The 46,291-nt window shown below is 67.3% G+C and carries 45 protein-coding genes and 1 pseudogene; 19 read left to right on the top strand and 27 right to left on the bottom strand.

What is annotated here, in order from left to right:
* Positions 1-157: 157 nt before the first annotated feature.
* Positions 158-1,390, bottom strand: coding sequence for a hypothetical protein (locus FB478_RS20785; protein WP_144601519.1), 1,233 nt, complete (start codon positions 1,388-1,390; stop codon positions 158-160).
* A 170-nt stretch (positions 1,391-1,560) separates the two neighbouring features.
* Here FB478_RS20785 and FB478_RS20780 point away from each other — a divergent pair, with 170 nt between their 5' ends.
* Positions 1,561-2,028 carry a hypothetical protein gene (locus FB478_RS20780; protein WP_018770521.1) on the top strand — a complete coding sequence of 156 codons (468 nt, stop codon included), beginning with the start codon at positions 1,561-1,563 and terminating at the stop codon, positions 2,026-2,028.
* Between the two features lie 88 nt (positions 2,029-2,116).
* On the opposite strand, the gene FB478_RS20775 is transcribed toward FB478_RS20780, so the two are convergent.
* Positions 2,117-2,437: a GYD domain-containing protein gene (locus FB478_RS20775; protein ID WP_018770522.1), complete on the bottom strand. Its 321-nt coding sequence runs from the start codon at positions 2,435-2,437 to the stop codon at positions 2,117-2,119.
* Positions 2,438-2,700: 263 nt separating this feature from the next.
* Here FB478_RS20775 and FB478_RS21455 point away from each other — a divergent pair, with 263 nt between their 5' ends.
* The 3 genes from FB478_RS21455 (at position 2,701) to FB478_RS20765 (ending at position 5,866) form a co-directional block, all read left to right on the top strand.
* Positions 2,701-4,185, top strand: a complete 1,485-nt coding sequence (locus FB478_RS21455; RefSeq protein WP_261377496.1) for a PEP/pyruvate-binding domain-containing protein — start codon at positions 2,701-2,703, stop codon at positions 4,183-4,185.
* Positions 4,155-5,390 (top strand): PEP-utilizing enzyme, encoded by a 1,236-nt coding sequence (locus FB478_RS21450; RefSeq protein WP_261377495.1) that lies wholly within the window; start codon positions 4,155-4,157, stop codon positions 5,388-5,390. The genes FB478_RS21455 and FB478_RS21450 overlap by 31 nt, the downstream gene beginning before the upstream one ends.
* A gap of 209 nt (positions 5,391-5,599) precedes the next feature.
* A complete protein-coding gene (locus tag FB478_RS20765) occupies positions 5,600-5,866 on the top strand; it encodes a hypothetical protein (RefSeq protein ID WP_144601518.1) in 267 nt (88 codons plus the stop codon).
* A gap of 44 nt (positions 5,867-5,910) precedes the next feature.
* Here the strand turns inward: FB478_RS20765 and FB478_RS20760 are convergent, their stop codons facing one another.
* Together FB478_RS20760 and FB478_RS20755 are read right to left on the bottom strand one after the other, a co-directional pair.
* The gene (locus tag FB478_RS20760) at positions 5,911-6,807 is read right to left on the bottom strand and encodes a diacylglycerol kinase family protein (RefSeq protein WP_144601517.1); all 897 of its coding nucleotides are present in this window, start codon (positions 6,805-6,807) and stop codon (positions 5,911-5,913) included.
* 9 nt (positions 6,808-6,816) lie between these two features.
* Positions 6,817-7,083 carry a hypothetical protein gene (locus tag FB478_RS20755; protein ID WP_142068312.1) on the bottom strand — a complete coding sequence of 89 codons (267 nt, stop codon included), beginning with the start codon at positions 7,081-7,083 and terminating at the stop codon, positions 6,817-6,819.
* Between the two features lie 98 nt (positions 7,084-7,181).
* Here FB478_RS20755 and FB478_RS20750 point away from each other — a divergent pair, with 98 nt between their 5' ends.
* Positions 7,182-7,652, top strand: a complete 471-nt coding sequence (locus FB478_RS20750) for a hypothetical protein (RefSeq protein WP_144601516.1) — start codon at positions 7,182-7,184, stop codon at positions 7,650-7,652.
* A 9-nt stretch (positions 7,653-7,661) separates the two neighbouring features.
* Here FB478_RS20750 and FB478_RS20745 read toward each other — a convergent pair whose 3' ends face one another.
* The gene (locus FB478_RS20745; RefSeq protein ID WP_144601515.1) at positions 7,662-8,531 is read right to left on the bottom strand and encodes a DUF1524 domain-containing protein; all 870 of its coding nucleotides are present in this window, start codon (positions 8,529-8,531) and stop codon (positions 7,662-7,664) included.
* 268 nt (positions 8,532-8,799) lie between these two features.
* Here FB478_RS20745 and FB478_RS20740 point away from each other — a divergent pair, with 268 nt between their 5' ends.
* Positions 8,800-9,555 (top strand): YoaK family protein, encoded by a 756-nt coding sequence (locus tag FB478_RS20740; RefSeq protein ID WP_144601514.1) that lies wholly within the window; start codon positions 8,800-8,802, stop codon positions 9,553-9,555.
* A gap of 29 nt (positions 9,556-9,584) precedes the next feature.
* Here the strand turns inward: FB478_RS20740 and FB478_RS21220 are convergent, their stop codons facing one another.
* From FB478_RS21220 to FB478_RS20720, 3 genes are all read right to left on the bottom strand, one after another.
* Positions 9,585-11,441 carry a metallophosphoesterase gene (locus tag FB478_RS21220; RefSeq protein WP_186447863.1) on the bottom strand — a complete coding sequence of 619 codons (1,857 nt, stop codon included), beginning with the start codon at positions 11,439-11,441 and terminating at the stop codon, positions 9,585-9,587.
* On the bottom strand, positions 11,438-12,520 hold the full coding sequence (locus FB478_RS20725) for a hypothetical protein (protein ID WP_144601511.1): 1,083 nt from the start codon (positions 12,518-12,520) through the stop codon (positions 11,438-11,440). The genes FB478_RS21220 and FB478_RS20725 overlap by 4 nt, the downstream gene beginning before the upstream one ends.
* A 307-nt stretch (positions 12,521-12,827) precedes the next feature.
* Positions 12,828-13,697, bottom strand: coding sequence for a DUF1295 domain-containing protein (locus tag FB478_RS20720; RefSeq protein ID WP_144601510.1), 870 nt, complete (start codon positions 13,695-13,697; stop codon positions 12,828-12,830).
* Positions 13,698-13,911: 214 nt separating this feature from the next.
* Between FB478_RS20720 and FB478_RS20715 the strand changes: the two genes are divergently transcribed.
* Positions 13,912-14,343, top strand: a complete 432-nt coding sequence (locus tag FB478_RS20715; protein ID WP_144601509.1) for a DUF2177 family protein — start codon at positions 13,912-13,914, stop codon at positions 14,341-14,343.
* A 135-nt stretch (positions 14,344-14,478) separates the two neighbouring features.
* Here the strand turns inward: FB478_RS20715 and FB478_RS21215 are convergent, their stop codons facing one another.
* On the bottom strand, positions 14,479-14,625 hold the full coding sequence (locus FB478_RS21215) for a hypothetical protein (protein WP_186447862.1): 147 nt from the start codon (positions 14,623-14,625) through the stop codon (positions 14,479-14,481).
* Between the two features lies 1 nt (position 14,626).
* Positions 14,627-16,012 carry an OFA family MFS transporter gene (locus tag FB478_RS20710; protein ID WP_018770536.1) on the bottom strand — a complete coding sequence of 462 codons (1,386 nt, stop codon included), beginning with the start codon at positions 16,010-16,012 and terminating at the stop codon, positions 14,627-14,629.
* 262 nt (positions 16,013-16,274) lie between these two features.
* Between FB478_RS20710 and FB478_RS20705 the strand changes: the two genes are divergently transcribed.
* Positions 16,275-16,763, top strand: coding sequence for an SRPBCC domain-containing protein (locus FB478_RS20705; RefSeq protein ID WP_144601508.1), 489 nt, complete (start codon positions 16,275-16,277; stop codon positions 16,761-16,763).
* 5 nt (positions 16,764-16,768) lie between these two features.
* Positions 16,769-18,445: an FAD-binding dehydrogenase gene (locus tag FB478_RS20700; RefSeq protein WP_144601523.1), complete on the top strand. Its 1,677-nt coding sequence runs from the start codon at positions 16,769-16,771 to the stop codon at positions 18,443-18,445.
* Between the two features lie 73 nt (positions 18,446-18,518).
* Here the strand turns inward: FB478_RS20700 and FB478_RS20695 are convergent, their stop codons facing one another.
* Entirely contained in the window at positions 18,519-19,019 is a 501-nt protein-coding gene (locus FB478_RS20695; protein WP_144601507.1) for a GNAT family N-acetyltransferase, read from the bottom strand.
* A gap of 107 nt (positions 19,020-19,126) precedes the next feature.
* Between FB478_RS20695 and FB478_RS20690 the strand changes: the two genes are divergently transcribed.
* A complete protein-coding gene (locus tag FB478_RS20690) occupies positions 19,127-20,017 on the top strand; it encodes a potassium channel family protein (protein WP_056393239.1) in 891 nt (296 codons plus the stop codon).
* Positions 20,018-20,048: 31 nt separating this feature from the next.
* On the opposite strand, the gene FB478_RS20685 is transcribed toward FB478_RS20690, so the two are convergent.
* On the bottom strand, positions 20,049-21,065 hold the full coding sequence (locus FB478_RS20685; RefSeq protein WP_026265967.1) for a LacI family DNA-binding transcriptional regulator: 1,017 nt from the start codon (positions 21,063-21,065) through the stop codon (positions 20,049-20,051).
* Positions 21,066-21,270: 205 nt separating this feature from the next.
* Here FB478_RS20685 and FB478_RS20680 point away from each other — a divergent pair, with 205 nt between their 5' ends.
* The 5 genes from FB478_RS20680 to FB478_RS20660 all read left to right on the top strand — a co-directional run bounded on the left by FB478_RS20680 (position 21,271) and on the right by FB478_RS20660 (position 27,015).
* Positions 21,271-23,238 (top strand): glycoside hydrolase family 127 protein, encoded by a 1,968-nt coding sequence (locus FB478_RS20680; protein WP_261377491.1) that lies wholly within the window; start codon positions 21,271-21,273, stop codon positions 23,236-23,238.
* Between the two features lie 39 nt (positions 23,239-23,277).
* Positions 23,278-24,564 carry a sugar ABC transporter substrate-binding protein gene (locus FB478_RS20675; RefSeq protein WP_056393237.1) on the top strand — a complete coding sequence of 429 codons (1,287 nt, stop codon included), beginning with the start codon at positions 23,278-23,280 and terminating at the stop codon, positions 24,562-24,564.
* Between the two features lie 61 nt (positions 24,565-24,625).
* Entirely contained in the window at positions 24,626-25,585 is a 960-nt protein-coding gene (locus FB478_RS20670) for a carbohydrate ABC transporter permease (RefSeq protein WP_223994064.1), read from the top strand.
* 27 nt (positions 25,586-25,612) lie between these two features.
* Entirely contained in the window at positions 25,613-26,473 is an 861-nt protein-coding gene (locus tag FB478_RS20665) for a carbohydrate ABC transporter permease (protein ID WP_056393234.1), read from the top strand.
* Between the two features lie 35 nt (positions 26,474-26,508).
* The gene (locus tag FB478_RS20660) at positions 26,509-27,015 is read left to right on the top strand and encodes a DinB family protein (protein ID WP_144601506.1); all 507 of its coding nucleotides are present in this window, start codon (positions 26,509-26,511) and stop codon (positions 27,013-27,015) included.
* A gap of 24 nt (positions 27,016-27,039) precedes the next feature.
* Here FB478_RS20660 and FB478_RS20655 read toward each other — a convergent pair whose 3' ends face one another.
* Both FB478_RS20655 and FB478_RS20650 read right to left on the bottom strand, forming a co-directional pair.
* Complete coding sequence (locus FB478_RS20655) at positions 27,040-27,918, bottom strand: CPBP family intramembrane glutamic endopeptidase (protein ID WP_144601505.1); 879 nt, start codon at positions 27,916-27,918, stop codon at positions 27,040-27,042.
* Between the two features lie 90 nt (positions 27,919-28,008).
* A complete protein-coding gene (locus FB478_RS20650; RefSeq protein ID WP_144601504.1) occupies positions 28,009-29,058 on the bottom strand; it encodes a LuxR family transcriptional regulator in 1,050 nt (349 codons plus the stop codon).
* Positions 29,059-29,241: 183 nt separating this feature from the next.
* Here FB478_RS20650 and FB478_RS20645 point away from each other — a divergent pair, with 183 nt between their 5' ends.
* Positions 29,242-29,676 carry a nuclear transport factor 2 family protein gene (locus FB478_RS20645; protein WP_144601503.1) on the top strand — a complete coding sequence of 145 codons (435 nt, stop codon included), beginning with the start codon at positions 29,242-29,244 and terminating at the stop codon, positions 29,674-29,676.
* Positions 29,677-29,758: 82 nt separating this feature from the next.
* Here FB478_RS20645 and ppsA read toward each other — a convergent pair whose 3' ends face one another.
* The 4 genes and pseudogenes from ppsA to FB478_RS20625 all read right to left on the bottom strand — a co-directional run bounded on the left by ppsA (position 29,759) and on the right by FB478_RS20625 (position 34,670).
* Positions 29,759-32,179 carry a phosphoenolpyruvate synthase gene (gene ppsA / locus FB478_RS20640; protein WP_144601502.1) on the bottom strand — a complete coding sequence of 807 codons (2,421 nt, stop codon included), beginning with the start codon at positions 32,177-32,179 and terminating at the stop codon, positions 29,759-29,761.
* Positions 32,180-32,324: 145 nt separating this feature from the next.
* Positions 32,325-33,143: a pyruvate, water dikinase regulatory protein gene (locus tag FB478_RS20635; RefSeq protein ID WP_018770551.1), complete on the bottom strand. Its 819-nt coding sequence runs from the start codon at positions 33,141-33,143 to the stop codon at positions 32,325-32,327.
* A 106-nt stretch (positions 33,144-33,249) separates the two neighbouring features.
* Positions 33,250-33,983: pseudogene (locus tag FB478_RS20630) on the bottom strand (SPFH domain-containing protein).
* A gap of 171 nt (positions 33,984-34,154) precedes the next feature.
* A complete protein-coding gene (locus tag FB478_RS20625; RefSeq protein ID WP_395858370.1) occupies positions 34,155-34,670 on the bottom strand; it encodes a DUF222 domain-containing protein in 516 nt (171 codons plus the stop codon).
* A 432-nt stretch (positions 34,671-35,102) separates the two neighbouring features.
* Between FB478_RS20625 and FB478_RS20620 the strand changes: the two genes are divergently transcribed.
* A complete protein-coding gene (locus FB478_RS20620) occupies positions 35,103-35,591 on the top strand; it encodes a hypothetical protein (protein ID WP_261377489.1) in 489 nt (162 codons plus the stop codon).
* Positions 35,584-35,724 carry a hypothetical protein gene (locus tag FB478_RS21210; RefSeq protein WP_186447861.1) on the top strand — a complete coding sequence of 47 codons (141 nt, stop codon included), beginning with the start codon at positions 35,584-35,586 and terminating at the stop codon, positions 35,722-35,724. Before FB478_RS20620 ends, FB478_RS21210 begins: the two co-directional genes overlap by 8 nt.
* Here the strand turns inward: FB478_RS21210 and FB478_RS20615 are convergent.
* The 5 genes from FB478_RS20615 to FB478_RS20595 all read right to left on the bottom strand — a co-directional run bounded on the left by FB478_RS20615 (position 35,721) and on the right by FB478_RS20595 (position 39,857).
* Complete coding sequence (locus FB478_RS20615) at positions 35,721-35,981, bottom strand: hypothetical protein (RefSeq protein ID WP_144601501.1); 261 nt, start codon at positions 35,979-35,981, stop codon at positions 35,721-35,723. The genes FB478_RS21210 and FB478_RS20615 overlap by 4 nt on opposite strands.
* 173 nt (positions 35,982-36,154) lie before the next feature.
* Entirely contained in the window at positions 36,155-37,255 is a 1,101-nt protein-coding gene (locus FB478_RS20610; RefSeq protein WP_144601500.1) for a DUF2891 family protein, read from the bottom strand.
* Between the two features lie 31 nt (positions 37,256-37,286).
* Complete coding sequence (locus FB478_RS20605; protein WP_144601499.1) at positions 37,287-38,258, bottom strand: DUF979 domain-containing protein; 972 nt, start codon at positions 38,256-38,258, stop codon at positions 37,287-37,289.
* On the bottom strand, positions 38,255-38,968 hold the full coding sequence (locus FB478_RS20600) for a DUF969 domain-containing protein (protein WP_018770559.1): 714 nt from the start codon (positions 38,966-38,968) through the stop codon (positions 38,255-38,257). The genes FB478_RS20605 and FB478_RS20600 overlap by 4 nt, the downstream gene beginning before the upstream one ends.
* A gap of 211 nt (positions 38,969-39,179) precedes the next feature.
* Entirely contained in the window at positions 39,180-39,857 is a 678-nt protein-coding gene (locus tag FB478_RS20595; RefSeq protein ID WP_056393210.1) for a GntR family transcriptional regulator, read from the bottom strand.
* A 69-nt stretch (positions 39,858-39,926) separates the two neighbouring features.
* On the opposite strand from FB478_RS20595, the gene FB478_RS20590 reads away from it, so the two are divergent.
* The gene (locus tag FB478_RS20590; RefSeq protein WP_235509864.1) at positions 39,927-40,904 is read left to right on the top strand and encodes a prenyltransferase/squalene oxidase repeat-containing protein; all 978 of its coding nucleotides are present in this window, start codon (positions 39,927-39,929) and stop codon (positions 40,902-40,904) included.
* A gap of 7 nt (positions 40,905-40,911) precedes the next feature.
* On the opposite strand, the gene FB478_RS20585 is transcribed toward FB478_RS20590, so the two are convergent.
* The 4 genes from FB478_RS20585 to FB478_RS20570 all read right to left on the bottom strand — a co-directional run bounded on the left by FB478_RS20585 (position 40,912) and on the right by FB478_RS20570 (position 46,114).
* A complete protein-coding gene (locus tag FB478_RS20585) occupies positions 40,912-42,660 on the bottom strand; it encodes a biotin carboxylase N-terminal domain-containing protein (protein ID WP_056393207.1) in 1,749 nt (582 codons plus the stop codon).
* Entirely contained in the window at positions 42,653-44,323 is a 1,671-nt protein-coding gene (locus FB478_RS20580; RefSeq protein WP_144601498.1) for a 5-oxoprolinase/urea amidolyase family protein, read from the bottom strand. Before FB478_RS20580 ends, FB478_RS20585 begins: the two co-directional genes overlap by 8 nt.
* Before the next feature lies 1 nt (position 44,324).
* Entirely contained in the window at positions 44,325-45,083 is a 759-nt protein-coding gene (locus FB478_RS20575) for a LamB/YcsF family protein (RefSeq protein WP_144601497.1), read from the bottom strand.
* Positions 45,084-45,262: 179 nt separating this feature from the next.
* Positions 45,263-46,114, bottom strand: a complete 852-nt coding sequence (locus FB478_RS20570) for a phosphotransferase (protein WP_186447860.1) — start codon at positions 46,112-46,114, stop codon at positions 45,263-45,265.
* Positions 46,115-46,291 lie beyond the last annotated feature (177 nt).

The raw sequence follows: 46,291 nt of genomic DNA, 5'->3' as shown, positions 1-46,291 counted from the left end.
CGGAGTCAAAGCGGCATTAGCGTGGGACATGAGGACCTCCTGGTCGCTGCAGCGGTTGTCTAAGCAACTCCACTGTGCAACCGGAGGTCCTCACCTTTGGCTCAACGACTCCAGCGAGTCATCACATTCACCGAACCAACGTCCCTGGGCAGTACAGCTAGTCCAGCGCCCACACCTCGGCGCCGTCAGCCCCGCTGACCTTCCGGCGGCGGCGCAGCACCACAACAAGCAAGACGGCGCCGCCCAGGAACAAAGCGCCCGCTCCGGCGGCGACGGCCGGAACTGCCACATCGAAGGATCCCTGGGCGATGACGGCACCATCTGACCCGGCACCATCGGATGCGCCGCCGTCGGCTGCTGCTGCCGGCTCTCCCCCACCCGTGGTGGGCGCCGCTCCGGTGGCCGGTCCGCCGTCGAGAACGGTCAGTGACCTGCCTTTCCTGTTGACCACCACCACGGACCCGTCGCTCCGCTGCACCATCCGGGCGGGATCGTCCCCGGTGGCGATGGTATGCGCGGCAGTCGCCGCCCCGGCGGGGATGACAGAGACGGTGTCGTCCAGGCTGTTGGTCACGTACACGGTCCCGTCGGCAGCGGCCAGCACCTCCTGCGGCGCTGTGCCCACGGGAATCCGCCGCTCCACCGTTGTGCGCCCGGGCTCGATCACCGCAACATCGTTGGTGAGGATGTTGGCCACATAGACGGTCCCGTCCGGCGCTGCGGCGATCCCGTGCGGCTCGGCCCTGGTACCCACATCAATCGTGTGCGACGGCCACGGCGCACCGGCCGGAACCACGGTGACGGTGCCGGCCAGCTGGTTGGTGGCATAGGCCGTCCCGTCCCTGGCCAGTGCGACCTTCACCGGATACGGCCCGGCCTGGATGATCCGCTGCACCCACGCATCGCCCGGCTTCACCACCGACACCGAGTTCTGGTCCGAATTGACCACGTAGAGCGATCCCTCCGGCCCCACGGCCAGCCACCGCGTGCCGGCAGGAACCTTCATCACCAGCGAGACTTCGTCCGTGCCCGGTGCCACCACGCCGATTTCTGACTGCGCACCATCGCTCTGCGCCACATACAGCGTCCCGTCCGGCGTTACGGCCAGCGAGGTGGGGAAGTGCCCGGTGGTGATGGTGCGGGACGGCACCGTCTCCCCCGGCCTGTAGGCGTTGACGCTGCCCGCCCAGTTGTAGTCGCTGACGTACAGCGTGCCGTCCGGGCCGGACGCAATACCCAGCGGCTGGCCGACGGCGCCAATCACCTTCGGATCGGCCGCGGACGCGGGAGCGGCTACGACGGCGGATCCCAGCATGAGCGAAGCGCTGGCCAGCAGTGCCGTCCCGGCAGAAAGGGCCGCGCCTGCGGCACGGCGGAGCGGCAGATGCATCACGGTGTTCCCCCAAACGTATTGCCGACCCCCGCGGCAATCCTCCGATCCTACCTGCGGTCCACACCGTGGGCGCTCCGCCGGTCGCAGAAGTCTTTGGCACCCCGGAATAGCCCCGCCCGCCGTGGTGCGCGTACGCGCACGCTGCCAAAAGGGCGCATAGTTAGAAGATGACAGGTCCTTACACCCGGGGTGACTCCTACAGCAGCGAGGTTTCCCGGAAACACATCAGGCAGGCGCTCGAGAACTACGGGGCAACGGACATCATCTTCAGCCAGCGGGGAAGCCTGGGCGCCGTCGCCTTCAAGGGCGACGGCAGGCAGTTCCGGATCGTCATGCAGTTGCTGCAGTCTGAAGGCGCCCTGGCCATCCGCGGGGACATCGCGGACAGCCGGCTCCACGAAGCGAACGCCAAGGTCCTGGAACGCGTCAACCGCAAATCCTGGCATGCCCTGGCACTGGCCATCGACGCCAAACTCGGGGCGGCGGCAGCCGGCATTGCCACGCTTGAATCGGAATTCCTGGCCCATGTGGTTCTCCCCGGAAACCACACCGTGCTCGACGAACTCGAGCCCATCATCGACTCCGCCTACCGCTCCGGCCAGCGTCCCTCCTTCGGCCATCCGGCCCTACCCTAGGCCCCACACTCCACGCTGGCACGCCCAAGCCGGCGGGCCGCCGTCGTAAATTCCCCGACGCCGGCCCACTGCCAAAGTGCAAACCCGCCTATTGTCCAGGGGCCCGGTACGACGGCGTCTTCTTGGCGGCCTCGTCCAGGTCTTCCACGGTGAGGAGCGGCTTCAGGCGGACGTTGACGTTCCCGGTCGAATTGATCAGCAGCGACAGTGCCGCGGCACTTGCATCGTCCGGCGCCTCGAACACGCCAAGGACGTCATAGTAGCCAAACGCGTAGTAGAAGCTCTCCAGCGAGCCGCCCACGGACTTCAAGGCCTCCGCCAGGGCATCACGCCGCTTGGTACCGCCTTCCTGCATCAGCCCCTTGATCCCCTGGCCCACGTACGTTGCTTCAAACAAATACTTCGGCATGGTCTTTCCTCCCTGGCATGTGCATGCGACGGCGCCACGTTCCGCGGATTACGGATGTCCGGCCCCGACAAGGCCGAAAGTATGCCTCCGGCTACAGGCAGTCAATACGCGGAGATACCTAATGGCGGGCGCCGTGGCAACACCGCGATTAGGGGTATGCGGACGCTTTCGGAAGGCCGTTAGGCCCTAGCTGGGTCCCGGCGCCGCGGCACAGGCTGGAACATGTCAATTGCAGGAGGACGGCTCCCGGGACGCAGGCGGGTGTGCCGTTCGAAGCGGCCGACGGCGATGCGCGGCATGGGGACACAGTCATGACCTATGTCAAGGACTTGGGCGACGTGGGCCGGGACGAGCTCGGCACAGCCGGCGGCAAGGCGGTGGGTCTCGGCGGCCTCATCCAGGCCGGCCTGCCAGTCCCGCCGGGGTTCGTCCTCACCACCGCCGCCTACTCGGAATTCGTCACCGGGAACCTCGATGCGGCCATCCGGGAACTGGCCTCCCTTCCACCCGACGCCTCGCCGGAGGACTACGAACACGCCTCCGGGCAGCTACGGGACCTGTTCGGCAAAGGCACCATGCCACCGGCCATCAGAACCGAACTCGCGGACGCCTACCAACGCCTGGGCAGCGGGACCTCCGTGTCGGTGCGTTCCTCCGCCACCGCCGAGGACCTCCCGTCGGCCAGTTTCGCCGGGCAGCAGGAAACCTACCTGAACGTCCGCGGCCAGGACGCCCTGGCCCAAGCCGTGACCGACTGCTGGGCCTCCCTCTGGACGGCCCGCGCCATGGCTTACCGGGCCCGCGAAGGTGTGCTGCCCGGGCAGGTGCGGCTCGCCGTGGTCGTCCAGCAGATGGTGGAAGCCGACGCCGCCGGCGTCATGTTCACCGCCAACCCCGCCAACGGCCGGCGCGACCAGACGGCGATCAGCGCCGCATGGGGCCTGGGCGAGGCCGTGGTCAGCGGAACGGTGACCACCGATGACCTGGTGGTTGAGTCCGCCACCGGCAGGATCATCTCGCGGCAGACAGCCGACAAGGAGGTCATGACGGTTCCCGTGGAGAACGGAACCCGGGAGCAGCCGGTGGCGGAAGCCCGCCGTCGTGCGCCTGTCCTGGATGACGCGGCAGCCGCGGAGCTGACCCGCTACGGCCAACTGATCACGGACCACTCCGGGGCACCGCAGGACGTCGAATGGGCGCGGGCCGGCGGCCGGTTCTTCCTGCTGCAGTCCCGGCCCATCACCGCACTGGCCGAACCCGCGGCCGACGTCCCCAAGACCTGGCCCGTGCCCTATCCCAACGGGCTCTACTTCCGGGCGAGCATCGTGGAGCAGATGCCGGACCCGCTCTCCCCGCTCTTCGCCGACCTCATTGACGGCTCGGTGTCCCGCTCGCTGTCCGCCCTGATGAACCAGGCGCTGGGCATCAACTCCCTGCGCGAGGGCGAGGTGCGGTTCCCCACCATCAACGGCTACGCCTATTACTACTACCGCAACCGGGCCCTGCTGCGGATGACGGGCCGGACGGTGCCGGCGATGGGGGCACTGTTCCGCGGCACGGCGCACATGGGCATCGCCGGGTGGCGCGACTATTCGCACCCGCGCTACCAGCAAGTGATCCGGGAGTGGTCGGTGAAACCGCCTTCGGAGCTCACCGGCGGGCAGTTGCTGGAGGGCGTTCAGGCCCTCCGGACGCCGGAACCGTGTACTACACGGCCGTGCAGTCCATCATTCCGCTCGCCGCCATGAGCGAGATTTCCTTCCGGACGTTCTATGGCAGGGCCGTCCGGCGCCACGGCGATCCCCCGGCCCAGGCGTTCCTGCTGGGCTTCGACAGCGAACCCATCCGGGCGGACAAGTCCCTCTACGATCTGGCGGGCTGGGCGCGCAGCGATCCGGCGCTGGCAGCGGCTTTGCTGGAGCGGCCGACGGCGGAGCTCGCCGGGTGCCAGCGCACCGGTGCCGCACCGGAAGGGGTGGACGACGTCCTGTGGCAGGAATGGCGGCTTGCCTTCAAGGAGCACCTGGACCTGTACGGGCATGCCGTCTACAACCTGGACTTCGCCACCCCGGTGCCGGCCGACGACCCGTCCGCCCAGCTGGAGACGGTGAAGTTCTACCTGCGTGGGCAGGGCACGGACCCGCACGAGCGGCAGCGGCAGCTCACCGAACGCCGGGAGGAACTGACCCGGGAGATGGCCGCCCGGCTGGGGCCGCGGCGCCGGGCCCTGTTCCACCGGCTGCTGAAGTGGGCCCAGGAAACGGCACCCGCACGCGAAGACGCGCTGGCCGACGTCGGGCTGGCTTGGCCGCTGATGCGGCGCATGCTGCTGGAACTCGGCCGGCGCCTGGTGGACTCCCACGTGGTCGCGGCGCCGGATGACGTGTTCTGGCTCCGGCACCAGGAGCTGCGGAGCGCCGTCGAATTCGGTCTCGCCGAGCCCGGGGCTCCGGCCGCCGTGGTGATTGCCGGAGCTGCCCGTCCCGTCCGGGCCGCCGCCGTCGAGGATCGCCGGATGCTGTGGCGGGGCCAGGCGAAGGCGAATGCACCGCAGATGCTTCCCGAGAGCAAGTGGATGGAACGGTCTTTCGGGTCGTGGATGCCGGCAGGCTCCCAGCACCAGGCCGGCGACGTAATCAAGGGCGCCGGCGCCAGTTCCGGCAAGGTCACCGCACCGGCGCGCGTCCTGCGCGGACCCGGGGATTTCGGCCAGATGCGGCCCGGCGAGGTGCTGGTGGCCCGCATTACTACTCCCGCGTGGACTCCGCTGTTCGCCATGGCGTCCGCCGTGGTGACCGACGTGGGCGGCCCGCTGAGCCACAGCTCCATCGTGGCCCGCGAGTATGGCATCCCTGCGGTCCTGGGAACCGGGGTGGCGACGCAGCGGCTCAGCAGCGGGCAGCGGATCGCCGTGGATGGCGACGCCGGTACGGGCACCATGGAACGCCCCTGAACGGACGCCGGATGGCAGCCCCGCTGGCAGCCAGAAAATGCCAGGGCTTCCGGCACGTTGGAGCCCGCTATTGGGCGTACACTCAACGTACCCGGGACACCCGTGACTGGACATCCTGTCTCGGCAGTACGTCCCTTTGGGTCCCTCCGCCGGGCAGCAGCCGACACTCTCTTCGACTCGCATCCGGCAACTGCCACGAAAGGCACACCATGACAGATCTGCGCATCCGCGACCAATGGAACCAGCTTCCCTCCGCTGTAACGCAGTGGCTGATGGAAAACCCGGGGTGCATGATCCTTCCGCGGACGCTCTCCGCGGAAATCAGTGCGGCCAATGGCGAAGCGGCCAACGACGACGTCCACGGCGAGACCACGCTGTCCCAGCAGGACATGGACTTCATCCGGATGAAATCACATGAGGCAGCGAACGGACAGCCGGACACCGGTTACACGTTCTTCGACTCCGTGCAGCCGTAACCACTTCCGGCCTGTACGCACGGGCGCAGTCCTGCGGCGAACGGTCACAGAGTGGCCAGGGCACCCTCGGCGCTTTCCACCAGGACATGCGTACCTGCCTGGATATGGACCACCTCGCCGTCGATCTGGCACGGCACAGCGTTCCGCGTGGAAAAGGCATAGCTGGTGACGCTGGGCTGCTCCCCCAGGCCCAGCGTCACGGCCCGGAGCGTCATCAGCGCCATCTTCATCAGCCCGGCGTGGGGCAGCGTCACTACCTCGAACCGGCCGTCGTCCGGATAGTGCGATTCGCTGACCGTTCCGTACTTCGCCATACGGGAGATGTTGGCCAGGATCAGGCTGTCGAACTTTGCCGTGGCCCCGTCGTCCCGCACCAGCTCGAACGGCCTTAGGTTCCGCAGTGTGCGGGCAACGGAAACCAGTTCCAGGACTTTTCCCTTGCCGCCCTTTTCGATGCCGATGGCCATCAAGGGCGTCAGCCCGAAACCCACGTAGGATTGCGCGTACAGGACCTCCTCCCGGCCGCCGCTGCGGAACGTGACGCGCAGCAGGTCGATGGGCCGGACCGCTTTCTCCCGGATTGCCTGGCTGAGGGTCCGGGCGGGCAGGCTCCGGTAGTGGTCGTTGGCGTTGCCTGCAGGAATCACGGTGCACACCGCTTTGCTGCCGGAAACGTCCATCACGCCGTTGACCACCTCGTTGTACCCGCCGTCGCCGCTGACGGACACGATGAGTGGTGCACCCCGCCCAGCCTCGGTCCGCGCAAGCACGCGGGCGTGCCCCGCATACTCCGTGGGCAGCAGCTCAACCGGCAGGCCCGGCAGGTCTGCGGCCAGGTCCTGATGCAACGCCTCGATCCGCGCGTGCATCCCGGCCCTGCCAGGATTGAAGATCACAACGGCGCGGTCAAAGAGGGCCGCGGGTGCTCCGTCATCGGCCATGGCGTCCCGCTACTCCCCCATCCCGGGGTGGACGGGAACGTAGTCGACGCTGTTGCCGGAGTTGGTCCGGCCCGCGGTGGTCCGGGAGTAGCCGCGCGCATCCAGCCCGTTTTTGGCGCGGAATTCCGCGAGCGCGGCGTCGTAGGCGTTGTTCAGGGTTCGGCCGGAGAACTCACCCGTACTGCCGTCGGTGAAAGCGATCCGGATCCGGACGCTGGCCGGGTAGTGCCGGTTCATCCGGATGAAGCCGTCGGGATCCTGCTGGAGGGTAATCAATGGGGCCTGCTTTCGTTCGTGGGCGCAGTCCCAAGTCTGCCGCAGATTCCTTGAAAATCCCTTTACGGCCGATGCCATACTGGTCCATGGCGATGGGAATGACCAGGCGCGGGGCGTGGCTGCGGTACGGACTGGTCTCGGTCCTGCTGATTTTGATCCACGTGGGCGCCCTGTGGTTCTTCTCCGACGGCGTCTACCACGGCAACGCAAACGTTCCTCTCTTCAAATTTCCGGAAGAAGTGGATGTCCTGTACATCCTGACGTTCACTCCCCTTTTCATCGGACTCAAGTACCGGGTCTACGACGCCGCGGTGCGGGCCGCCACCAGGAACTACAGGCCTCGCGCGGCGGTGGTCTGTTTCGTCGCCGGCTATGTGGTGGCCCTGGCGATGGACGTGGCATGCCTCGTCGCGGCGTCCAGGCCCATCGCGGATTCAGGGCTGTCCATCCTGGGCTCTGTCTTCCAGACGCCGCTGGCCCTCCTGGTTGCCGGCGCGCTCATTGCGGGGGCCGGTATGCAAAACGGCAGGCCACCGGAAACGGGGCCCGCTCCCTTCCCCGGGCGCTAAGTCCCGCGGCTACCCTTCGCAGGCCACCCCGTCGCCGTCGCCGTCCAGCCCGGCCCGATAGCCGGCAGTGCCCAAATACAGCGGCGCGGCTCCCGCAGCCACCGCCTCGGCGCAGTTCGCGTAGTACACAACAGCCGTAGCGGCGGCGGGCGCCACAGTCGCCGGTGCCGGCTGGCCGGGGCAGCTTGCCAGGATGCCGGCGATCGCGTCGTGCTCCGCCTGCGTCACCCACAGGCTGTACCGCGCCTTCACCGACACCTGCCGGGCCACATACTCACATCGGAAGGCCTTGGCCGGCGGCAACCAGGTGGCCGCGTCGCCGTCGCCCTTTTGCTGGTTGGTGGGTCCGTCCGTTGCCTGCAGGTTCAGCGGATCATTCGCGAACGCCGTCCGCTGCTCGGTGGTCAGCTGCTGCGCGCCCTTCTGCCAGGCGTCACTGAGCGCCACCACGTGGTCGATCTGCACGGCGCTGCTGGTGGTGGTGCCGCGGACGAAGTTGATGACCGTTCCGATGTACGGGTCCGCGAGCACGCCCGTCTTGACGGTGCAGGGGACGCTGCCGGTGTAGGTGACCTCGGCAAGGTCCCGCCGCAGGATGTCGTTGCGGGTGTCGCAGCCGTTCTGGTCCACGTCCGCCCACGTTGGCCCGAACAGCGACCGCTCGTACCCCGTCTTCGGCGCCCGGCCCTTGACCGGGAGGGTCTCCAGCACATCGACCGCTTGGACGGCACCGGACGGCTGGGCCGTGGTGCTGCCGTCGACCGCAACCGCCGCCACGTTTGGAGTGAAGAGCGCCAACAACGCGGAAAGGACGACGGCGGCCGCCCAGCGCGTGCCTGGCGCGGGCATTGTTTCGGGCAAGGACGTGAAGCTGGACATGCAGTTCCCCAGGTTGTGCGCAGCAAGAATTGACGGCGCCAGCTCCCCCAAGACCGCTGGCGCCACGGACGAGCCTAGCGGCCGGCACCTGCCAAAACGGCCGGTTGGGGACCAACTGGGCCAATCCTTCCCGACTCCTGCGCCAGCCCTGCGGCTGCTCCCTCTTCCCGCGTTTCCCCGGCCGGCAAGGCCCCGGCGCATACTGGAACAGTCGCCCCTGCTGGGCACAATCCGCGTCCCGCCACCAGGACTGCCGAAAGGTATGCGCATGCCCGCCCGCTTCCTCCCCGCCCATCCGGCCAGGCTGCACCTGGTGCTCATGCTGGTCCTCACGTTTTCCACCGGGGTGCTCGACGCCGTCGGTTATCTGGGCCTGGACCGGGTGTTCACGGCGAACATGACCGGCAACGTGGTGATCCTGGGCATGGCGCTGCTGGGCGGGGACAACCTCCCGATCCTTGGCCCCATCGTGGCGCTCACGGGATTCATGACCGGCGCCGTCATCTCCGGCCGGGCGCTGCGGCCCACCACGTCAGGGTGGAACCGCCGCACCACCGGGCTGCTGGTGGGCGTCAGCGCTGTGATGGCTGTTGTGGCCACCCTCCTCCTCAGCGGCGTGCACCCCAGGCACAATGAAGCCCTGACCGTTGCCATCACCGGCACCCTGGCGGTGACCATGGGTGTGCAGGCCGCCACCGCGCGGCACCTCAATGTCAAGGATGTCCCCACCGTGGTGGTCACTTCCACCATCACGGGACTGGCGGCCGACTCCCGCTTTGGCGCCGGCACCCACCCGTTCTGGGGACGGCGGCTCGCGGCGATCGGGCTCATCATGGCCGGCGCAGCGGTGGGCGCCGGGTTCGTGCAGCTCCACCTGGGGCTCGGGGTCCTGCTGACCGCACTCCTCACCCTCGGCGTCGCCCTGCTGGGCCGGACAGGCGTGCACAAGTACGGCGCAGACACGGCGACGGCGGCACCCGGGCCGGGTGCCGCCGTCGAAAGCCCTCCGGAGGCGGCTACGTAGGCTTCCGCTGCATCATCATTGGCTCCCGCTCACGGACCCGCCGGCCGCACCACGATGGCCGAGCCGCACTGGTTGATGAGCGTGCCCAGGCTTGAGGATGCCGTGGCGGCCTTCGTGCCGGTGGCGGACGTATCGGTCAGCGGAAGGGCGTTGACCTCAATGGCCGCGTTCGACTTGGCCGCGATATTGGAGGTGGCATCACCCAGCTCGGTGGTCCCTGCCGGTGGCGTGAAGGACGTGGTGGCCGAGTTGGTGCCGTTCCTGACGCCGTGGGCGGTCAACAACAGCGACCCCGGTGTTACCGGCGTGATGGACGGCGCCCGGACATCCGGGTAGGCCACCCCGCTGTTGGTGTCCGTGGTGGGCGTGACGTCCAGCGGCGTTGTGGTGTTTGCGCCCTGGACGGCAACAGTGGACCAGGCATACCGGGAGGCGGGCTCAGGCACGCTCGGCGCGGTATCACCGGCCTGCATCACCCGGTACCAGACTGCCTGGTGCGCCGAGGCGGAGCTGGCGCTGGTGAAATCGCCCACTGCCCGTGTCCACCCCGCCGGAGCGGTGGTGTTCGCGGACCCGGACACGGTTACCTGCGAGTACAGGAATACCGTGTCGCCAGGCTGCCAGCCTGCCGGCAGGGAGGGCGTATAGGACCCGGCCGCCGTCAGTTCACCCGATCCCGTGGCCGTCGACCGGACCGAGACGGCTGCCGCCGGGGGCGTCGTCGTCGTGGGCGTTGCCGTGTCAGTTGCGGTTGGTGTCGGGGTAGGCGTTGGCGTGGCCGTGGCAGTCGCTGTCGCAGTAGCTGTAGCTGTAGCTGTCGGCGTCGGGCTTGGTGAAGGGGCCGGCCGGGTGACCGAGAAATTGTCGGTGAACGTCCCGCCCGAGGCGCCGACGAATGACCCGCTCAGGGTGGTGCTGGTCACCGACACCTTCAGGAAGCCATACGTTGGATTGTTGTTGCTGCCCATGAACCGCTGGAAGTACGGAGCCGTCGTCGTGTTGCTCTCACTGTTGAGCGACCTGCCGCCCGAACCAACTGTGGCCAGGATGGTCCCGGTACCGGCGGCGAACTGCCCCGTCGGATCGGTGTCGGCCACACAGTCGGGATTGAAGCTGGTGACGGGGATGGACGTGCAGCTGCCCTTGAGCGCCAGCGGGTAGCTGCGAGCGTAGGCATGGTCGTGCGCCTGCAGGTACAGATCCACCTTCTTGGACACCAGCATGTTCATCAGGTCAGGACTGGCGGCACAGGGATAGTTCACCATCGACAGGCAGTACATGTGCATGCCAACGATGATGAAGGGGATCCCGTCAGCACGGGCCGAGTCGATGGCCGACGTCACGAATTTGTAGCCCTGCGTCCCGGACTTATAGGACCAGTCAAGGCCGCTTCCGCTGTACGTCAGCTTCGGGGACACCATGATCAGCCGGACCAGGGGGCTGGTTGCCGGATAGTCCGTGTAGAACTGCTGGGCGTAATTCCCCACCGCGCCGAGCTTGTCCGGCAGGCACGAGGCGAAGTTGGACCAGACGCCGTCGGGCCCGTCGTCCTCGTGGTTCCCGGTGATGAACTCATAGGGCATGGTCCCGGCGTGCTGCTTGACGAAAGAACACCAGGCAGACTCCGGAGTGATCTGGGAGTAGGACAGGTCGCCGAGGTTGAACATGGCGGAGGTCCCGGCGTTGCGTGCCGCATCGATCACCTTGCCGGTGTTCGTGTTGCCGCCGGTGTCACCGGCGAACCCCAGGCTCACGGTGGTGGCCGCGGTGGCCTGCGGGTTCCACGATGTGGCAAGGAAGGAGACATTCGCAAGGACGAGTGCAGTGCCGAGAAGGACTGCCAGCGCCAAGCGCAGTGGGTGGCGCATGCGCCTGCGGGCGTTCACTTACAGCTCCAAACAGTAGCGCGGCGCAGCCCGTTGGCTGCGGCGGAGTACCCGGTGATAACGGTGGGGCCGGCCTGCCGTGAGGCCGACGTGGCCGCCCCGGACACTCCGGTGAACTGGCCGTCAGAGCCCGGCGGCAGGATCCGTGCGCTCTTGCCGATCCACATCACCGCTTGGGGGCGGTCCCCGTGGAAGGACGACGAACTGCCGGTTCCCACCGCGATGCCCGGAACGCCCGATGCCGCACTCGAGGAGGGGCCGGCTGCCGCGCCTGCATCGCTGACGGAGCCGGACTTGTCCCAGGTGGCAGCGTGGGTTCCCTCATTGACGGCGCTCTGGCCGATCGCCTGCCCCGTCGAGTCGATGGCAAGGACCACACCGCCGCGCCCGCTAAGGGTCGGAAGGGACGTCGGGGTACCGGCCGGCGACCACAGGACCGGCGTGCCGCCGCTGTCGAGGGCCACCCCGCCGATCGTGCCGTCCGGACCGATCGCGAAAGCATGCCCACCTTGTGCACCGGCGGGCAGGGTGAGCGCCCGGGGTGCCGTGGTCAGCGTGGACCAGACAGCGGGACGCTCGTCGTCATCCGCGCCCGGGCCGTCCGAGTGCTCCTCGTCGTTAATCAGCGCGCCGACCACGACGCCGCTGTCCGAGACCATCGACGGGAGCGCGATGTCACCCGGGTTGACGGGAAGGGTGTGATAGACACCGTTCTGCCACCACCAGCCGACCAGGACCTCATTGGCCGTGTCATATCCCGTGCCGACGACTACTCCGTCCTTGTTTACGGAGGTGGGGACTGCGGCATCGAGTGGAATCGCCAACTGGGTGGGCTGGCCATCGCGCCAGAGCACCGGCGCGGATCCTCCGGAGGCAGTATCGGCGAGGCCTACCACCAGGCCGTTACTGCTCGACGCCACTGCGTTGCTGCCCTGGCCGCCGATGCCCGGGAGCAGGGTGGCCGAACAGTTTGTGGCAGCGGGCAATTGCGCGCCAGCGGCTGTCGCGGCAACCGGCACCATGACCATGCCGCCCTCGGCCGCAAGCAGGAGCGCCGTCAGCACCGCCCCGGGTTTCATGTCCTTCGGCCTGTTGAGCCAGGGAGGCCTGCCTCCGCTGCCCGGTAGACCCCTGTTGAAATTCCTATGCTTTGACAATGTCGCTCCCCGGAGTAGAACCCCACGTCCCCAGCAACGTGTGCAGCGCAAGAGGCCTCTGCATAACCGCACTGTCTTTCGAGACTACGTTGCCACCCGCCGCCGGGCACGGGTAAGGGGGTACTCGGATCGGAGGTTAGGGGCTACTTGCTTGGAGCGAACCGCCCTTCCAAGCCGCGACGGCGGCACCCAGCCCGGGTGCCGCCGTCGTACGTCCTGCCCAAAGCCCCTATTTGAGCTTGGGTACCAGCACGGGCGTGTTCTTCTTGTACTCCTCATAGTCCGCCTGGCCGCCCCACTTCTTGTCCGCCTTCTTCTCCAGGGGCGGCACGCCGCTGCCCTTGATCAGCAGCACGGCCACGAAAACCGGGGAGATTAGGGCCGCCCACTGCCAGCCCTGCAGGACGGGCAGGGCGATGATGGCCACGCCCACCCAGAGCGTGATCTCGCCGAAGTAGTTGGGGTGGCGGGACCTGGACCACAGTCCGGTGCTGATGAAGCGGCCCTTGTTAGCGGGGTCGTCCTTGAAGCGGGTCTTCTGGAGGTCAGCCACGGTCTCGGTGGCGATCCCTGCGGCCCATACCAGCAGGCCCACCCAGAAGAACCCGTCCAGGCCCACCTTCTGGTCGGACGTGATGGCCACCCAGGCCAGCGCCGTGGTGAGTACCACCCACAGGCCTTGGATGGTCCAGGTGTTCAGGAAACGGAAGAAGTCCGGCTTGAGCTCATCGAAGCGGTCGTCCTTGCCGTGCTTGCTGATCCGCATAAACAGGAAACTGCCCAGCCGCGCGGCCCACAGCACCACCATGGCTGCCAGCACCATGCCCCGCGCGTCCACGCCCGGGGAGGCCAGGACCAGGAACTCCGTGATGGAGATGTAGGTCAGGGCGCCGGTAAGGTCGTAGAACTTTTCCGTCTGCGCCCTGTAGGACGGGATGAACACCAGCCACTGGATCACGAACGCGATGGCAACCCCCAGCGCGAACACCGGGAACCCGCCAATCCGGGAGCCGCCCTGGCTGCCGGCCAAGGCAATGAGCACCGCCACCACCACGGCAATTATGATGCTGATGAGTGCCTTGCGGCTCTTTTCGTTCACGGACACGTTCCTTTCCCTGGCCCGCCGCGCTCTGCTGCACGGCCGGTCCCAACGATCATGCGGCCACCTTCATTCTCCACAACGCACGGCGCCTGCCACTTGGTCTTCGGAGCGGCGGGGGGCTTGTATGGGTGGCTCGCGCGTTTGACCAGTCCATCCCTTGCCACGGCGCCGAACAGCTTCTGCAACCGTCACCGACACAAGGAGTCAAAGCATGGGCCCCCGCACCAGAAACTGGCTGATCACGTACGTTGTCAGCGCACTGATATTCGCGGTGCTGGATGTGGTGTGGATCCTGCTGGTGGCCAACCCGCTGTACCAGAGCCAGATCGGCCACCTGCTGGCGCCCAGGGCCAATCTGCCCGGCGCTGTCCTCTTCTATGTCATCTACGTGGCGGGGATGGTGCACTACGGCGTCCGGCCCAACACCCCCGGCATCAGCCTGCGGCAGCGGGTGGGCGGCGCTGCCCTCTTTGGGTTCTTCACCTACGCCACATGGGCGCTGACCGGGTTCGCTGTGCTGAAGGAATTCACGGCCCTGGTGGCCGTGACGGACATCCCGTGGGGAGCCGCGGCCTGCAGCGTGGTCACGTGGCTGACCGCAACGGTGCTGCGCAGCCGGCTCACCAACCCTGCCACGGCCTGACGCCTGGCGTGATGCGCGCCCAGAGTGGCCCAGTTTTCATGATGAAACCCTGAGTATCGCGGGCGGCTGCCGTCGCTTGCCGACCAAAACTGGGCCACTGTGACGCACGGTCCAACGCTGGCCCAGCCCAGGCGGCTACCCGAACAGCGCCGCCACCTGGGTGAGCGTCTGGAAGACCCCAAAGGCCAGCGGTATTCCCACCAAAACCCAAGCCAGTACCAGCCTGCCGGTGGACCGGCGGACCGGCTGGTGCGCGCCGTGGTTGTCTGCTGTGCTGCTCATTTCATGCCTCCAGGGAAGATTCGTGCCGCTCGGGGCGGCGTTCGTGGAACCGTGCATCGACGGGCTTGACCAGCAGGTTGGCCACGAACCCGATGACCAGCAGGGCCACCATGGTCAGCAGCGCGGGCTGGTAGGACGCGGCATTCAGCTGCCCGGGCTTGCCCTGCGCGTCCAGGATGCTGTTGACGATCAGCGGCCCGGCCACCCCGGCCGCGGACCAGGCGGTGAGCAGCCGGCCGTGGATGGCGCCTACCTGGTACGTCCCGAAGAGGTCCCGCAGGTACGCCGGGACGGTAGCAAACCCGCCGCCGTAGAAGGAGATGATGACGAAGGCAAGCACCACGTAAAGGGCGGTGGCGGTGGATCCGGCCAACGCCAGCACCGTATACAGCACGGCGCCTACGCCCAGGTACACCATGTAGATGCGCTTGCGCCCCGTGACGTCGGAGGTGGCGGACCAGGCGAAGCGGCCCGACATGTTGCCGATGGACAGCAGCCCCACAAAGCCCGCAGCAACGCTCGCACTGACCAGGGACTTTCCGTCGGACTGCCGGAAGAAGTCCTGGATCATGGGCGCCGCCTGCTCCAGGATGCCGATGCCGGCCGTGACGTTGCAGAACAGCGCCACCCATACCAGCCAGAACTGCCGGGTCTTGATGGCGTTTTTCGCCGACACGTTCTCCGTGGTGACGAGCTTGGCCGCCTTGACCTTGGCGGGGTCGAACCCTGCGGGCCGCCACCCGTCGGCGGGCACCCGGACGGTGAAGGCGCCGAACAGCATGTAGGCGAGATAGACGACGGCGAGCGTCAGGAAGAGCTTGCCCACGGCATCGCCGCTGGCCACCCAGCCCTGGGCGCCGGAGTTCGGATCGTACGCCTTCAGCAGGGCCTGGGACACGGGGCTGGCGATCAGCGCGCCGCCGCCGAAGCCCATGATCGCCATGCCGGTGGCCAGGCCGGGGCGGTCCGGGAACCACTTGATCAGCGTGGACACCGGCGAGATGTAGCCGATGCCCAGGCCGATGCCGCCCACGAAGCCGTACCCGAGGTAGACGAGCCACAGCTGGTGGGTGAAGATACCCACCGAGCCGATCAGGAAGCCGCCCGCCCAGAACATCGCGGAGGTGAACATCGCCTTGCGCGGGCCGTTGGTGTCCACCCAGGTGCCCATGACAGCGGCGGAAAGGCCCAGCATCACGATGGCGATGGAGAAGATGACGCCGATCTCGGTCAGGCTGGCCCCGAAGTGCTTGACCAGCGCCGTCTTGTAGACGCTGGTGGCGTAGGCCTGGCCGATGCACAGATGGACGGCGAGCGCCGCGGGCGGGACCAGCCAGCGGTTGAAGCCCGGCGGGGCGATGGAGTGGTCACGGTCCAGGAAGCCCATGGTTGATTCCCTTTGCTTGTCGATGACGTCGATGTCTGATCGATCCAGAGGCGAAAGGCCTTGTTGAACCCGGGCCCTTTGCCTTGGGCTATCATCATGCAAATCATCAGCAAACGTACTATTGGCGCGCCGAGCGGCAGGAATTGCGCGGCGAGCGGCTTGGTTGGCTGAGGCACTCCCCTGTCAGCCCTGCACCGCCCATCGGGCACGCACACGCAGCGCCTTGCTTTCCGCCCGCCGCGGCGGATGGCAGAGTGGGACGATGAGTGAGCAACCAGCCGCGCTGGTCCTGAACCTGGAGTGCACGGTCCCGTCCCCGCCGGAGACAACGTTCCTGCTGCTGACGGAACCTGCCCGGCTTGCCGACTGGTGGGGCCCGCACGGCTTCAGTATCCCCGAAGTGGACATCAACCTGGTGGCGGGCGGGCGCTACCGGTTCCGCATGGCCCCGCCGGAGGGCGAACCGTTCCACCTCTCAGGAAAGTTCCTGGAGATCGATCCGCCCTGGCGCCTGGTCTACACCTTCGCCTGGGAGGAACCGGCGCCGGACGACACCGAGACGGTCGTGGACCTCTCCCTCACCGGCACCGGAACCGGAACCCGGGTGGTGCTCTCGCAGGGACCGTTCCTCACGGAGGAGCGGCTGGAACTGCACCGGAACGGGTGGAGCGATTCGTTCGAAAAGCTGGCTCGTGCCGCCGGGAGCGCCGGCCGCTCCGGTGCCGCCGGCAGCCGGGACAACGCCCGGTGACAGGCCTGGACGCGGACGTCATCATCATCGGCGGTGGCCTGGCCGGGCTGGTGGCCAGCAATGAGCTGGTCCGTGCGGGCTGGCGGGTGGCCATCGTGGACCAGGAAAACCCGGCCAACCTGGGCGGGCAGGCCTTCTGGTCCCTGGGCGGGCTCTTCCTGGTGGACACCCCCATGCAGCGGCGCCTGGGCGTGAAGGATTCCTTCGACCTGGCGTGGCAGGACTGGCAGGGTTCCGCCCAGTGGGACCGGCTTTCCGGGCCCAACCCTGAGGACGAGTGGGCGCAGCAGTGGGGCCGTGCCTATGTGGAGTTCGCCGCCGGTGAGAAGCGCGCGTGGCTGCAGGAACAGGGCATCCGGTTCACCCCGCTGGTGGGCTGGGCCGAGCGCGGCGACGGCAGGGCCGGCGGCCACGGCAATTCGGTCCCCCGCTTCCACGTCCCGTGGGGGACCGGCACCGGGGTTTCGGAGCCGTTCGCGGACAAGGCGCGGGCGGCCTCCGGGGCGGGCAGCGCCAGGTTCTTCTTCCGGCACCGGGTGGACGGTTTAACGTTCGACGGCGGCACGGTCACCGGGGTGCGGGGCGCGGTGCTGGCGCCTGATGATTCCCCGCGCGGGGTGTCCTCAAACCGGGATGTTGTTGCCGAATTCGAACTCCGGGCCCAGGCCGTGGTGATCGCGTCCGGCGGAATCGGCGGCAACCACGGGCAGGTTCGGCGCTGGTGGCCTGCGCGGCTGGGGACGCCGCCGCGGAAAATGGTCACAGGCGTGCCGCAGCACGTCGACGGACGGATGCTGGACATCGCAGACGGGGCCGGGGTGCGGCTGGTGAACCGTGACCGGATGTGGCACTACACCGAAGGGATCCAGAACTGGAACCCCATCTGGCCGGACCATGCCATCCGGATCCTGCCCGGCCCGTCGTCCCTCTGGTTCGATGCCCTGGGCCGGCGCCTTCCCTCCCCCGGCCTGCCCGGCTACGACACCCTGGGCACCCTCCGCCTCCTCCGGACAACGCCGGAGCTTCAGCAGCACGACCATTCCTGGTTCATCCTCAACCAGCGCATCATCGAAAAGGAGTTTGCCCTCTCCGGCTCCGAGCAGAACCCGGACATCACCAACCGGGACCTCAAGCTGCTGCTGAAGACCCGGCTGGGCCGCGGCGCGTCCGGTCCCATCGAGGCGTTCAAGGAGCACGGCGCGGACTTTGTGGTGGCGGACAACCTGGCGGACCTGGTCCGCGGAATGAACGGGCTGACTGACCAGCCGCTGCTGGACCATGCGCTGATAAGGCGGCAGATCGAGGAGCGCGACGCCGAGATCAGGAACCCCTTCTCCAAGGATGTCCAGGTTGCGGGCATCCGCAACAGCCGCCGGTACCTGGGCGACCGGCTCTTCCGTACCGTCAAGCCGCACCGGATCCTGGACCCTGCCGCGGGCCCACTGATCGCCGTCCGGCTGCACGTTGTCACGCGGAAGACGCTGGGCGGGATCCAGACCAACCTTGACGGCCAGGCCCTCGGACAGGACGGCGCCCCCATTCCCGGGCTGTACGCCGCCGGCGAGGCAGCGGGGTTCGGCGGCGGCGGCGCCCACGGCTACAACGCGCTGGAAGGCACCTTCCTGGGCGGCTGTCTCTTCACCGGCCTGACCGCCGGCCGGGCGCTCGCCCGGGCGCTATGAACTGACTCCGCACTAAAGCCCCGCGCTGCACTCAGGCGGGCGCTGCACTCAGGCCACGGGCCGCCGTCGAACACTATTGGCTGCTGCGCCGGACCAACCGGAACTCCGGCAGCCCCTCCCACTCGGGTGGCAGCGTGTTGCGCCTGCCGTCCGGCCGGAACCCCTGCTTCAGGTAGAAGGCCAGGGCGCGGGGATTGTTCTCCACCACCCAGAGGTAGGCCGGGCCGGAGCCGACGGCGGCGCTCACCAGGGCTGCCCCAAGGCCCGTTCCGTAGGTCCGCCGGAGGGTGTAGATCGAGTAGAGCTCCACGGCTTCGGGGCCGTCGTCGTCGCGCCCCGGGCCGGCGTCCGCGAAGCCCACCAGGTCATTGTCGGCGTCCAGCGCGAGGATCCGTGGCTCGTCAGTGGCCAGGAATGGCCGCCGGCGTTCCACCCGCTCGGGGATGCTGGCCCTGCGGCGGCGGAAGAATTCCGCAGAGAGCAGATGCGGGTAGCACTCCTCATGGGCCAGAGTCTGCATGAGCACCACCGCCTCGGCGTCCTCCGGTGTCGCTTGGCGAAGTCGAAAGTCCATGGCGCCAGCCTAACGAGTGGCCCCTTGCTCCCACGCCGTGTTCCGCCGTCGAACCTCTATGCCTTGTCCGGTCCCCGGTTGGGCAGCCCGCGCACTTAAGATGAGGCATGAACTTCGAGGACGCGCTCCTGACGGTGATTGGTGCCGCGCTGATTCTGCTGATGGTCGCCGACGTCTTCCATACCCTGCTGTATCCGCACGGCTCGGGCCCGGTGGGCCGGACCATCATGCGCGGGTTCTGGCTGCTGTCCAGGAAACTCAGGGGCGGGGCCTCGTCCATCGCAGCCCCGCTGGCCATGGCGGCTGTCATCGCTGCCTGGGCGGCGCTGGCCGCCGTGGGCTGGGCGCTGCTGTACCTCCCGCATTTGTCGAACGGGTTCACCTACTCGGCCGACGTGCCCCGGCAGGCCGACTTTGCGGAGGCCCTGTACATCTCGCTGGTGGCCCTCTCCACCGCTGGATTCGGTGAGATCGTGGCCACGCACCCGCTGCTGCGGCTGGTGATGGCGTTCCAGGCTGTAGCCGGTTTCGGCCTGCTGACCGCCACGGTCTCGTGGATCCTGCAGACCTACCCGGCGCTGAGCCGCCGGCGCGCACTCGCCCACCAGTTGAACCTGTTCCGGGAAGCGGCGGGTCCGTCCGGCATCGCCTCACTTGATGCACGGCATGCAGCAGGACTGCTGGAATCCATGGCGGAGAACGTGGCGTCCGTGAGCATCGATCTCCTGTCCTTCCACGAGACCTATTACTTCCATGAGGTGGAGCAACGGGGTTCCCTTCCCGCCACCATCGCCTACGCCCACCACCTGGCCTCGGATGCGCAGGACAGCGACAACCCCGAACTCCGGTTTGCCGGGCGGATGCTCTACGCCGCGCTGGACGACCTGGCCGAAGTGCTGCGCGGGAAGTTCGGCCACGTGGGAAGCACGTCCTCCGATGTGTTCGACCACTACGAGCTCCACCACAGGCACCGGCGGCCCCCGGAACCGCGGCCATAGCCGCAGGCGCTGCCAACCGTTTGCCGGCGGGTCACCCCCGCGGACCGGAGGACTCACGGACGATAAGGTCACAATCCACGATATGTACGCCCGGAAGGGGTATGCCGTCGAGCGCTGACAGCAGGGCCTCGCCCGCCCGCCTGCCAATAGTGGAGAGGTTCAGGTCGATACTGGACAGATGCGGTCTGTACCCATCGGTGAACGGGGACCAGTTGTCCACGCCGATCAGTGCCACGTCGTCGGGGATCGACAAGCCATGCCGCTCAAGTTCGTAGGCGGCGCCACGAGCGATCTGGTCGCTGCCGCAGAAAATCGCATCGACGTCGGAGTGGCTGGCCAACAGCGCGCGGACCCCGTTGTGGCCCCATTCCTCCGTCCAACTGCCGTACCAGACATCCCCTACCGGCTCCAGTCCCTGGTCGGCCATTGCAGCGAGGAAACCGTCCGCCCGCAGGACCGCCGACGCGTGGTTTTCCAAGCCCGTGATATGGGCAATCCGGCGTCGCCCGGTCTTAACGAGGTGGTCAACGGCACGGCGGGCACCACCCCGCTCGTCCCCCGTGACGGAGCAGTCCCCCGGGTCCTTCGACGGCGCGAACGCATAGACTACCGGCACTGGCAGGTTTTCACCGAGCGGCGGCCGCGGATCCACTTTGCGGCCCACGACGATGATTCCGTCCACCTGCCGCGCCAGCAATGTACGCACGTAGTGCTGTTCCCGGATGGGATCGTCCCTGCTGTCACAAAGGAAGCAAAGCATCTCGCCCAGGCCCAGGGCGTCCTCGACGCCGCGCAGGATGGGGATGCTGAAGCGTCCATAACTGTCGGTGGTGATAACCCCCACGGTGTAGGTCCTGCCACTGCGGATGCTCCGGGCGGCACCGTTCGGCAGCCAGCCCACCTCCTCCGCGGCGGCGCGTACCCGCAGCCGGGTCGATTCCCGCAGTTGGCCCGTCCCGTTCAGCGCCTTTGACACCGTTCCGGTCGATACTCCCGCCCGCGCGGCTACAGCCGCGATGCCGGAAGAACGGAAACTATTTTCCGTCACAAGTCCCCCTTTCACCGCCGGACCAATTCCTCATAGAGCCGAAAAGTCGCTTTTCCGCCCGCATAAAGCCTAGCAGAAGCCGTTGACAGGTGAGACGCAGGTCACTTAGGGTGGGCCTCGGAAGACGATTTCCTGATTTTCCGTTTCCGGCTTTTCCGGATTCTGTCCCGTCTCCCTCCGATTCACACTTTGGAAGAGGTCATTGATGACATCTGTTCACCACAGTCCAGCACCGTCCGCAGGGCAGGGTACCGGCGGCGGGACCGCAGCGGGGCCCGTCGGGGCGACGACGTCCGGGCACTACGCGCTGCGCCCGCTGGCCTTCGATTCCGTGCAGCTGCGCCCAGAGGGACATCTGGGCAGCTGGCAGGAGCTCAACCGGACCTCCACCATTCCGCATTGCATCGACAATCTGGAATCCAGCGGCGCCCTCGACAACTTCCGGCGGCTGGTCGGCGAGAGCGACGCGGCGTTCCGCGGATTCTGGTTCCAGGACTCGGACCTGTACAAGACGCTGGAGGCTGTGGGCTGGGAGGCCGGCAGGCAGGCGGATCCGCGGTGGGAAGAGTATGTGGCGTCCATGGGCGAGCTGCTGGCCAAGGTGCAGGAGCCGGACGGCTACCTGAACACCTGGGTCCAGGGCGTTGAGCCCGGGAAGCGCTGGGACAAGCTGCAGTGGAGCCACGAGCTGTACACCGCCGGCCACCTGCTGCAGGCGGCAGTTGCCGTGGCCCGCACCACAGGCAACGGAGCCGTCGTCGAGGTGGCCCGCCGCGTCGCCGACTGCATCGTGGAGAACTTCGGCCCCGGCGGCGCCGAAAAGATCGACGGGCACCCGGAAGTGGAAACCGCATTGGTGGAGCTCTACCGCCTGACCGGAGACAAGCGCTACCTTGAAACGGCCGTCCGGCAGCTGGAACTGCGCGGGCACGGCATCCTCCCCGACGACAGGTTCGGCCGCCAGTATTTCCAGGACCACCTTCCCATCCGCAAGGCGGCCCACGAGGCAACAGGTCACGCAGTGCGCCAGGTCTACCTCTCCACCGGAGTGGCCGATGCCTACCTCGAAAACGGGGACGCATCCCTACTGGAGGCCGCGGAATCGCTATGGGAGAACATTTTCACCCAGAAGGCCTACCTCACCGGGGCGCTCGGATCCCGGCACCGGGACGAGGCATTCGGCGACGCCTTCGAGCTGCCGCCGGACCGCGCCTACGCCGAAACGTGTGCCTCCATCGCGAGCCTGCACTTCAGCTGGCGGCTGCTGCTGGCAACCGGCAACAGCAAATACGCCGACGAGATGGAGCGGGCCCTCTACAACGGCATCGCCGCTTCCACCTCCGTTGAAGGCAACAGCTTCTTCTACTCCAACCCGCTGCAACTGCGCACCGGCCATGACGGCTCCACCGAGGATGCGCCGTCGGAACGCCTGTCCTGGTATGCATGCGCCTGCTGCCCGCCGAACCTCGCACGCCTCGTGGCATCCCTGCACCATTACGTAGCCACGCAGGATGAGTCCGGCCTTCAGCTCCAGCTGCTGCACGACGGTGAGATCCGCGCCTCAGGTGAACCTTTCGGCGGCGAAATAACTGTTGCCACAACCACCGAATATCCCTGGGACGAAAACGCCAGCATCGAGGTCACGGCTCCTGCCGGCGAGTGGACGCTCTCCGTGCGCATCCCTTCGTGGTGCAAGGACCCGGAGGTGACCATCGGCGGAAAGCCCATCGAGGCAGTGACTGATGCATCCGGCTACCTCCGGCTCAGCCGCGACTGGGAAGGGAGCACCATCGTCTTGCTGACACTGCCGATGCCTGTCCAAATTGTTAGCGCTCATCCCCGCGTCGATGCTGTGCGCGGCACGGTCGCCCTGGTCCGTGGCCCCGTGGTCTACTGCCTCGAGCAGCATGACCAGGCGGACGGCGTCGTGCTGGAAGACCTTGCGGTCGACGCGGCCGCGCCGGTGGAAATTGCAGCGGCGGAGGGCATCCCCGGGGTGCGCACCGTGCTCAAAGCCGCAGGCGTCGCCCGTCCCCAGTCGGAGCAGGCGCTCTACCGCACCTCCGGAACGGAAGCCGCGGAACAGCGGCCCGTCGAACTGACTGCCATCCCGTATTTCCGCTGGGCCAACCGTGGGCCGGCCGCCATGCGGGTCTGGATCCCCCTCGCCTAGTTGCACCTCCCACCCATCCCTATGAAGAGGAAACGGCATATGAAACGCACAAAACTCGCTGCAGCACTGGCGCTGGCGGCATCCCTCACCCTCACGGCCACCGGTTGTGGCAGTTCCTCCGGCTCCGACTCCCTGCAGGCCTCCTCCGGGGAGCCGAGCGGGACCATCACGCTGTGGGCCCGCGATTCACAGAAGGGGTTCATGGATCTGCTCGCGGACGCGTACAACAAGTCCCACAAGGCGCAGGTCCAGGTCACCATCGTGCCCAGCGGAAACTTCGTGCAGAAATTCGGCACGGCAACCGCTGGCGGGTCGGGCCCGGACGTGGCTTCCATCGACCTGGTCTACCTGCCCTACTTCGCCTCCACCGGGGTCCTCCAGGACATCACCGACGACGCCTCGAAACTGCCGTACAAGGACAAGCTCAGCCCGTCGCACGCGCGCCTCTCCACGTGGGAGGACAAGACCTACGCCCTGCCCTTCACGGCCGAAGCATCCGTGCTGTTCTACAACAAGGATCTCTTCCAGAAGGCCGGCCTTGACCCTGCCAAACCGCCGGCAAACTACGAGGAGATCCTCAACGCCGCCAAGAAGATCCGCGCCCTGGGCCCCGACACCTACGGCTTCACGATGGCCGGCCAGTGCGGCGGCTGCAACATTTTCGAGTTCACCCCCAGCGTCTGGGCCAGCGGCGGCGACGTACTCTCCGACGACGGCAAGACCGCGAAGCTGGACTCTCCCGAGGTCACCAAGGCGCTGACGTTCTACAAGCAGATGCACGACGCCGGCGTGATGCCGGAGGCGGCGAAGACCGACTCGGGCACCGCCCAGCCGGCCCTGTTCCAGGCTGGAAAAGTGGGCATGGTGGTGCTCGGCGCCTTCTTCACGCAGACGCTGAACACGGACAAGAAGGTTGACTACGGCATCGCTCCCATCCCGGGAGAGAACGGCGGCTCAGCTTCCTTCGCGGGCGGCGACAACATCGCGGTCACCACCGGGTCAAAGAACAAGCCTGCCGCATGGGACTTCGTAAAGTGGGCCACGGGCGACGAGGCCCAGACCCTGCTGGCGAAGAACTCCATCGTCCCGGTCAGGACTGACCTCGTAAAGAGCGTCTACGCCTCGGCAGACCCGCGCAACGAGATCTTCAGCAAGGCGCTGGAGACCGGCAAGACGCCGTACAGCGTCGTGGAAAACAAGCTGTTCAATGACAACAACGGACCATGGGCAACCATGATCAACGAGGCCGTCTTCGGCGGCGACATCCAGGCCGCGCAGCAAAAGGCGCAGCAGGCCGCCCAGCAGATCATCCAGACCGGACCCTGACATACACGGGTGCTGCCGCGGACCCGCGGCAGCACCCGCCTCGTCCTCAAGGAGACCTACTTTGGCACACCACACCACCCTGACAACGCGCCCCGGCAAGCCCCAACGCCCAACGGCGCCCCTACGTCCGCCACGGAGCCGGCGGACCCTCACCACCTCGCGCAGCAGGCTCGGCGCGTTGGTGGTCGCCCCCGCGCTGATCCTCCTCACCGTCTTCTTCTTCCTGCCCGTGGTCCTGATGCTGTGGATGTCCCTGAACCGCTGGCCGCTGCTGGGCAAGATCAGCTTCATCGGCCTGGGCAACTACGCGACGGCGTTCCAGGACCAGGACTTCCTGCGGGCAGCCGGGTTCACCCTCCTCTACACCGTGATCATGACTCCCCTGCTGCTGGTCATCGGGATCGCGCTGGCGCTGCTGATCCGGCGTCCGGGCAAAGCTTCCAGAATCTTCCAGTCCATCTATTTCCTGCCGGTGGTGGTCGGCTTCGCCGCCGCCGGTTACCTGTGGCTCTTCATGGCCCAGCCCAACATCGGGCCCCTGCTGGACCTGCTTACCCGCGGCGGGCTGGCCTCGCACTCGGACAACTGGTTCGGAAGCTTCGCCGGAGCGCTGGGCATCGTGTGCGCCATGGTGGTCTGGAAGGTTGCCGGCATGCAGATGCTGCTGCTGAACTCGGGCTTGCAGTCCATCCCCGTGGAGCTCGAGGAAGCGGCCAGGATCGATGGTGCAAGCCGAACACAGGTGTTCCGCTACATCATCCTGCCGCTGCTGCGGCCCACCCTCGCGCTGGTGCTCGTCTTTTCGGTAGCCGGCTCACTGCTGGCCTTCGACCAGTTCTACATCATGACCAGCGGCGGCCCGGCGAACCAGACCATCACCGCGGTGTACCACATCTACCGGGTGTCCTTCCAGGGTTTCCAGCTCGGCTATGGCGCCGCGCTCTCTGCCCTGCTGATGATCGTGCTCGCGGTCGTCAGCGCCATCCAGATGCTCATCCTCCGCAACTCGGACCACAACTAGTCCAATCCATCGGAAACGGACCCCTCCATGACTTCACTGCAGTCCAGACTCCGCCCGGTGCCGCGCACGGCCTGGTGGATTATCAACCTCAGCCTCGCGGCCCTGTTCCTCTACCCGTTCTGGGTAGTTCTCTCACAGTCGATCAAGTCCCCTGCCGAGGCTGCTGCCGCGCCGCCCACGCTTTTCCCGGGTTCCTTCTCGTGGGGGAACTTCGCGAAGCTATTCGGCAACGAGAACGGCGGTGCGGGCTTCGTCCAGCAGTTAGGCAACAGCGTCCTCGTCTCAGTTGGCGCAACGCTCCTGACGATCGTATTGAGCACGCTGGCCGGCTACGGCTTCGCCAAACTGCGCTTCCGCGGCAGCAACCTGCTGTTTTTCGCTACCCTCGCCACCTTCATGATCCCTTTCCAGGCGGTCATCACTCCGCTGTACCTGGTGCTGCACCAGATCGGCCTGACCAACAACCTCCTGGGCCTCATGCTGGTGTACACCACCTTTAACCTGCCATTCGGTATCTTCCTGATGAGGAATTCCTTCGCAGCGCTGCCGGCGAGCATTGAGGAAGCTGCCCTGGTGGACGGGTGCAGCGTGCTGCGTGCCATGGTCCGGGTGCTGCTCCCAGTGGCCATTCCGGGGGTGATCAGCACCGCGCTGTTCACCTTTTTCGCCTCGTGGAACGAGTTCTTCGCCGCGCTGATCCTCATGACAGACCAGTCCAAGTACACCCTTCCGGTGGCCTTGAACGTGCTCTCCAGCGGCACTTTCGGGACCTTGGACTGGGGGGCACTGCAGGCGGGCGTCGCGGTGACGATCGTCCCGTGCATCGTTATCTATGTCCTGCTCCAGAAGTACTACGTGGGAGGCATGCTTACGGGGGCGATGAAGTAAGCCGCGTTCCCTTTCCGGCTTGCTAGGGTCTGCTTATGGCTTCCCACTCCCACTCGATGGACGACGTCATCAACGAACCTGCGCGTGTCCAGTTCGAGTTCTTCCTGGAGGAGCACCGGGCCGCGCTCAACGGGTGCCTGGACGGGCTGACCGAGGAGCAGGTCCGGCGTCGGCTGGTTCCCTCCCGCACCACACTGCTGGGGCTGGTGAAGCATGCCACCTTCGTGGAGAAGGTCTGGTTCGACGAAGCCTTCACCGGCCGTCCCCGCAGCGAGATCGGCATCCCCGCCACTCCTGACGAGTCGTTCTTCCTGGACGACGGCGACACCATCGACTCCGTCCGGAAAGCCCACCGGGACGCGTGCGCCGCGTCCCGGGCTGCTGCCGCCCCTCTGGGCCTCGACGACGTCGTGACCGGCAACCGGCGGGGACCGCTCCCGCTGCGCTGGTTGTACCTGCACATGCTGCGGGAACTCGCCCAGCACTGCGGCCACGCGGACATCCTGCGCGAACAGATCCTGGCCGGCAAGGGCGCGGACTGAGATGCTGCCTCGGCCTCGCAGCGCTCAGGCCGGCGCCGTCGTCGTTCTTTGTTTTGTGAGGTCCCCGCGGCGGGCAAGGGCCACGGCAGCAACCAGCAGCCACATGGTGGCCGCCTGGCCCCAGGGATAGACCTGCTGCGGAATGCCAGGTGTCAGCGGGTTGAGGATGTACTGGAACGCCGCGAGGCTGACGTGCATCAGCGCTGCCAGGAGCACGCTGCCTGTATGGTCGTAAACCCACACCATGAGCACTCGGTACGCCGTAAGCTGGCCGACGAGGACGGCCACCAGCCACAGCGACAGGAAGATTCCCAGGGGCACCCCGCCATTGGTCCCGCCCCCACCCCAATAATTCACGAAGAAGTGCCACGCACCCCACAGCACCCCCACCAGGATTCCCGTCCACAGAACACTGAAGCGCTGCCTCGCCTTGGGGATGGCGAAGCCGGTCCATCCGATTTCCTCGAGGAATCCCGCCGCCAGCCCGATGGCCAGTCCAGTGAGGATGGTGCCGCCCTTATCTGTAGCCGTGGCGATCCGAGGCGCGTAATCCGGGGACGCCAGCCAGAGCACCAGCACGAACGCGGCCAAACAGACCGGCGCCACCAGCAGGGCCAAATACCAGCGCCCGCCCACACGCCATCTCAGCAGCCTCGCCCGAAGATCCCGGTAGCCTGCCCGTCCCGACGCAACTCCGGTAAGCACCAGGCTGGCCAACGCTGGTCCGAGCAGCATCGCCGGCACGGTTACGGGGATGGTGAGCTGGAACTGCTCCGGCGTAGGCGACAGGCCGCCCGTGACAGCCCACACCGCCAGCACAATGGCGCCCCACGACAAGAGGAAGGTAACAACGTAGTACCACCACAGCGGGTGCGTGCGCACCGATTCCGCCAAGGCATGCATGGGATCCTCCGGTTGCCGGCTGTACCTCCAGCTTCCAGGGCGGGCGCCCCCGGACACAGAGTCCTCGGACCCGTTAAAACAGACTGCCCGTCAGGCTAGGAGCCTGGCCACCAGCTCGCCGCGGCTGCCGACGCCCACCTTTTCAAAGAGCGACTTCAAGTGGTCGTGCACCGTGTGCGGCGAGATGAACAGGTGCCGGGCGATCTCCGCCGTCGAACTTCCGGCCAGCACCTCCAGGCAGACATCCCGTTCCCGGGCGGTCACGCCGTACGCCATCAGCAGCAGGGCCACGAGGTCGTGGGTGGTTGCCGGTTCCACGGTGACCACCATCTGTTCGGGATCATCGCCGGTGATGAGGCTGCTGGCCTGCAGCACCACCCAATTGTTCCCGGCGTCGCGCATCCTGGCCCGCGCCGTCCCGGATGCCGCCGCATGCGCCTGCGCCACCACCGAATAAAGCGTCTGGCTGAAGCGCCCGGGCGCAGCTTCCTCCACCTGGGCAAGCCAGGAGGCGGCGGCCGGCGTGGCCGCGCGGAGGTCGCCGTGCAGCCCGGCCAGGACAATGACAGGCCCGACGGCGGCCGGTCCCGCCGGGTGCGCCACGCGGACGGCGGCCCTGGTGGCCGACGCGAGCGTGGCAGTCACCGCGCCCAGGAATTCCACCTCCCGGTCGGTGAAGTCGCTGCCGCCTTCCCGGAAGATGCTCCCCACGCCCCAGCACAAGTCGTCCACGCGGAACGCGGCCCGCAACTCATGCTCGAAGCCCAGCGGCTTGATCAGGTCGTTGATCCGGACGCTGCGGACCACCTCACGGTGCGGCGCATCCGAAATCCTCGCGATGGGGCGGGGCCGGCGCAGCAGCTCGGCGAAGGTGTTGGGTTCCCGGCCTGTGTATTCGGACTGGGCAAAGCGGAGGAAATACTCCTCGAACTGGCGCCCACCCACCGGCCACGGCAGCCAGTTGGTAACGGAGGTCATCACCATGGAGGCGGGGTCGACGGCGGCCCAGCACCCTTGCTCGAACGGCACCTCCCGCTGCACCACGGCCAGCGCCGAGGTATAGAGGTCAGGCAGGTCCATCCCGCCGGCGGCCATGGCGGCGATGTCCCGCCGGGCACGCTCCGCGCGCTCCTCCCACATACCTCCAGTATCCGCCCGGCAGGCAGGCCGGCAATCCCCCAAATGGGTGGTTTTCCAGGCGCCCCGAAACCCCTGGTGCGGGGATCGCGGGGGTGTGTTCCGCCGTCGTACTTTTCCTTTTACGGACGCCGCACGCAGCGGGCCGTCCGTAGAGGAAAACCGGGAACCACAATGGAGGCTGCAATGGGACAGGCACGTGACGTCATGGGCCGGCTGATGACGGCCATGGACGCAAAGGACAGGGATGCGCTGGCAGGCTGCTACGCCGAAGGCGCCGTAATCAGCACTCCGGACCAGGGAGAGATCTCCGGCCGCGAGGCGATCACCAACTATTTCCTCCACTTCTGGGTGGCCATGCCGGACGTCACGTACCAGCAGGTGGCCACTCATGAGGCCGGGGACGTTGCCATCCTGGAGGGCTTCGTGGTGGGCACGAACACCGGGCAGCTGAACCTGCCCACCGGCGGGACGCTGCCGCCGACAGGAAAGCAGGTCCGGGTGCGAAGCTGCGACATCACCAAAGTGGAGGCAGGCCTGATCACCGCGCACCACGCCTACTTCGACCAGATGGAACTTCTTGGCCAGCTGGGGCTGCTCCCAGAACCGTCCAACCAGTGAAACCGTCCAACCAGTGAAGGCGGTTCCGTCACCACCTGTCGGCAGTGGCGGAACCGCCCCTTTGATCGTCAAGCGTTCCCGGTCAGGCTGCCCCGACGGCGGCCACGGCTGCACCTTCCGAAGCGTCAGCTGAGGCCCCGGCGAGCCGAAGCCAGGTGTCCACCACGGTGTCCGGGTTCAGGGATACGGAGTTGACGCCTTCCTGTACCAGCCACTCGGCGAAGTCGGGGTGGTCGCTGGGGCCCTGGCCGCAGATGCCGACGTACTTTTCGCGGGCCCTGCAGGCCTTGATGGCCATGCTCAGCAGCTTCTTCACGGCCGGGTCCCGCTCATCGAAGCTGTTGGCCACAATCGCCGAGTCCCGGTCCAGGCCAAGGGTCAGCTGGGTCATGTCGTTGGAGCCGATGGAGAAGCCGTCGAAGTACTCGAGGAACTCGTCGGCGAGCAGTGCGTTGGAGGGCAGCTCGCACATCATGATCACCTCGAGGCCGTTTTCGCCGCGGCGCAGCCCGTTCTCGGCGAGCAGTTCGATGACGCCCCGCGCCTCGTCCAGGGTGCGCACGAACGGGATCATGAGCTTGACGTTGGTCAGCCCCATCTCGTTTCGCACGAAAGAGAGGGCCTCGCACTCAAGGTCGAAGCAGTCCCGGAAGGACGGCTCCAGGTACCGGGACGCGCCGCGGAAGCCGATCATCGGGTTCTCTTCATGCGGCTCGTACGCCGGGCCGCCGATGAGGTTGGCGTACTCGTTGGACTTGAAGTCGGACATCCGGACGATCACCGGTTCCGGCGCAAAGGCGGCGGCGATGGTGGCCACGCCCTCGGCCAGGCGCTTGATGTAGTACTCGCGGGGGCTGTCGTAGGCGCTGATCCGTTCCCGGATCTCGGCGGCCACATCCGCAGGCTGGCTGTCCAGGTTCAGCAGGGCCTTGGGGTGGATGCCGATCTGCCGGTTGATGATGAACTCCAGCCGGGCCAGGCCCACGCCGTGGTTGGGCAGCTGCGCGAAGGTGAACGCCTGTTCGGGGGTGCCCACGTTCATCATGACCTTCACCGGCGCCTCGGGCAGGTTGGTGATGCCGGTTTCCTCAACGCTGAAGTCCAGCAGGCCCTCGTAGATGGCCCCCGTCTCGCCGTCGGCGCAGGACACGGTGACTTCCTGGCCGTCGGACAGCGTGTCCGTGGCGTTGCCGGTGCCCACGACGGCGGGAATCCCCAGTTCGCGGGCGATGATGGCCGCGTGGCAGGTGCGTCCGCCGCGGTTGGTGACGATGGCGGAGGCGCGCTTCATGATCGGTTCCCAGTCGGGGTCGGTCATGTCCGCCACCAGCACGTCACCGGTCTGGAACGACGCCATCTGGTCGATGGCGGTGAGGATCCGGACCTTGCCGGCCCCGATCCGCTGGCCGATGGCGCGGCCTTCCACCAGCACCGGGCCGGTTGCGTTCAGGCGGAAACGGCTCATGCTGCCCGGGGCCCGGCGGGACTGTACGGTTTCCGGGCGTGCCTGCAGGATGTACAGGCCGCCGTCGGTCCCGTCCTTGCCCCACTCAATGTCCATCGGACGGCCGTAATGCTTCTCAATGGCCACGGCGTGGCGGGCAAGCTGCTCCACGTCGTCGTCCGTCAGGCTGAAGCGCGAGCGCAGCGAAGCCTCCACCGGCACGAAGTCGATGGTGCGGCCGATCTCGCTGTTGTTGGTGTACGTCATCTGCAGGGCCTTCTCCCCCAGGCCGCGCTTGAGGATCGCCGGGCGGCCGGCCGCCAGGGCGGGCTTGTACACGTAGAACTCGTCCGGGTTCACCGCACCCTGCACCACGGCTTCACCCAGCCCGTAGGAGGAGGTGACGAACACGGCGTCCTGGAAGCCGGACTCGGTGTCCATGGTGAACATGACGCCGGAAGCGCCGACGTCGGAGCGCACCATGCGCTGGATGCCGGCCGAGAGTGCCACCTCGGCGTGTTCGAACTTGTGGTGCACGCGGTAGGCGATGGCGCGGTCATTGTAGAGCGACGCGAAGACGTCCTTGATGGCCTGCAGGATGTTCTCGATCCCGCGGACGTTCAGGAAGGTCTCCTGCTGCCCGGCGAACGAGGCATCGGGCAGGTCCTCCGCCGTGGCGCTGGACCGGACCGCCCAGGACAGGTCTGCGGAGCCGGCATGGTTGTCCACCAGCTGCTGGTAAGCCTCGCGGACCTGTGCTTCGAAGTCGGGCAGGAAGGGCGTATCCCGGACCAGGGAGCGGATTTCCTGGCCGGCGGAGGCCAGGGCCGTCACGTCGTCCGTGTCCAGCCCCACCAGGCGATCGGCGATCTTCTGGTCCAGTCCGGAGTCGGACAGGAACCGGCGGTAGGCGTCTGCCGTAGTGGCGAAGCCGTCCGGAACCTGGACGCCGGCCGAGGTCAGGTTCTGCACCATCTCGCCCAGTGAGGCGTTCTTGCCGCCCACCTTGTCCAGGTCCTTGAGTCCAAGTTCAGAGAACCACAGAACGTCTGTCGTCATGATTGCTGCTCCTTTGCAGTGGGTGGCGTAAGCAATGCTGGCCGTCACGGTAGTGCCGGCCGGAAGAAAAAACCCTGTCAACAGTGGCAGGTCTGCAGCGCACTTTCCACATGATGTGCGCTACGCCACGTTTGTGAAATGGCGGCTAGTGCTTGAGGTTCATCCGCTGCAGGATGGTGGCCGCCATTTCCTCCACGGAGACGGTGGCGGAGTTCAGGTACGGGATCCGGTGGGAAACGTACAGCTGCTCGGCGCTGCGCAGCTCAAAACCGCACTGCCGCAGGGATGCGTAGGGCGAGCTGGGGCGCCGTTCGGTACGGATCTGGCTCAGGCGCAGCGGGTTGGAGGACAGGCCGAAACACTTCGACACGAAAGGCCGCAACGGCTTGGGCAGCCCGTCCCGCTGGAAGTCTTCATCCACCAGCGGGAAGTTCGCCGCGAAGATCCCGTGCTGCAGCGCCAGGTACATGGTGGTGGGCGTCTTTCCGCACCGGGACGGGGCCACCAGGATCACCTGGGCCTTCTCCAGCGCACGCAGGCTCTGCCCGTCGTCATGCTCCATGGCGTACTCGACGGCGGCCATCCGGGACTGGTAGCGCGCGGCGTTCCCCAACCCATGCGCCCGGCCCGGCTCACCGCTGGCAGGGGTGCCCAGCGCCTGCTCCAGGACACCCACATGGGTGCCGATCAGATCCACGATCACACCGTTGCAACCGCCAAGGATCTGCCGTATTTCGCTGTTGACGGCGGTGGAAAACACGAGGGGCCGGGGCCCGGCGGCAGCCAGGCCGTCGATGGTGCGGACCACGGACCTCGCCTGGTCGGGGGTGGTGATGAAGGGAATGGTGACGCGGTCGAAATTGTCCACCGGGAACTGCGTCAGCAGTGTATTGCCCAGTGTTTCCGCCGTGATGCCGGTACTGTCCGACAGGAAGTAGACAGGCCGTAGAGCAGCAGTGGTCATGGCACGACTTTAGCGGCCGCCGCGTTCCGCACCGAAAAGTCGGGGCATGCCGGGTGAGGCCCGCTCCCTGGCTGCGCGCGGGTCAGGCCGCGAGTCAGGCCGCGGGTCAGGCCGCCTTTACAGGTGAGGGGCCGGCCGCGGACGCCGCCTGGTTCTCGCGCGCCAGGAATGCGGAGAGTTCGCCGATGGTGCTCATCAGCGGGGCGGGGAACACCACCGTGGAGTTCTTGTCCACCGCGATTTCCACCAGGGACTGCAGGTTGCGAAGCTGCAGTGCCAGCGGGTGGGCCATCATGGTGTCGGAGGCATCGCCGAGCGCTGCCGCGGCGATGGCCTCGCCTTCGGCCGCGATGATCTTCGCTCTCTTCTCACGCTCCGCCTCGGCCTGGCGGGCCATGGCGCGCTTCATGCTTTCCGGCAGTTGGATGTCCTTGAGTTCCACCAAGGTGACTTCCACACCCCATTCACCGGTGAGCACGTCGAGGATTTCGCGGATGTCGCCGTTAATCCGTTCGGTCTCGGACAAGGTCTGGTCCAGGGTGTGGCGGCCAACCACCTTCCGCAACGTAGTCTGGGCGATCTGGTCGATGGCGGAGGCCACGTTCTCGATGGCGATGACGGACTTCACGGCGTGGCCACGGCGGAGACGTCCACGCTGACGTTGTCCTGGGTGATGATGCCCTGCGACTGGATGGGCATGGTCACGATCCGGAGGCTGACCAGCGGCAGCCGGTCGATGATCGGGACAATCAGCCGCAGGCCCGGATCCCTGACGCCAATGACCCTGCCAAGCCGGAACAGTACGCCCTTCTCGTATTGCCGCACGATCCGGATGGACATTCTTGCAGCGATGAGAAGCAGGACAACGAGGACGATGACAACGATAGTGGTGGCGTCCACCAGGATCCCCTCCTGGTTACTCGAGTGGGACGTGCCGACGCCTGGGTGGCGCCGTGACAGGTGCCCTGCCTTTATTGTCCCACCAAAGGCGTGAGGGAGCCCAGGGAGGAGCTACCGGTTCCGCACATGGGGCCACAGCGGTGGCTTGTTGCCTCCTTGGAGGTCCTGGTTGCCGCCACCGGTGAGCAGGGCGGCGGAGAGCACGTCAGCGCGGAGTTGCGAAAGGGCCCTGTGCTCGTCCTGGCCTTGGAGTCCCCTGGCAATGGCGGTGGTGCGGTTCCAGACCGCCGAGGCTGTGGTGGCGGGCAGATAGGCGGAGATCCAAGCCATCCCGTCACAGTCCGGCGTGTACTCCACGCGCCGGTCCGCTGCACTCCTGGCGTGGCGTCCTTCCAGGGTCTCCGGGTGGTTGCGTTCGCGCCAGATGCGGGCTTTGGCCTTGAACCGGTGGGCCGGCATCTCTCCGACCGGGCAACCCCGGGCCGGGTTGCGCGTGTCAGGATCCAGGAAGTGCGCTTCCAGGGCGGCTGCGCCTGCAGAGTCCAGGCTGGCGGTTTGGTCCACCATGGTCCGGGCATGCTGCCAAGAGATATGCCCGGAGCGCAGGGCAGCAAGAGTTAAGGGCAGCGAACTGGCCAGTGCATATGTTTAGGCCAGCAAAGCACCAGCCGCGCGATGACTGATCGCCAGTACGCACGCTACCTCCGCCGCCACCGCCATCACATCCAGGCAGCCGTCGGCCAGCATTTTGGCGGGCGGGATTGACCGGGTCAACGGGGGTCCCGCGCGTCCCGCGGGCCGGCAAACCGGAGGCTAGACTGGCCGGGTAAGGACGGATTGGGGGATCCATGGCGGCGCTGCCGCTGTTCCGCTGGTCGGTCGCAGCCAGCGGACCCAAGGATCACCGTGACCTTCTTCCAGGACTTTCCAGTACCTCCGCTCCCACCGAGGCCGAGGTCTCAACGGTACGTCCCGCCGCCATGGGCGGGCGCCCCAGTCTACGAGCTGCCGTCCGTGGTCCACATCGGCAGGTTTGTGTCCAGGACTCCGTGGAGGGTGGTGGCGGTCAAAAGTGTGGACGTGTTCTCCACCGGCTGCGTGTTCAACCTGTCCTGGCTGTTCCGCCGTGACCAGCAATCCGACGAAGACTGGGCCGACCTGCAGCACCTCTTCTTCCAGCCGGGAAGGGGCATCCGCAGTGGCCGCGGACAACAGACCGGCCTGATGTTCGGCGTCCAGTTCCCCGATGGTTCCAAAGCCAGCACCGGCACCCTGGGTCCCCACGGCTTCGTGGAGCGTGGCCAGGAACCCGAACCTCCGGCGCTGGTCCTGAACAATGGCGGCGGCGGTGGCGGAGAGGATGAGTTCCAGGGCACCGGCTCGCTCTGGCTCTGGCCGCTTCCCCCTGCCGGCAGCCTCCGCCTGGTTTCCCAGTGGACCGATTTCGGCCTTGAGGAAACGTCCATCATGCTCGACGGCGGGAAGTTGCGGGATGCCGCAAAGGCAGCCCAGCAGTACTGGCCGGAGGAGGGCAGCAACCATGGGTGACTTCACAGGCTTGGTCCTGTTTGTCCTCTTCGGAGCGGTCTTCTTCTACATCCTCTACGGCGTCATCCGCGCCGCAGTCCGGGACGGAATCGTCCAGGCGGATGAGCGCCGCGCGGACCGGCGTCGTACCTAAACCGAGGACACGATGCTTCCGTAGCCCTGCAGGAACATCCGGCGGCCCTGGCCGTCGTCCGTCCACACCCAAATGACCGAGTAGTCGGACGTGACGGCGTCCACCACACCCGTGCCGGCCAGGGTTCCCTCGGCGAAGCGGACCCGGTCCCCCACCGCCAGCCGCGGGTGCCTGGTCCGCTTCCTCCTGGGCCGAAGCGTGGTGGACTCCACTGCTGTTGCGGGGTCTGGCGGGCAGGTCGTGAGCTGCTGGCGCATGGGATTCCTTGGGCTCGCGGGCGGATGGTCAGCTCATTACAACCCTGCCCGCTGCTCCCAGGTCACGCACTCGCGCGTGGTGATGCAAGACTAGCTGTCCACCGGCGTGGCATGCACCAACCAGACGCTCCGAACGGAGTGTGACTGGTGAGGGCGCCACGCCAGCCCGGGAATCAGTCGAGTTCAGCCACCGATCCCAGCGCATCCCACGCGAAGCTGGCCAGCCAGTGCGTGGACATGAAGTCCCCGCTTTCCAGTCCGGACAGCCCGGCCTTCAGGAGCGGGTCCAGCGCGTCGGACAGCACGGCCGCGGCGGCCGCGGCTTCCGGGCCGCTGGATTGACGAAGCGTGGCGATGATCCGTGCCACCTGTCCCGCGCGGGTCAGGTTCAGTCCGTGCAGGTGCACCAGGTAGCCGTCGGTCTCATCCGTCACGCTCACCGGCTGCAGGATGCGCGATGCGGTGGACAGCTCCGGCAGGAACCCCGCGAACCACCCGGCGAACTCGTCCGCGGAAAGCACGCGGCGCATCAGGTCCGCCTCGCTCAGGCCCGCGGAGAGGAAGTCCTGGCCGCTGAGCTCCCAGTCGCCCGGCCAGCCGCGGTCATCGGCAAACCAGGTGCGCGCCGCGTCCTCGCACGCTTTGGCGGCATCAACCCTGCCCAGGGAGCGGAAGGCATCCAGCATGTACCCCACACCGAACGCGGCGTTGGTGTGCAGCCCGTGCCGGACGGGATACTGCGCCTTGGCCATCCAGGCGGCGCTGAGCTCCGCCACGGCATCCACCAGGGGTTCCAAAGCGGTTCCCCATTGGCGGATCTCCGCATCCGGGGAGGCGGAGCAGGTGGCGGCCAGCCGCATCAGCCAGGCCCAGCCGTAGGGCCGCTCCCAGGACGGGTTGGCCAGCAGGTAGTCCCGTTCCACTGCCAGCTTGGCCGGGGTCAGGTTGGCGCCCAGGGCTGCCCGGAGCGACGCCTCGGTGGCGGCATCCACCCAAGCCGCCGTGCCGCCGTCGGACGCTCCTGCCGCGGTAGTCCCAGCAAAGGGTGACCCGGGAGTGCCGCCCACCAGGCTCACCCCCAGCCAGTGCATGTGCACGCAGGAGTGCCAGTCGAAGGAGGTATAGAAGGCGGGGTGGATCTGCTCGGGGGTTGGCCGGTCGTCGGCTGACACCTGGGTGTGGTGGGCCGAGTGCGGGAAGGGCTCGGAAAGGTTGCCCAGCACCACGGCCGCGTAGTCCGGTGCCGCCTGTGCGCGAAGATCGTTGTCCATCATGCTCCTTTGAATGGCAGGGTCTGCGGAAGGGTTAGTGGAAGGCCAGGAAGTACATCAGCGCGATGTTCACCGCCAGCAGCGGGATGGCCGTGCCCACCTGTGCGGCGATGACGCCGTATTTGTTGTCCATTTCCAGCAGCGCGGACGGCACCAGGTTGAAGTTGGCTGCCATGGGCGTGCAGAGCGTGCCGCAGAAGCCGGCCAGCATGCCGATCGCGAAGACGATCGCGGGGTCACCGTGGAACGTCTCCACCAGCACGGGCCAGCCGATGGCAGCGGTCATGATGGGGAACGCAGCGAAGCCGTTGCCCATCAGCACGGTGAACAGGAACATGCCGATGCAGTAGACCAGCACGCCGGCGATCAGTGAGCCCTTGGGCAGCAGGCCGGAGGCGAGCGTGCCCACGGCGGTGCCCACGCCGGCTTTGGTGAAGAGGATGCCCAGCGTGGTGAGCATCTGGGGCAGCAGCGCGGCCCAGCCGATGGATTCGAGGATCCGGCGGCTTTCGAAGATGGGCGTGGCCGGGTTCTTGGGCTTGAGGATCACCAGGGCCACGACGACGGCAGCCACGGCGCCGATGGCCAGGGCTACCAGCGTGGTGTTCTTGGGGTCCAGCAGCGGGGTGCCGCCGATGGACAGCAGCGGGGCTGCGAGCACCAGGATGACGGTGACCAGGGGCAGCGTCAGGGCCGGGATGAAGAGCTTGTTGCCGAAGCGCTTGGCGTAGGCCTCGCGCTCGTGGCCGGTGGAGGTGCGGTGCTTGCCGTGGCCCAGCAGGCCGGTGGAGGCCAGCACCACCAGGACCAGGACGGCGATGCCCAGGATCCAGCCGGGCGCCGTGCCGGCCTGGACCCAGGTGCTGTAGAAGAAGCACAGGCCCAGCAGGCCCCAGAAGGAGGAGCTGCCCCAGCGGCGGGGGTGGTTGGTGTCGGCGGCAATGAGTGATGCCCAGGCGACGAACAGAAGGCCGATCAGCCAGTAGACGGCTTCAACGTTGATCATTTCGCTTCTCCTGCGGTTTCCTTCTGGGCGGTGAGCTCGTATTCGCGGTATTCCTTGTCCAGCTGCTTGTCCAGGCGCAGGAGCCGGAAGCCGTGGATGAGGAAGGCCGCAATGGCGGTGGGGATGGCCCAGAGGGCCAGCTGGAGCGGTTCCAGGTGCAGGTGGTATGTGGTGTCCACGAACGTGGTGATCAGCAGGATGGAGCCGACGGCGACGAACACGTCCTCGCCGAAGAACACGCCCACGTTGTCCGCGCCGGCGGAGTGGCCCTTGATCTTCTCGCTGATCTTGTCCGGGACGTGCCCGTAGCGGCGCAGCGCTGCGCCTTCGGCCATGGGGAACACCAGCGGGCGGACGGTCTGGGCGTGGCCGCCGATGCTGTTCAGGCCGACGGCGGCGGTGATCTGGCGGACGGCCAGGTAGCCGATCAGGACCCGGCCTGCCGTCAGCTTGGCGAGCCGGCCGATGAGGACTTTGGCCTGTTCCTGCAGCCCGAAGAACTCGATGATTCCCACCACGGGCAGCACGGCCACGAAGATGGTGACCGAGCGGCTGCTGGCAAAACCGGTTCCGAACGAGTCGAGGATCTGCGCGGGGTTCATGCCGCCCAGAAGTGCGGTGACGATGCCCGCAACGGTGACGACAATCAGGGGGTTCAGGCGGATGGCGAAGCCAACGATCACCAGCAGCACCCCGATGAGTACAAGCATGATTATCCCTTCCCAGGGGACCCGTGACGGGTCTGCGAAAGTGGGGGCCGGCGCGTCCGTGAGTGTGGTGGTGGGGGTGACGGCGCCGAGGGGCGGGAGCCCCGGACACGTTAGGGCTGCAGGGTTAAGTGAGCTGCAGAACAACGGTGTGATCTAAAGCATAGCTTTTTGTTCAACAATCCTGCAACCCCCTTTTTTGGGGAAGGGTTGGCTAGCGGCCGACGGCGGCGAGCAGCTGCGCTTCCGCGCGGTCCAGGTAGGCGGCCAGGAAGTCCGCTGCCGCGGCCAGTTCGCCGGCTTCCAGGAGGTCCACTATCCGGGCGTTGTCCTCCACGTAGGGCTCGTGGAAGGCAGGGTTGGCCGCCATCGAGTGGAACACCAGGCGCATCTCGGCCAGCACCTGGTCCATGAGGCTGTTGAGCCGCTCGCTGCCGGAGCGGTCAACGATGGCGCGGTGGAAGTCCTGGTTGGCGCTGGCCATGCCGGGGATGTCGCCGTCGGCGGCGGCTGCCCTGGCGGCCTTGATGATTGCCGCCAGGGGCTCCAGCGGGGCATCGCCGGACCACAGGACCGCCGCGGGCTCCAGGAACCGGCGCACCCGGTAGATTTCGCGGATGTCGTCTGCCGTGGGGTGGGCCACGAACACACCCCGGTTGGGGATGCGGGTCACGATGTGCTCGGCATGGAGCGCCGTGAACGCCTCCCGCAGGGTGTTGCGGGACACGCCGAGGGCCTCGCGGAGGGCTTCCTCGGCGAGCTTTGATCCGGGAGCCAGCTGGCCGGCGGCGATGCGGCTGCGCAGCTGGGCGGCCACCCAGAGGCCCGTTTCGGCGTGCTTTGTGGTCCTGGCCTGGGCTTGGAGATCGGCCAGTACCTCGTCAAACGTCATGGCACCACGATATCGGGCAGGACAGCGGTGCCCTGTCCGCACCGGACGTATTCCGCCATCATGGTGACCATGACGTGGCTTGACGGCCTCCGGTTCGACCCGATCGCCCCGCTGCTTTCCAGCGGTCACCCCGCCGTGCGCTCCTGGGCCGTCCGCGAGCTTGTCCCCGGACCGGGAGGGCTGCCGGCCACCCCGGCGGCCGATGAGGCACTCTGGGACCTTCCGGTCCCGCGCCGGATCCTGCGGCACCAGGCGGCGGACGGGTCGTGGGCCTATCCGGGAAGACGGCCCCGGGACCGCATGGATTACGACCTGCTGGAGACCTACCGGCAACTCGGGTTCCTCGTGGAGATGTTCGGGCTCACCCGCCGGCATCCGGCCATCGCCGCGGCCGCCGGTTATGTGCTTTCACACCAGTCCGAGCCAGGTGACCTTCGGGGGATTTACGGCAACCAGGTGTCTCCCAACTACACGGCGGCCCTCATCGGGCTCCTGTGCAAAGCGGGGTACGGCGACCACCCGCGCGTGGAACGCGCGTTCAGCTGGCTTGAGGCGTCGCGGCAGGACGACGGCGGCTGGGCCCTTCCCCTCCGCACCCGGGGGAGGAAGCTGGACGCGCTGGACGAGCCGCAGACCATCACCGGCGATCCGTCGCAGCCGTTCTCGCACCTGATCACCGGGGTGGTGCTCAGGGCCTACGCGGCCCATCCCGCGCACCGCGCAAGCACCTCCGCACAGAAGGCCGCGGAAATGCTGGCGGGCCGCTTCTTCGAGCCGGACGCCTATCCGGATAAGGGCCGCGTCTCCGACTGGACCGAGTTCTGCTTTCCCTTCTGGATGACGGACCTCGTTTCCGCCCTCGACGCGATCAGCATCATCCACCCCGGCCTTCGAACGGAAAAAACCGGCCAGGCGCGCGACTGGCTGGCCGCGCACCAGGAGCCGTCAGGGCTCTTCACCGGCCACCTGCTCCGGGACAGGTTCCACGACCTCCAGCTCTGGTTCAGCCTGGCGGTGTGCCGCGTGTTCGCGCGGATGCCCTCGTGAGGTGCGTTCAGGAAATGGTGGTGAGCACCTGCCCGGGCCCGACGGCGTCTCCGGCCGCCGCGTACAGCTCACCGACGGTGCCGGCGCGGTGGGCGGCCACGGCCGTCTCCATCTTCATGGCTTCGAGCACCAGCACCGCTTCGCCTTCCTCGACGCTGGCCCCGGGCTCAGCCAGCCACTTGACCACGGTGCCGGCCATGGTGGCCAGCAGGTCGCCGTCGTTCTTCTCCGCCGCAGCCTCCCCGCCGTCCTGCGGAGCCGCTGCGCGTCCCCTGCCGCCGCCGTCGAGCAGGGAATCCAGCAGCGCCTTGGGGAGTCCCAGCTCCATCCGCTTGCCGTCCACCTCGATGCCGATGGTCCGGCGGGGCTCCTCCGGCGCGGCGGGACTGAAGGCCGGATCCGCCTCAAGGGCGGTGGTGAATTCGTTTTCGATCCAGGTGGTGTAGACGCCCAGCGTGTCGGTCCGGGTGAAGTCCGGCGCGTCCACCACCGCGCGGTGGAACGGCAGCACGGTGGCCAGGCCGCCGATGCGGAACTCCCGCAGGGCGCGGCGGGCACGGCGGAGCGCCTGCTGGCGGTCCGCCCCGGTCACCACGAGTTTGGCCAGCAGGGAATCGAACTGCCCGGGGACCACCGAGCCCGAACGGACGCCGGTGTCCACCCGGATCCCGGGACCGGTGGGGGCTTCGAAGGTTTCCACGGTGCCGGGGGACGGCAGGAAGCCGCGGCCCGGGTCCTCGGCGTTGATGCGGAACTCAAAGGCGTGCCCGCGCGGCTCCGGGTCCTCGAGGATGGGAAGCTTCTCCCCCGCCGCGATGGACAGCTGGGCGGCCACCAGGTCCACCCCGGAGGTCTCCTCGGTGATGGGATGCTCCACCTGCAGGCGGGTGTTGACCTCCAGGAAGCTCAGGAAGCCCGTGCCGTCCAGCAGGTACTCCACGGTGCCGGCACCGACGTAGCCCGCCTCGCGGCAAATGGCCTTGGCCGAGGCGTGGATGGCGGCCCGCTGCTCAGCGGTGAGGAAGGGGGCGGGGGCTTCCTCCACGAGTTTCTGGTGGCGGCGCTGCAGCGAACAGTCGCGGGTGCCCACCACCACCACGTTGCCGTGCGTGTCCGCGATGACCTGGGCCTCCACGTGGCGCGGCCGGTCCAAAAACTTCTCCACGTAGCATTCGCTCCGGCCGAAGGCGGCCAGGGATTCGCGGACCGCGGAGTCGAAGCTTTCCTCGATGTCTGCCTGGTCCCGGACCACCTTGAGGCCACGCCCGCCGCCGCCGAACGCCGCCTTGATGGCCACGGGAAGGCCCACCTGTTCGGCGAAGGCGCGGACCTCCGCGGCGCTGGCCACCGGTCCGTCGCTGCCGGGTGCCAGCGGGGCGCCGGCCCGGACCGCCACCTCGCGGGCGCTGACCTTGTCGCCCAGCAGCCGGATGGTCTCCGGGGAGGGGCCGATCCAGGTCAGGCCGGCGTCGATTACGGCCTGGGCGAAGCCGGCGTTCTCGGACAGGAAGCCGTAGCCGGGGTGGACGGCGTCGGCGCCGCTTTTCGCCGCAACGGCGAGGAGCTTGTCGATGTCCAGGTAGGTTTCCTGGGGCCGGGAGCCTGACAGCGAGTAGGCCTCGGTGGCGGCGGAGACGTGCAGCGCGTCGGCGTCCGGATCGGCGTAGACGGCCACGCTTTCCAGGCCTGCATCGTCGCAGGCCCGGGCGATCCGGACGGCAATTTCGCCGCGGTTGGCAATGAGGACTTTACGCATGGGGGCTTTCCTTAGGTGTTTCGGGCAGTTCTGCCGGAGGAGCTGCGGCGGTGAACCGGACGGTTGTGCCCGGGGGAAGCTGGGCGGCCTTGTCCAGGTCGGCATGGACCACGACGGCAATCACCGGGTACCCGCCGGTCACCGGGTGGTCGGAGAGGAACAGGACGGGCTGGCCTTCCGGCGGCACCTGCACGGCGCCGCGGACGGTTCCTTCGCTGGCGAGTTCGCCGTCCCGGCTGCGGCTGAGCGGCTGGCCGTTGAGGCGCAGACCGATCCGGTTGGACTTTGGCGTGACGGTCCATTCCTGGGCCAGGAAGTCCTGCAGTGTGTCGGTGCTGAACCAGTCCTGCCGGGGTCCGGGGACCACCCGCAGCACGGTTGCCCCGTCCTGAATCGGAAGGGGGGACAATTCCGGGTGGCCCACCACGCTGCCCGGTTTGGCGGCGTGCACCGGCAGGATGGTTCCCGCTTCGAGCAGCTCGGGGCCGATCCCTGACATCGTGTCCGTGGAGCGGCTGCCGAGAGCATCGGGGCCACCGAGTCCACCGCGGACGCCGATGTAGGAGCGGAGCCCTGCCGTGGGGGTGCCCACGGTCAGCCTCTCCCCCGCCAACAGCGCGAAGGGGGCGTCGCACGTGGGGTGCCGCGCCGCCGTCGTCCGCTGGCTGTCTTCCGTTGAGTCTGCCCCCGGTGTGATCTGCAGCGGGACGGCCGCTCCGGCGACGGCCAGGACCTGGTCGGTGAGGGCCTCGAGTTCGAGGCCGCCGAAGAGGAGTTCGATGCCGGCTGCGCCTTCGGCGTTGCCCACCAGGCGGTTGGCGCGGCGGAGGGCTCCGCGGTCCATGGCGCCGGCGCTGCTGACACCCAGCGAGGCGAAGCCCGGCCGGCCCAGGTCCTGGACGGTGGCCTGCAGCCCCGGTTTGCGGACGGCAAGGCCTGGGTGGCCCTGGTGCTCTGCCGTCCGGTTGGCTGGGGCTTTGGGCCGTTCCGTCATGATGGCGTGGCTGCGGACGGCCTTGAAGCGGACGGTATCGCCGGGGCGGATGAGGGCGGGATTTTCCCGGTCCAGGTCCCACATGGCGGCTTCGGTCCGGCCGATCAACTGCCAGCCGCCCGGCGACTGCCGCGGGTAGACGGCCGAGTACGCGCCGCCCAAGGCCACAGCGCCGGCGGGCACGGCCGTGCGCGGGGATCGGCGCCGCGGGACTTCGAGGCTGGGGTTTTCGCCGCTGAGGTAGGCGAAGCCCGGTGCGAATCCGGCAAAGGCTGCGGTCCAGAGCTGGCCGGCATGCGCGGCCACCACTCCCTCACGGCCCAGTCCGGTGAGCGACGCCACCTCGTCCAGGTCCTCGCCGTCGTACACCACGTCGATGGTGACCAGCGCGCTCTCGGTGTCCGCTGGCGCCTCAAGGTCCAGCCCGCGGACGTGCGCGGCCAGCGCCTGGACTGCCTGGGGCGAATCCGCGGTGACAAGGACGGTTGATGCGGCTGCGATGACGTCGATCTGGCCCGGCTGCGGGTGTGCGGTCAGCTGCGCCTGGAGGCTGAGGACGGCATCGAGGGAGGACAGCTCCACCAGGATGGCCCGGTCACCCGCGCGCCGGATCCCGGTCGGCTCCGGGCGAGGGGCAGTGGCGGTGCGCTGCTGCTGCGTGGCGGCCATGCTAGGCGAAGCTTTCGATCCGGATGCCGGCGTCCACCAGTGCGGCACGGACGGCGGCAGCCATTGCCACGGCGCCGGGGGTGTCACCGTGCAGGCAGATGCTTTCGACGTGGACGGGAACCAGCGATCCGTCGATGGCGCGGACTACGCCGTCCCCGGCCAGGCGCAGGACGTGCTCGACGACGTCCTCCACCTTGTGCAGCACGGCGCCGGGTTCGCGCCGGGAGACCAGGGTGCCGTCCGGGTTGTAGGCACGGTCAGCGAAGGCCTCGGCCACGGTCCGCAGGCCCGCGGCTTCGGCCTGGCGCTGGATCTCGGAGTTGGGGAGCACCATAAGGGGCAGGGTGGGGTCCACTGCGAGGATGGCTGCCACAACGGCCCCAGCCTGCTTCGGGTGGGTGACAATGGTGTTGTAGAGCGCGCCGTGCGGCTTGACGTAGCGGACGGCAGTGCCGGCGGCGAGGGCCACGGCCTGGACTGCGCCGATCTGGTAGACCACATCGGCGGTCAGTTCGGCCGGGGTCATGTCCACGAAGCGCCGGCCGAAGCCGGCCAGGTCCCGGTATCCGGGGTGTGCGCCCACGGTGACGCCGGCCTTCACGGCGGCCTGGCAGGTGGCCATGATGCCTACAGGGTCGCCGGCGTGGAAGCCGCAGGCCACGTTGGCGCTGGACACGCTTTCAAAGATGGCCGCGTCGTCACCGAAGGACCAGTTCCCAAAGGACTCGCCGACGTCGCTGTTCAGGTCGATGCTGGGCATTGTGATCTCCGTCTCGGATTGCTGTTCATCCAAGAATGCCCTAAAAACTCGGATTGTTCAACAATCTGAAGCCCCCTATTATGCTTCCGGCCCGTGACGCGCCATCACATCCTGCGGGTTTTCCATGATGCGCCATCACATAATGCCCTCCCGGCCACATCGCCGGGGAACGGCGTCCCTTAGAAGGTGTCCAAGGCGTCACGGAGCATCCGGAGGCCCTGTTTCTCAAACTCCAGATCACCAACCTGGTAAGCCCACGCGGCTGTGGCAACGGCTTCCCGCAACTGCATAACGCTCCAGAGCCTACTGTGCCTGGGGTCCGAACCGTAACCCGCGAAGAAGGCTGACTGCAGCTGCGGAGCCGTACGCCATTGCTGTACGGCAAGCCGACAGAAATCGCTGGCGGCCGGCCTCAACTCGTATCTGCCAAAGTCGATGACCTTTAGGACTTCTCCGTCGAGGAGCCAGTTGCGCGGCTGCCAGTCACCATGGGTCGGGACAACAATCACCGGCTTCGGCTTGTAGGCGCCCAGTATGGCCCTCGCTTTTTCCGCGGCGCGGCTGTCGATGCGGTGGGGTTCACCTAGCCAGGCCAGGGCCTTGGTGGTGGCTGCCTCCTCATAATCCGGATCGCGATGCGCGGCCTGGTCATGGAAAACACGCAGCAGAGCACCGGCTTGGACGTATGTTTCAGGCGCGTATTCGGCTTCAGTGCCCTCTACCAGGCAACCTTCCAGATACTGCGTGACCAGGATATTCAGGGCGCGGTCCGCGAACCTGAGCTTCGGCGCACAGTTCCGGCGGGCCAAGACATGAACGGAGGATTGGTGGGCTGCAATCTCACGCTGTATGTGGTGGTTGGAAGGGCCTCCGGCCTTGATCACGTACCTGTGCTGACCATGCTCCACCGCGAGCACCACGGTTTCGACGATGTTCCAGGACAGGTCATCCAATAATCGGACGCCCGGGAGCCAGGCTTCCACGAGCTCTGCCTGCCCAGTATTCAGCAGGTTGCGGTGCCAGGAATCCATTCCGGCAGAATATACGGTCCGGCGGCACTGCCGTTACAGCCACTACGCGCTGATGCCTCCCTGATCAAACCGCGAGACGTGCTTAAATGTGGGAGGCCCCAACCTGGTGGTTGGGGCCTCGACCAATGTGTGTCCGGCGGTGACCTACTCTCCCACACCCTCCCGGGTGCAGTACCA

Source organism: Arthrobacter sp. AG367, from assembly GCF_007828995.1.
Taxonomy (GTDB): Bacteria; Actinomycetota; Actinomycetes; order Actinomycetales; family Micrococcaceae; genus Arthrobacter.
This window is presented reverse-complemented; position numbering and strand designations above follow the sequence as displayed.

Bases quoted from the DNA above. Each gene is read 5' to 3' on its own strand.
- FB478_RS20785 (WP_144601519.1), bottom strand. From the start codon at position 1,390: ATGCATCTGCCGCTCCGCCGTGCCGCAGGCGCGGCCCTTTCTGCCGGG.
- FB478_RS20780 (WP_018770521.1), top strand. From the start codon at position 1,561: ATGACAGGTCCTTACACCCGGGGTGACTCCTACAGCAGCGAGGTTTCC.
- FB478_RS20775 (WP_018770522.1), bottom strand. From the start codon at position 2,437: ATGCCGAAGTATTTGTTTGAAGCAACGTACGTGGGCCAGGGGATCAAG.
- FB478_RS20765 (WP_144601518.1), top strand. From the start codon at position 5,600: ATGACAGATCTGCGCATCCGCGACCAATGGAACCAGCTTCCCTCCGCT.
- FB478_RS20760 (WP_144601517.1), bottom strand. From the start codon at position 6,807: ATGGCCGATGACGGAGCACCCGCGGCCCTCTTTGACCGCGCCGTTGTG.
- FB478_RS20750 (WP_144601516.1), top strand. From the start codon at position 7,182: ATGACCAGGCGCGGGGCGTGGCTGCGGTACGGACTGGTCTCGGTCCTG.
- FB478_RS20745 (WP_144601515.1), bottom strand. From the start codon at position 8,531: ATGTCCAGCTTCACGTCCTTGCCCGAAACAATGCCCGCGCCAGGCACG.
- FB478_RS20740 (WP_144601514.1), top strand. From the start codon at position 8,800: ATGCCCGCCCGCTTCCTCCCCGCCCATCCGGCCAGGCTGCACCTGGTG.
- FB478_RS20725 (WP_144601511.1), bottom strand. From the start codon at position 12,520: ATGAAACCCGGGGCGGTGCTGACGGCGCTCCTGCTTGCGGCCGAGGGC.
- FB478_RS20715 (WP_144601509.1), top strand. From the start codon at position 13,912: ATGGGCCCCCGCACCAGAAACTGGCTGATCACGTACGTTGTCAGCGCA.
- FB478_RS21215 (WP_186447862.1), bottom strand. From the start codon at position 14,625: ATGAGCAGCACAGCAGACAACCACGGCGCGCACCAGCCGGTCCGCCGG.
- FB478_RS20710 (WP_018770536.1), bottom strand. From the start codon at position 16,012: ATGGGCTTCCTGGACCGTGACCACTCCATCGCCCCGCCGGGCTTCAAC.
- FB478_RS20705 (WP_144601508.1), top strand. From the start codon at position 16,275: ATGAGTGAGCAACCAGCCGCGCTGGTCCTGAACCTGGAGTGCACGGTC.
- FB478_RS20695 (WP_144601507.1), bottom strand. From the start codon at position 19,019: ATGGACTTTCGACTTCGCCAAGCGACACCGGAGGACGCCGAGGCGGTG.
- FB478_RS20690 (WP_056393239.1), top strand. From the start codon at position 19,127: ATGAACTTCGAGGACGCGCTCCTGACGGTGATTGGTGCCGCGCTGATT.
- FB478_RS20680 (WP_261377491.1), top strand. From the start codon at position 21,271: ATGACATCTGTTCACCACAGTCCAGCACCGTCCGCAGGGCAGGGTACC.
- FB478_RS20675 (WP_056393237.1), top strand. From the start codon at position 23,278: ATGAAACGCACAAAACTCGCTGCAGCACTGGCGCTGGCGGCATCCCTC.
- FB478_RS20665 (WP_056393234.1), top strand. From the start codon at position 25,613: ATGACTTCACTGCAGTCCAGACTCCGCCCGGTGCCGCGCACGGCCTGG.
- FB478_RS20660 (WP_144601506.1), top strand. From the start codon at position 26,509: ATGGCTTCCCACTCCCACTCGATGGACGACGTCATCAACGAACCTGCG.
- FB478_RS20655 (WP_144601505.1), bottom strand. From the start codon at position 27,918: ATGCATGCCTTGGCGGAATCGGTGCGCACGCACCCGCTGTGGTGGTAC.
- FB478_RS20650 (WP_144601504.1), bottom strand. From the start codon at position 29,058: ATGTGGGAGGAGCGCGCGGAGCGTGCCCGGCGGGACATCGCCGCCATG.
- FB478_RS20645 (WP_144601503.1), top strand. From the start codon at position 29,242: ATGGGACAGGCACGTGACGTCATGGGCCGGCTGATGACGGCCATGGAC.
- ppsA (WP_144601502.1), bottom strand. From the start codon at position 32,179: ATGACGACAGACGTTCTGTGGTTCTCTGAACTTGGACTCAAGGACCTG.
- FB478_RS20635 (WP_018770551.1), bottom strand. From the start codon at position 33,143: ATGACCACTGCTGCTCTACGGCCTGTCTACTTCCTGTCGGACAGTACC.
- FB478_RS21210 (WP_186447861.1), top strand. From the start codon at position 35,584: ATGGGTGACTTCACAGGCTTGGTCCTGTTTGTCCTCTTCGGAGCGGTC.
- FB478_RS20615 (WP_144601501.1), bottom strand. From the start codon at position 35,981: ATGCGCCAGCAGCTCACGACCTGCCCGCCAGACCCCGCAACAGCAGTG.
- FB478_RS20610 (WP_144601500.1), bottom strand. From the start codon at position 37,255: ATGATGGACAACGATCTTCGCGCACAGGCGGCACCGGACTACGCGGCC.
- FB478_RS20605 (WP_144601499.1), bottom strand. From the start codon at position 38,258: ATGATCAACGTTGAAGCCGTCTACTGGCTGATCGGCCTTCTGTTCGTC.
- FB478_RS20600 (WP_018770559.1), bottom strand. From the start codon at position 38,968: ATGCTTGTACTCATCGGGGTGCTGCTGGTGATCGTTGGCTTCGCCATC.
- FB478_RS20595 (WP_056393210.1), bottom strand. From the start codon at position 39,857: ATGACGTTTGACGAGGTACTGGCCGATCTCCAAGCCCAGGCCAGGACC.
- FB478_RS20590 (WP_235509864.1), top strand. From the start codon at position 39,927: ATGACGTGGCTTGACGGCCTCCGGTTCGACCCGATCGCCCCGCTGCTT.
- FB478_RS20585 (WP_056393207.1), bottom strand. From the start codon at position 42,660: ATGCGTAAAGTCCTCATTGCCAACCGCGGCGAAATTGCCGTCCGGATC.
- FB478_RS20580 (WP_144601498.1), bottom strand. From the start codon at position 44,323: ATGGCCGCCACGCAGCAGCAGCGCACCGCCACTGCCCCTCGCCCGGAG.
- FB478_RS20575 (WP_144601497.1), bottom strand. From the start codon at position 45,083: ATGCCCAGCATCGACCTGAACAGCGACGTCGGCGAGTCCTTTGGGAAC.
- FB478_RS20570 (WP_186447860.1), bottom strand. From the start codon at position 46,114: ATGGATTCCTGGCACCGCAACCTGCTGAATACTGGGCAGGCAGAGCTC.